This is a genomic window from Paenarthrobacter sp. TRD_SC_7 (assembly GCF_056156245.1).
This window is the reverse complement of sequence record NZ_CM149587.1, coordinates 4,379,798-4,435,375: the sequence shown is the minus strand read 5'-3', so window position 1 is coordinate 4,435,375 and position 55,578 is coordinate 4,379,798. Positions and strand designations below refer to the sequence as shown.

The window sequence follows — 55,578 nt, the reverse complement described above, 5'->3', positions numbered from 1 at the left end:
GTCGCTGCCACCCTGTTTTTCGCCGGTATCAAACGGATCGGGGCGCTTTCCTGTGACGGACCAGCGATCGAACTCGTTAGGCAGGCTGAGGTAGGGCTCCTCAGAGGGGTAAGGCCCGGTCTTCCAGGTGTCCTTGACCGTGAGGTGGTTGTCTGAGTTGGACGTAATCCAGAACGTCAGGCCTTCAGTGAGCATGGAATCCCAAACACCGCCCACGGTTGCGGTGGCCCAGTCGAAGCCGCCGTACGGGCGGAAGGCGTCCGCCGGGTAGCCTGGGAAGCTGTACTGGGTGGGGTTGTTGGTGTATTCGCCGCGCTGGTCGCCTGCCCTGGAGAATTGGCTGACTCCGGAGCCTTGCGCGCCGGGCGCGCCTTCCATGCCGATCATCACCTCGCGGGCGGCGTCGCGCCATGCCCGGAGTTCGTGGGGTGAGTCGATCCCGAGACGCATGGGATGGTTGGCCAAGGCGACGACGTCGTCAATGTAGCCGGAGCGGCGCTGGGTGGCCAACCAAGCGATGGCTTCGACAGCTTTCCGTTCGAAGGTTTCCACTTGCGCCGTTCCAGGCGTTGGCTTCTCCCATTGGTTCAGCTTTCCGTCCCACACCAGTTCGAAGGTGCGCAGGAGGTTTACTTCGTTGGGGCCCGGAGCGACGATCACGGAGGCATGCTCGGCGCCGGGGATGTACCATTCGAGCCCTTGGAAGATCATCAGATCAGGGCGTGCGGCACGCTGTGCCTGGATTTCCTTGTTTGCGTTGACGGCCCCGCCGTTGTTGGCGTGGCCGAAGTTGCTGTGCTCAGTCAGTGCCAGCCAGTCCACGCCGTAGGCCTGGGCAGTGTCGAGCTGTTGCTTGATCATGTACTTGGCGTCGTGGCTGTACTGGGTGTGGACGTGGTGGTCTCCCACAAGCCAGGTCAGCTGAGGGTCGTTTCCGCCCGGGTTCGCCATCGCCGGCTGGGCCATGGCGGCGGTGGCTGCACTGCCCGCGGCCAGGATGCCGGCCGACTGCAGGATATGCCGGCGGCTCAGTCCCATGGTTTTCAGCTCAGCGTCGGCAAGCTCCACACTTCGGCGGTGGGTGGTCGTGTTTTCGTCTGCGGTGCACATGGCGCTTCCTCTGTTTGATTCGGATCCCCCAGCGCGATCACAGTAGGGAAGCGGAATGGCGCGGAGGTTAACCGAGCGGGAACGGTGGGGGAGCGCCATGGAGAACATCATCTTCATCGGGCAGGAGCCGCCATCTGGCGGACTGAGTCCCTGCATTTGGGTCCGTCCGGCGGTTCGCGCGGCGAGCGAGCAAGCCTAGGCTTGCAACAGGTCACAACGAGGTGGCCGGACTTGATGGAGGTCCAGATGACACCCGTATATAAGACGCCCCCTTTTGATCCCGAGCTAGGTGCCACGCTCAACGCCTTGGGCGACCTGATTGCCCCTACCCTGACCCCGGACATGATCGATGCCATGCGTGAGTCCTTCGTGGTGGCCCCGATTGAAGACCAACTGGCTGGCCGCCCGGTGCTGCACTTTGAGCGGACCATCCCGGGGCCTCTTGGAGCCCCTGACCTCGTAGTGTCGATTTTCCAACGCAACGACCATGTTCCCGGCGGACCGGGAATCTATCACATCCACGGCGGCGGAATGGTGATGGGGGATCGTTTTCTTGGTGCGGACTCCTTGGTTGACTGGGTAGAGCTTTTGGACGCTGTGGGGGTCTCGGTCGAGTACAGGTTGGCACCCGAAAACCCCGACCCCGCACCCGTGGAGGACTGCTATGCGGGATTGGAATGGATGGCGGCGAACGCTGCTGAATTGGGCTTTGACCCTCAGCGACTGGTGGTGGCCGGCGCCAGCGCCGGTGGTGGACTTGCTGCAGGAGTAGCGCTCCTGTCGCGGGACCGGGGTGGTCCTTCCTTGGCAGGTCAACTCCTGATCTACCCCATGTTGGATGATCGCAATGAAACGATCTCCAGCCATCAGTTCGTGGGCATCGGAGTGTGGGACAGAACCAGCAACGACACCGGCTGGAACGCTCTCCTCGGCAATCGCCGCAAGACGGACGAGGTCTCCATCTACGCTGCACCTGCCCGGGCCTCGGATCTTTCACATCTCCCGCCCGCCTTCATTGATGTAGCCTCAGCCGAAGTCTTCCGTGACGAAGACATTGCCTACGCCTCCACAATTTGGAGCTCTGGTGGCGACGCCGAACTGCACGTGTGGCCTGGCGGTTTCCACGGGTTCGACATCTTCTTTCCCCAGGCGACCCTCTCGGTGCTGGCGCGGGAAGCCCGGACGCGGTGGCTCAGGCGCATACTGGATGCCTGAATGAATGATCTTTCGGCTGTTGAGCATTGCCGAAGCAGCCGAACTGGACCACCATTAAGCTCCGGAACCTGACAACGTGGTGGGCGGTAGTAATGCAAGGACTCGTATGGCGCCTCAAAGCGCTCGATCCGGAGGCCTCGGAAAGCCTCAAAGTGATTACCTATTTCGACGCTTTGGTCAACAGCCGGGCCAACGCAGAGATGCTCATTCGCGGGGCGGCAGCACTCTGTGGCTGCCCCGTGGGTTTCGCGGTGGAGGGCCGTGCAGTCTGCGTGGAACCCTCCGGCCAGAGAACGGATGCGCACAGCCGTGATTGGCCTTCCAGGCCGTTTGGCGTGGATGGCCTGGCGTGGATCGAGCGGGCCAGCCCCGGATACGTCAATGATGAGTTGATTCTTGAGCGGCTCGCTTTAGCGCTGGGAATCTTCTGGGACCGAACGAGTCCGATCGCGGCAACGAGACGGGCCATAGAGACGGTCATCAGCAGCGAGGCATCACTGGAAAGGCGCATGGACGCTGCTGCGCTGCTGCATCTGGAGCCGGAAAGCTCCTACCGGGTCCACGCAGTACCGGCGGCTTCGCCGTTGCCCGGTTCCACGGCAATAATCCAGACCCCCGTTGGTGCCATCAGGGTCGCAGTACGCCTTTCCAGCGCAGGCGTTCAGCGCCAAGAACCGGCCGGAATCGGGCTGTCCACATCCCCTCAAGAGCTGGACAGATCCTGGTTGACAGCTCTTCTGGCCCTCCGCCTCACCAGCCCGCGTCGTCCTCTTCAAACAGCCGACGAGCTTGGCAGCCTCATCGTCTTTGCGGAAATGGAGAGCCACCGGACGCAGGAACCAGCTGACGTCACCGCGTTGAAGATCCTGATCGAGGGTGAGCCGAAAGCATGGCCCATGCTGGAAGCAATCGCGGAGTCAGGAAGCCTTCGGGCCGTGGCGGGGCAATTGAACCTGCACCATTCCACCGTTCAGAACCGCGCAGCCGAGTTCACAACTGCGTTGGGCTTCGATATTCGGACACCGGCGGGACGGGTCCGCCTGACGCTGGCTCTGACGTTGTTCCTGCTCGCGACCAACCGGTTCGATTGAGGTGGGGAACCACAACGGCGCCGCTACCCCTCAGCCGCCCGCTTGGCTGAGCACGTTCGCATCCTTGGGCGCCCCAACGGATCCACGCAGGATCAGGTGCGCTGTTAGCTCGGGGCTGGAAGTGGACTTTATGCCCTCAATCTGCCGGATCAGCGCAGAAGCCGCGGCAATTCCCATTTCGTAAACCGGCTGTGCGATGACGGTGAGCGGGGGAGTGGTGAGGCGGGTCCAGGCGAAATCGTCGTACATGAGGAACGAGACGTCGCCCGGAATGGAGAGGCCGGATTCCTGGATGGCTTCCACCACACCCAAGGCGATGAGGCCGTCTGAGGCGATGATGGCCGTGGCTGCGGCTGGTCCGCTGAGCAGTTCGTGGGTGATCTTCTTAACGGATTCCGCATCGCCGGCGTTGAGCCGGACCAGATCTGCGGGATGGGCGAGGCCCTCGTCTTCGAAGGCGCGGCGGATACCCTCCAGACGGTCCGAGATCTGCGAGGAGTCCAAAACCATCCCCTCTTCGTAGGGGCGGCCTGATTTCAGCGTTGAGACGAAGGCTATCCGCCGGTGCCCGGCTTTGATCAGATGCTTGGTGGACTCGTAGGAGATACCACCCATGTCCACCGCGAAGGTCTCAACATCAAGCCCTTCGGCGGCGCGGTCGAGCAGGACCAGGGGGCGCCCGGACTCGCGGACCTGCTGTAGGTGCGAGGTTTCCACGGACGACGCGGGAGCCACGATGAGCCCGTCCACCCGCTTGTCCAAAAGCACCCGGACGGCGTCCACTTCAGCTGCCTTTTCCTCGTCGGTGTTAATGAGGATGACGTGGTATCCGCTCTTCTTGGCGGTATCCGTGATTCCCCGGGTGGCGAGGCCGAAGTGGGGGTTTTCGATGTCGCCCACCACCACCCCGATGGTGTTCGATTTGCCTGTGTTCATGCTGCGGGCGAGTTCGTTGGGCCGGTATTCAAGCTCTTCGGCCGCGGCGAGCACACGCTCACGGACGTCATCGCTCACGGCACCGTAGTTGCCCAACGCGCGGGCGGCTTGTGCTTTGGAGACTTTCGCGGCTTTGGCGACGTCGGCAACCGTTACGTCCCGTCGTCGGGATCCATCAGTGCTCATGTTCACCTTTCACGAGGGTGTTGACGCGGCTTTGTGAGTTCCGCTACATTTCTATCAATCGATGTGAGTCCGGTCTCAATCCTAGGGGCTGAGACCGGACTCAACAAGACCCCGCATCGAGTAATAACTTCAGCGGCTCCTGACAGCACCGCTTTCCCTCCCACGATTGGACAACGCTGTGATCAAACTGAACTTCCGCCCGGCAGCGCTCGCAGCAGCAGCCTTGGCGGCTATCCTCGCCCTCTCCGGCTGCGGCGGCTCACCGGCCAGCACCTCACCGTCAGCCGAAAACCCTTACGGCTTGATTGAGCCCGGCACCATCCGGGTGGCCAGCCTTGGCGACTCCAAGCCGTACACCTTCACGGACGGCTCAGGTAACTTCACCGGGTTTGACGTGGAACTGTTCAAGGACGTGGCCCACCGCGCCGGCGTAGACAACGTAGTCTTCACCGGGCAGGACTTCTCCGGACTTCTGGCAGCCGTGGCCAACGGCCAGTTCGACGTCGGCGTGGCAGCGATCGGCATCACGGACAAGCGCAAGGAAACCGTGGACTTCTCCGACGGTTACCTGGCCGGATACCTGACGGTCATCACCACCAAGACTTCAGGCATCAACGACGCCGATGGCCTCAACGGCAAGCGCCTGGGCGTAGTTCAAGGCACCTTGCAGGAAGCCTACGCAGTCAAGAACTTCACCTCAGCGCAGCTGGTTCGGTTCCCAGACAACAACACCGCAATCTCCGCAGTCAACAGCGGTTCCGTGGACGCCCACTTCCTGGACTACGAGGCAGCCAAGGAATACCAGGAGCAGTTTGGGCTGGTCAGCGCCGCGGATATTCCGTCCTTCGACGCCCCGGCCGGCTTCGCCATCGCCAAGGATAAGCCCGCCTTCAAGGAAGCCTTGAACAAGGGCCTGGCCGAAGCAATGGAAGACGGCACCTGGAAGAAACTCTACGAAAAGTGGTTCCCGGGTTCACCGATGCCGGAGCAGTACCTCCCGAAGGCCGAGCAGACCTCCAGCCCGGCCCCGACCGCCAGCAAGTAAGCAGCCCCAAACACCTAACGTCTGAGAGCATTCAATGGATTGGCTCAATACCATCAGCCGCACGTTCTTCGACTTTGACGCCATGGTCGAAGTACTGCCCCAGCTCCTCGGAGTTGGCCTCCTCAACACCCTCATCATCTCCATCGCAGCAACCATCCTCGGCGTAGTGATGGGCATGGTGGTGGCGGTCATGGGTATCTCGCGGTCCAAGTGGCTGCGCATCTCGGCCAGGATCTACACGGATCTCTTCCGAGGCCTGCCCGCTATCCTAACCATCCTGCTGATCGGCCAGGGTTTCGCCCGGTTGAGCCAGTCGGTCTTCGGACCCTCCCCTTACCCGCTGGGAATCATCGCCCTGAGCCTCATCGCCAGCGCGTACATCGGAGAGATCTTCCGGGCCGGCATCCAGAGCGTCGATAAGGGCCAAGGGGAAGCCTGCCGCGCTTTGGGCATGAGCTACTCCAAGTCCATGGCACTTGTGGTGGTCCCGCAAGGCATTCGCAGGGTCCTGCCGGCCTTGGTGAACCAGTTCATTGCAATAGTCAAGGACTCATCGCTGGTCTACTTCCTTGGACTCCTGGTCAGCGAGCGTGAACTGTTCCGGGTAGGCCAGGACGCGGCTGTACTGTCCGGCAACCTCTCACCGCTGGTCATGGCAGGCATCTTCTACCTGATCATTACGGTGCCCCTGACCCACCTGGTCAACTACTTCGACAACAAGTTCCGCACCGGCCGCCGTCGTCCCACGGCACCCACCAGTGGGCTGAAGGAAGTCAAGGAACTCGATGCGGCCTCGCCGCTCATCACCGGGAGCAACACGTGAACCTCACAAGCAGCAGCAGCGCTACCAGCACCAATCAGCCAACCCAGGACATCGAGAAATTCCACGGCTCCAGCCTGGAACTGCAAAACCTGACGATGGCCTACGGGGACGTGGAAGTGCTCCGCAACGTCAGCCTCAACGTGGCTCCAGGGACCACCACGTGCATCATTGGCCCGTCCGGTTCAGGGAAGTCCACGCTCCTGCGCGGAGTCAACCGCCTGCACGAACCCAAGAGCGGGGACGTGCTGCTTGCAGGCGAAAGCGCACTCAAGGTCAAGCCGGACATCCTCCGTGCACGTATCGGTATGGTGTTCCAGCACTTCAACCTCTTCCCGGACCACACTGCCCTCGAAAATGTCGCACTGGCATTGTGGAGCGTCAAGGGAATGTCCAAGGCCGAGGCCCGGGAACGCGCTCAGCGGCGCCTCGCCGAGGTCGGCCTCGCCGAACGCGCTGATCACCGGCCACGCGACCTCTCCGGGGGACAGCAGCAACGCGTCGCCATCGCCAGGGCACTGGCCATGGAACCCGAGGTGATGCTCTTTGACGAAGCCACCAGCGCCCTCGACCCCGAGCTCGTCAAAGGCGTACTTAACCTCATGGCCGGCCTGGGCCGCCGCGGCATGACCATGCTGGTGGTCACCCACGAGATGGGCTTCGCCCGCAAGGTGGCGGACCAGGTGGTGTTCATGGACGAGGGCGAAGTAGTGGAAATCGGAACCCCCACCGAGCTCTTCGACAACCCACGCAGCGAACGCCTGCAGCGCTTCCTCTCGGAGGTCCTGTGATGGGCCAGGCAGCTGCGGCACCCATCCGGACCGCCGTCGTCGGGTTTGGCGTCTCGGGCAAGGTGTTCCATGCGCCGCTGATCGCGGCCGATCCGAACTACTCCCTTGACGTCATCGTGACCGCGGATCCGCAACGCAAGGCCGATGCCCGGCGGCTCTACCCACAGGCAAGGATTGTCCCCACTCCGGAGGAGATGTTCGCCCTGGCCGGGAACTTGGACCTCGTGGTTCTGGGAACGCCGCCGCTCACGCACCTTGAGCTCGGTGCCACCGCCATTGCCCATGGACTCAACATTGTGGTGGACAAGCCTTTCGTCACCACCGTCGCCCACGGTGAGGAGCTTGCCGAGCGGGCGTCCGACGCCGGTGTGCAGCTCACGGTCTTCCAGAACCGCCGGTGGGACGCCGACTTCCTGACGCTCCGGAAATTGCTGAAGGACGGCGCCTTGGGGGAGGTGCGGACGTTTGAGTCGCGCTTTGAATGGTGGCGTCCGGAAGGCTTCGGCAACTGGCGCGATTCGGCCACGCTGGCTGAAGGTGGCGGCATCCTCCACGACCTCGGCGCGCACCTGATCGATCAAGCCATCCAACTTTTCGGGCCTGTGGAGGACAGCTACGGGGAGACCGCCAACCACGGCCACCACGCGGACGCGGCCGACACCGAAGCTTTTGTGTCCCTTCACCACGAGTCGGGCGTCCGGACCCGGCTGTGGATGAACGGAATGGCTGCCCAAGTCGGCCCGCGCTACCACGTCCTCGGATCCAAAGCCGGCTACACCAAGTGGGGACTCGACGGTCAGGAGCCCGCGCTCGCAGCCGGTGTCACGCCGTCGGACGCTTCTTACGGCAACGAACCCCAGGAGTCTTGGGGGCTTCTGGGCGTGGACGGATCAGCCACGCCGGTCCCCGCGGAAAAGGGCGACTACCCACAGTTCTACAGGGAGCTTTCGGCCTCACTCCGGGGCCACGGACGTTTGCCTGTCCAGCCGGCGGAAGCGCTGGAAACCCTCAGGATCATCGAAAGCATCCACGCGTTCGCCTAGGCGCGTTTCAGAATTCAGAACCCGAAAGAGAGATCACGCATGTCCTCCACCGCTACCAAGCATGTTGCCGTCATCGGAGGCGGCATCCTGGGCGTCTCCACCGCCGTCCACCTGCTCCGCCAAGGCGCCTCCGTCACGCTGCTGACCGAACAAGGCCTGGCCAGCGAAGCCACCGGCCGTTCATTGTCATGGCTCAACTCCGCGGGCGAACGTTCCACGCCGTATCACCAGCTGCGAATGGCCGGCGTTGACCGGTACCGCACGCTCTTCGCCGCAGACCCCAGCCGTGAATGGCTGCAATTCGGGGGTGGCCTCATGTGGAACGCGGCGGGGCAGAGCGAGGTTACCAAAGCCCGTCACGCCTACGAGAAGTCCATCGGCTACGACTCCAAACTGCTGGCTCCTGAAGAGATCGCCTCGGTCACGCCCGGCATAGACGCCAGAACCGTCCCCGAAAACGCCATTTTCAACCCCGGCGAAGGCTGGGTAAGTCTGCCGGACCTGGTGAACTTCCTGATGGAGGAGTTCCATGCCTTTGGAGGCCAGCTGGTCCTCAATGCCGGCAAGGCCTCGGTGATGGTCGACGGCGGCCGGGCAACCGGCGTCGAAACTGCCGGCGGTGATACTTACCCCGCGGACGCCGTGCTGGTTGCCTGCGGTGCCGCGACGCCCGCCGTCGTGAAACCGCTCGGCGTCCACATCCCCAACGGTTCGCCCGTCTCCATGCTGGTGATCACCAAGCCCGTGGAGCACCAGGTCACCGCAGTGATGAACACTCCGCGGGCCGCCGTGCGTCCAAACCCGGGCAACACGTTCGCCCTGGATCACGACTGGTACGAAGAACACATCACCGAGCACGCCGACGGTACCTTCACCATCCCGGATGACGTGGTCCAGGAGTTGGCTGACGAGTCCTCCAAGCTGATCGAAGGCAACCCCGAGCTCAAGCCGGCGTCCTGGAAGATCGGCTACAAGCCCATCCCCGGCGACGGCGAACCGGTCTTCGGTGAACTCGGTCAAGTGCCGGGCTGCTTCGTGGCGTTCACGCATTCCGGCGCCACGCTGGGCCTCATCGCCGGTGAGCTGCTGTCCGGTGAGATCCTGAGCGGCGATAAGCACCCGATGCTGGCCACGTTCCGCCCAGGACGCTTCTCCTAGGTCGGGTTTGCCCTAAGTCGTTTTTTTTAGGGGCCAATGGCCCCGATACGCCATCTGCTCAAGCGTGTCGGGGCCATTGGAGTTTGTGGTGACCCGTTCAGCAGGTCATGGTGCCCTTGAGGGGCTTGCCGGTCCAGAAGTTGGTGGAGCCAGGAATCTTGTAGTAACCGCGGATTTCGTAGCTCCACGTGCCAATGAGCTCGATTCCTGAGCTGTACGTTCTTCCCGCCGCTTGGCTCAAGTCACCTGTGAACTCGAGGTTGCCGGAGCGGTCGTAGATCTTGACCTCGTGGTAGTTGGCTTTCGCCACGCTTCCGTAGGAGTTCACTGTGACCACGGTGTGGAGACCCATGGTGCACCTCATAGTCACATTCGCGGTCGCCGGGGCAAGGATACTTGCGGCCGAGAACTGCGGAGTAGCGCGTTCGACGTCCGTGAAGGCGGCAACCGCGGCCGTTGGCCCGGCTATCAGGCCAAGAACGACGACGGCGACGATCACCAAGGCGCGCAGGAAGCTGTTCCGCGGTGTCATGGTGATCATGCTCTTTCTCTGCTCTTCGTGGTGTTCTCGCCGGGCCTGATCGGGCTGGGGGGAAAGGAAACCGATCAGGCCCGGCGGAGCTGTTGTTGTTTCTGAAGCGGTGCTTACTTGGTCTCTGACTGACAAGAACTACTGTGCCGGTTCCGGATCAAGAACAAATCCTGCAATTCCTCAGGAAAGCATCAAGAAATCTCAAGGCCTTGCGCCGCACTCCCACGGCTGGTCCCTTGCAATGCCGACGGGAATATGACTAAGATCTCATTCATCAGGGTTAGAAAAGAGACCTCCTGTCGGAGGTTTTTTTCTGCCCTTTTTTTCTACCCAAAAAGGTGACCTCTGGCAGGGGCAGTTTCCCGACAGAGAGGTCGGACGAAATGTCCAGTTTTGTTATCCGCGGTGTGCACGATGTTGTGTCCTACATCGACGCCCGCCCAAGGATCTCGGGGCGTGCAGGGCTCATTTGGTGGCTTGCTTTGGGCGGCTTGTTCCTGGACGCCTTCTCCAACTCGGCGCTCAGTGCTGGCCTTGGGCCCATGACCAAGGATCTTCAATTGAGTGCCACGCAGGTGGCAGTCCTCACATCGCTGGCGTCTTGGGTCGCCATCGTTTTCAACCCCATCGGCGGGTGGATGGCCGACAAGTGGGGCCGCATTCCTCCGCTGGTCTTTGCCAAGTTCCTGGCACTCGGTGGCGCTGCTTTCGCCGCGTTTGCGCCCTCTTTCGAGCTCGTCCTGGTGGGCCGCTTCTTTGTAGGTGCCGCATACGGCATCGATTTCGCCATCGCGATGGCGCTGCTCGCCGAATTCACTCCCGCACGCTTCAAAAGCAGGCTGAACACATGGCAAGGAATTTGGTACTGCGCGGTCAGCGCCAATCTCCTGTTGGCGATCATGTTCTACAACATGGGCGTGGGGGAGTCGATTTGGCGTTATGCCGTCGGTTCTGCCGGTGTGGTGGCGCTGACGCTGTTTTTCGCGCAAATGCTTTACATGGTGGAGAGCCCCACGTGGGCCGCCCGAAAGGGCCTGCTGGAAAGGGCCGCGGCCTCCATGAGCAAGATCTACGGGGAGAAATTCTCAGCTGCCCCGGTTGAGGACCGCTCTCCGGTCATGAACCAGGCAACCAAAGGCTTTGCCAACATTGCCTTGATTTTTCGTGGCATCTACCTGCCCCGCACGATTCTTGCAGCGACCATTCAGATAGGTCAGTCAATCCAGTACTTCGCCGTGGGTTGGTACCTGCCGATCATCAGCCTGACGCTCTTCGGACAGGACTTTGTGGTCGCCACGCTTGGGGCATTGGTGTTCAACCTGTTCGGCATACTCGGCGGATTCCTGTCGCCGGCCATCGGCAAGAAATTCGGGTTGCGAAAGGCGTCCGCCATCGGGTTCGGAGCCGTCTTCATCATGCTGCTGCTCCTGGGACTCTTTTACCAGAGCCTTCCGATCGTCCTCGCCTTCCTCATCCCGTCGCTCTTCATTCTTTTCCATTCGGGCGGTCCGGGGGCTAACGGAAAGAGCATCTCCACGCTGTCCTTCCGGAGCGAGCTCCGGGCTGGCGCCAATGGCGTCATTGGGGCGCTTGGCAGCACGGGCGCAGCGCTTGGGCTGCTGGTGTTCCCGCTTCTCAAGCAGAATCTGGGCCTCGGACCTACGTTCCTCATTCTGGCCGTCGTCCCGCTGGCCGCCTGCGTGGTCTGCAGCGTCATCAAATGGGACCCAACGCGGGCACCGGTCAGTCCGGATGAGGAGTTGAATGCCCCGCAATTCAAGAGCGATATACAGCACGCCGAGTTGAACCGCGTCTAGGAGGTGACAACCCATGAAGGAACAAGCAATTCTCTCGATTGATGAAGGAACCACGGGGACCCGTGCGGCCTGGGTCACCATCGATGGAGCGGTCCACGGCTTGGAATACCGGCACCTTGCAGTAGCCAGCCCTCGGCCGGGAGTCGTCGAGCAGGATGCCGACGAAATACTGGCGAAAACCATCGATGCTTGCCGGGTGGTCGTGCGTCGGGCCGCCGAGGCCGGCGTCGAACTCGTGGCGGTTTCCCTGGCAACGCAGAGGTCGACGGCGGTGCTCTGGGACACTGCCACCGGCAGGGCCTTGGTCCCGGCAATGGTCTGGCAGGACAGCCGCCACGCCGCTGAACTCGCGGAACTGGGTAAAGAGTGGAATGACCGATTGGTGCCCTCGGTTGGCCGCCCGGCCGGGGTCCGGTCGCCGTACTTGTGGGCTGCCCACCACCTGCGTGACACAGCCGCCGTCCGGGAATCCCATGCAGCCAAGAGATTGGGATTCGGCACGGTGGAAACCTGGCTATTGTGGAGCCTCACCCGGGAAAGGAGTTATGTTGCTACGTCGACGAATGCAACGTCAGCCGGCGCGTACGTCCTGGCGGGGCACAGTTATGAGACAGCCTGGATCGATGCCCTCGGGTTCCCCCAAGAGCTCCTGCCCGGGCTCCGGCAGGATGCAGACCAACTAGGGCACACCGACCCCAGGACGCTGGGCATCGAGTTGCCTGTCCTGGCAGCTATGGGCGATCAGCACGCCGGCACAGTGGGCCTTGGCTGCCTTCGCGCCGGTCAGGCGATGTGCGTCCATGGCACCGGAAGCTTCGTTGACCTCGTTACCGGCTCCAACCCGCCGGTCAAATCCGGGCTCTACGAGGGGACCTTGACGCTGACGGGATGGAGACGGCACCTCCAAACCGTCTACGCCGTGGAAACATTCACTGCCACCACAGGCTCGGCGCTGGACTGGATCTGCAACACCCTTGGCTGGTTCGACTCATCACGTCAGATCAGCGAACTCGCATTGCAAGCCTCCAGTGCCAATGGCGTCATGTTCGTTCCCGCCTTGACGGGTATCAGGATTCCGGTGGTTGAGCCCACAGCCCGTGCCTCCCTTACCGGCCTGTCCATGGCCAGCACACGCGCGGAGCTTGCCTACGCAGTTCTGGAAGGCATCGCCCACTCCGTGGCGAGCAGCGTTGAAGCCAACCAGGAAGTGGCGGGCTTGGCGGTGACAGAGATAGCCGTCGGCGGAGGCATGTCTGCCAGTGACTCCCTCATCCAAATGCAGGCCGATCTGACAGGTCTGCCCATGCAACGGCTGCCTCATTCGGAGACCGCAAGCCTTCGCGGCGCAGCCTTCATGGCCGGCTCGGACGGGCTCCTTTGGGAAACGCTCGATGCGGCTGCGGCGACCCTTAGCGGCGGCGAAGTCTTTGAACCCCGGCTGTCACCAGACCAGCGATTGGATCGCAGGAATCTGTGGAACAGGCGAATAGCCCTGGAGTTGGACTTTGCTCAGTCCTGACATTGGGGACCTCCCGGCATTCCCCGAGCCCTCATCAACAAGAAACTTTGCACCGGAAAGACAAGCACATGATCTCCATGCCCGCACGCAAGCCCAAGCTGGATCGAGCCGGAATGGTCTCGGACACGCCACTCAAACTTGACCGAAAGGAACACCTCGACGCCCTGGACGGCGGTGAGTTCGACATGATCGTCGTTGGCGGCGGGGTCACTGGAGCCTACACTGCGATGGACGCCGCCCTTCGCGGCTACCGGGTTGCACTGCTGGAGAAGGACGACTTCGCTTCTGGCACCTCGTCAAAATCCTCCAAGATGATCCATGGCGGCCTTCGCTACATCGAACAGGGAAACCTGCCCCTTGTCCGGCACTCGCTCCTGGAACGCCAGCGGCTGCGCAAGAATGCCGCCCACCTGGTGCAACGGCTGCCCTTCCTGTTTCCTGTTCTCTCACAGGACGGCGTCTTCGACCGCCGGCTGGCTGCGGGCTTCGAGAGCCTGCTGTGGACCTACGACCTCGCCGGGGGCTGGCGCGAAGGCGTCCTGCACCAGAAGCTCAGTAAGAACGAGGTGCTGGCCCACTGTCCTACGTTCAAGGCCGAAAACCTTGAGAGCGGCTTCATGTACTACGACGCACGCGCAGACGACGCCCGGCTGACGCTTGCGCTGGCCAGAACAGCGGCCTTCCACGGTGCCACGGTCTTGAACGGTGCCAGGGTCAGCGAAGTGACAAGGCGCAGCGGCAAGGTTGGCGGGGTCGTCATCGAGGCGGACGGCCGCGAACTTGCCGCACGCGCCAAAGCAGTCATCATCGCCACTGGTGTGTGGCTCCGCGACTGGACCGGCGCCGCCAAGGACGCCGATGCGCCGAGCATTCGCCCGGCAAAAGGTGTTCACATCGCAGTGCCGTGGAGCAAAATCCGCAATGACTGCACTGTGACCATCCCCGTCCCGGGCAGGAACCGCAGAGCCACCATCACCCGTTGGGGAAACACCTCCTACCTGGGGACTACCGATGAGGATTACGCGGGAGACCTGGATGATGTGAATTGCACCAGGGACGAGATGGACTTTCTGCTGGACGGTGCCCGAACGGCGCTGAACATGGACATCGAGGCAAGCGACGTACTCGGCAGCATTGGTGGCTGTCGTCCGTTGGTGGCACCGCCCGGCGGCAAGACCATTGAGGTCAAACGCAACCATGAAATCCGCACGGACCACGACGGACTGGTGACCGTTGTCGGCGGAAAGCTGACCACCTCCCGGCACATGGCGCAGCAAACCGTGGACGCAGCGCAGAAGGTGTTGGGACAGAGCCGTCGCTGCCGGACCTCCAACGCCTACCTTCTGGGTGCTGCCGGGTACGACGCCGAAGCCATCGTGGCGTCGGGCGGCCTCGCCTCACACCTTGGTGAAAGGTACGGCACGGAGGCCAGGTTCGTGACGGATATCCTCGCGGACGATCCGTCGTTGAACAACCCCATCGTTGAAGGGCTGCCCTATGTGGAGGCAGAAGTGATCTACGCGGCCCGCCACGAGATGGCTCGGAGCGTCGATGACATCCTCTCCCGCCGAACCCGGGCGCGGATGATGGCCCGGGACGCGTCCGCGGCGGCGGCGGCGAGGGTAGGCGAACTACTCATGAAGGAACTGGACTTGCCGGCCAGCCTCGTGGAAGCCCAAGTAACTGACTACAAGAACCAGACATCGCATGAACGCGCAATCCTGATGGGAGACAACCAGAAATGATCAGCAAGGAAGCCGTCAAACGTGGCTACAACAGGGGTAATTACACCGTAGGGGCGCCCACCCAGCCGCACTATGCCGCCACCCTCGGGGCACTTCCGGGCGAGCCGTACTACACCGCGGACAGCCCCAGTGTGGTTGACGGAGCAACGCTGGAACTACTTGCCGCCGCTGCAGACAAGGTGGTGACCGACGTCGAGCTGGTCCGGGACGGTACGCGCGACTGGTGGGCCGGAACCATGATCGCCGAAACGAGCGGACGCCAAGCCACCCCCGACGCCGTGATCGTGCACGTTTCCAGCACTGAGCAGGTGCAGGCCGTCATGCGTATAGCCCATGCAGAGAACGTTCCCGTAACTGTATCGGCCGGTCGGAGCAACGTCACCGGGGCGGCCCTGCCCGTCTCCGGAGGAATTGTCCTGGACGTCTGTGGGTTGGATAAATTTGTCTCCTTCGATGAGACGAGCCAGATCGTCGAGGTGGAAGCGGGGGTCTTCGGGGACATTTTCGAAGAGACCATCCAGACGCGCTACGGCATGACAATGGGGCACTGGCCTTCGTCGTATGCCATCAGCACGGTCGGCGGCTGGGTTGCCTGCCGCGGGGCGGGTCAGCTCTCCACCAGGTACGGCAAGGTCGAGGACATGGTCTATGGCATGGACGTTGTTCTGGCCAATGGTGATCTTGTGACCGTCGGCAACAGCGCCCGCTCCGCCGTCGGCCCTGACCTCCTACAGCTGTTTATCGGCTCCGAAGGCACTCTGGGAATCATCACCAGCGTACGTTTCAAACTGCACCGTCTGCCGAACTACGGCAAAGCCGTTGCCTACGGTTTTGACACATTCCCGGCCGGACTGGAAGCCTGCAGGCAGATCATGCAGGAAGGCGGAACGCCGGCTGCGCTCCGGTTGTACGACGCCTTGGAGAGCGGCGTGCAGTTTGGCTTGCCTGACACCAATGTGCTGCTCGTGGCAGACGAAGGGACCGGCGAACTGGTTGACGCTGGGCTGGCCGTTGCCGAGCGGATCTGCGCTCCCACTGGCACCCGTTTGGACGGCGATGCCATTTTTGAGCGCTGGTTGGACACCCGGTACTTGACCGGTAAGAGCGCCGAGGGCTTCAAACGGAGCCCCGGATTCGTGGCCGATACCCTGGAGATGATTGGTCCGTGGAGTGCCCTTCCGGCCATCTACGCTGAGGTGGTTGCGGCCATCAACAGCGTCCCTGGCACCCTGGCCGGATCGGCCCACCAATCCCATGCCTATGTTGACGGTGCCTGCCTGTACTTCTCCTTGCGGGGCGACGTCGAGGTTCAGGACCGTGCTGACTGGTATCGGGCGGCCTGGGACGCCGCCAATGAAGTGATCATTCGGCACCGGGCAACCCTCAGCCATCATCACGGCGTCGGATTGCTTCGTGCTCCCTACATGGAGGCATCGCTCGGCAGCGGCTTCGAGGTGCTGCGCGCCGTCAAGGCGGCCTTGGATCCAGGTAACCTGCTCAACCCAGGCAAGCTGGGCCTGTGCCGCAGGGCCAGGCAGGCGTCCATGGAGCAGAATTAGCTGATGATTGATTTCCCCTCGGAGCTGGAACTGCAGCTCACAAGGAACCCTGTGATTGCTTCGGTGTTCGGGGCGCACTCGATACCCGGGCTTGTTACCTCAGAATGCAGAATCTGCATTCTGGCGCATCTGGAACTGCATGAACTCGAAGGTGCCCTGAAGGTGCTGGATCGGGCGGAAAAATTCACTTTCGTCAACATGGACGCTTGCGCTGGCCTGGGGCAGGACAAGGGCGCGCTGGAATATTTGAAGAAGATCGGTACCCGTGGCGTGGTGAGTACCCGAACTGCCATGATCCAGCGGGCGAACGCCATGGGCATGGTGACCATGCAGAAGGTATTCGTGACGGACCGATCCAATCTGCCCCGGAGCACGGCGGCCATAGAACAGAGCAAACCCCATCTGGTGCAGCTCATGCCCTGGCCCGTTGTGTCCCATCTGTCCGCGGGCGAGCTGAAGGGTTTATCTCCGTTTGTGGCCGCCGGGTTTGTCGCAACGGCGGCGGATGTGGCCCAAGCGCTCAAGGAAGGTGCCAAGGGCATATCTACGAGCGCCGCTAAGCTGTGGGACCTGGCCGTGCGCTAAGCGGAACCCGAACTTACCAAGAACAAAGGAATGTGAGCATGTCCGAAACTTATTTTCAGGTGATCGCGCACTACCACGTACGGGAGGGCGAAGAGGCTGCCGTGGCTGGCTTCCTCAATGAGCTTGCCTTGGCCAGCAGGACTGAGCCAGCCAACTTGTCCTACGACTATTTCCAGGGCGTGGAGAACCAACGCCACTTCGTGATCCTTGAGCGGTACACGGATGAGGCCGGGTTTGCGGCGCACCGGGGATCAGCACACTTCCAGGGTATTGGCTTCCAGCAGATCATCCCTAGGTTGGAAAGCCGCAGCGTGGAAAGCTATGAAGGGGTGGACGTTGCTTAGCGCGGTCCTTCAGCGTGCTGGGGCCGCTCGCCCCTACGCGAACAGCAACCCGCTGGTTCTTGAGGACTTGCCGGTGCCGGATCCTCGTCCCGGCGAAGTTCTGATCAAGATCGAGCGCGCAAGTTTGTGCCACTCTGACCTGTCGGTAGTTGACGGATCCCGGGAAAGGCCGCTGCCCATGGCGCTCGGGCACGAGGCCGCCGGAACCGTGGTTGATACCGGCAACGGTGTGGACGACCTCGTGCCGGGGGACCATGTGGTGGTGGTGTTCGTGCCAAGCTGCGGGACCTGCCGTTCCTGCTCGGCCGGCCGGCCGGCGTTATGTCACCGGGCTGCGGACGCCAACGGACGCGGTGACTTGCTTCACGGTGAGGCTGCGCTGAAAACCGCTGACGGCAGGCGGATCAACCATCACCTGGGGGTTTCTGCTTTTTCCGAATACGCTGTCGTGGCCCGTGAATCCTTGGTGGTCATAGACCGCGATGTTCCGTGGGATGTCGCCGCGATGTTTGGCTGCGCAGCGCTCACAGGGATCGGCGCCGTCCTCAACACTGGAGCCCTCCAGCCGGGGCAGTCCGTCATCGTCTTCGGGCTGGGCGCCGTGGGCCTGATGGCCGTCATGGCCGCCGCGCAGGTGCCCGGCACCACCGTGATCGCCATCGACCCACTCGAGGAAAAGCAGCAGCTGGCACTGCAGTGCGGCGCCGGACATGCCGGTCCACCGGCATCAGCTTCCGCACTGGTCGCGGCGCATGCGGGGCAGGGCGTGGATATGGCCGTCGAGGCCGTTGGCAGCGGACGGGTCATGGAGGCCTGCTTGGGCCTCCTCGACCGTGGTGGCGCCCTCGTGTCCGTGGGGTTGCCGCACCCGGACCAGTTCTTGAACGTCCAAGCGCTGCAGTTCGCCGGCAAGGGTCTTCGACTTTTGGGTTCCTATATGGGGGACTCCGTGCCCTCGAGGGACATTCCTGCCTACCTGCAGTTATGGCGGGAAGGCAAGCTTCCGCTGGAACTGCTGCACTCCGACACCAAGCCGCTGGCGGAGATCAACGAAGGCCTCGATGCGCTTGCCGACGGGCGTGTGGTGCGAAGGCTTTTCGTAGCGTGATGACCTTTGAGGGCCTGAGCCCGGTGAAATGCCGTGCTCAGGCCCTCTCGGCTGAGGATCCTATGTCGCCAGGCTGGGCTACGCGATGGCCCTGACGGTCGCCGGGGAACTATTTCCCTGGGCGTCGACCGCAATGACTTCCGCGCGGAAACTCGAACCATCCCGCTTCACAGGCAGTGGTACGTCCAGCACGGATGGTGCCGGGACCACATCAAAGCGATTAGCGAGCTTGGTGTCCAGGATCGGGTCGTTGCTTCCTTCTCGCGTCACACGGATCTTGTAGTGGTGCACCATCTCGTCGTCAGCCGCCTGGTTGATGCGCAACGTTAGATTCCCATCCTCTCCCGCCACGGCCGCCAGGGGTTGACCCTTGGGCCACGTTGGGCCGGATGTGTTGCGGTTCGCGTCCGTGTACGTGAATGTCTCAACGATCTTCTTGCTGTCCCCGCGGGTGCTTACTTCCCACGCCTTACCAGCGAGCGTGCCATCGGAAAGGTACGGCGGCTGCCAGTTGGCGGACCACTTGCCATCGGTGTAAATGTCATGGAGGTCGGCGTTGAAATTGATGCGGTTGATGACTGTGCGGCCGGGGTAGACCTCGACGGCAACGGCCTGGGCTGTGGGGGTTTCGAAGCGGTTGGCCAGTTGACCCTCAGCAGTGAGCATTTGATAGCCGTGGTCGATCTCAATGTAGGACGAGCTGGAGTCATTCACTGCAGTGAATGACTTTTGGTGGATGGACCTGGGGTCGTTCAAGTTGAGGTGCGAGTGGCCGGAGAAGTAGATCGCTTGAGGGAAAGCTGAAAGGTCCTGGGTCAGTCGTGGATTGCTGGTCTGTTGACCATCCATAACGGTTCCCGGGGTGGGCCGGTGACCTTGGACGATGACCGGCAGGTCCCGGTATGCCGGGTCGGCAGTGATGCCAGTCAGTTGTTCCCGCAGCCATGCGCCCTGTTGGGTGGAGTAGTTCTCCGTGTTGACGGTGATCATGGGAACTCCGTTGACTTCGGTGCGGTAGTAACCGCCACCGGAGTCAGGGAACCATTCCTTCGGGTACCCGGCGCGGAGCTCGGCCAGCGTTGCGTCATGGTTTCCGTATGACATAAAGACCTGGGTGTCGCGCATGCCCTTCCGCTCGAGATTCTCGGCGAAGATCCGCTGCACGATTTTGTGGTCCTGGCCGCGGCCGTTCCAATTGTCGTTGATCATGTCGCCGTTGGAAAGGATGGCATCGGGGGTGCCAAGCACATTCTTGATGGTGTCGAAATAGGATGCCCAACGCTTTCGGTCGCCCTCGTAGTCGCCAACGTGTACATCGGACATGATCATGAATCGGGCTATGGGTTGTTCGCCGTCCCTGATGAGGTAGCCCTCGCTGGAGACAGCTCCGGGCTGGTTGCCCTTGAAGGCTCGGGCCGTGAGATTCATGTCTTCGGTGATCTGGATCGGCTTGCCGGCAAAAGTAGGGCTGGCCTTCGTAGGGATGGTTCCGTCCGTCGTGTAACGGATCGTCTCTCCGGGTGCTGCGTTCAATCGGACCGAGACCGATTCTTCGTAGCGTCCACCGTCGACGCTGAAGGACGGGGCCTCAGGCGGTTCGTGCGACGATGCCACTGCAGGTTGGGCCAGTGGCAGCAAAGCAACAGCCATGAGGGCAGACATTGCTGCGAGGCGAGTCACAGTAGAGGGGTTTTTAGGGTTGGCAGTGTCTAGGTCAGGCATTGATGCTCCGTCATCCCATGCCGTGCGAGTGCACGGCTATCTGGTGGTTGTGGTCCCCTCAAGGATTTAGTGAACGGGTAGATGTAGGCCCAACCGATGATGAACAGTAATCAAGTGTGTGGAGAAAGTTGTATGTACAGGTTTTTGTCTTGGGAGGCATGACCTAGTGCAACTTCTCTCTGTGACCAGCTTCGTGCCGCTGCGTGGTTGTCGATACGAGTCCTCATGCTCGTCAGCCAGATCGAGCAGTTTCGGAGAAGCTGCCCTGGCCGCCGAGTCCTATCGTTGGGTTATCCGCAAGAAATCCAGCAGAGAAGAGGGGCCCGCCATGGCTGAGACCGGAACCACTGACAAGGCCAAGTCTTACGACGGCTTCACGGAGGAAGAGCGCGCGGCAATGAAGGAGCGCGCGCAGGAACTCAAGAAGGCGCCACGCAAGAAATCGTCCAAGGCGGACGGCGAGGCCGATGTCATGGCTAAGATCGCTGAGATGCCCGAGGCGGACAAGCATATGGCTGAACGCCTCCACGCAATCGTCAAGGAGCACGCCCCGGAGCTCACCCCCAAAACCTGGTACGGAATGCCGGCTTATGCCAAGGACGGAAAGAACATCGTCTTCTTCCAGAGCTCACACAAGTTCAAGGCACGGTACGCCACACTCGGCTTTGAAGAGAACGCGAAGCTGGACGACGGAGCCATGTGGCCCACATCCTTCGCCCTCACCGAGATCACTCCGGCCGTTGAAGCCAAGATCGTCGAACTTATTAGGAAGGCTCTGGGTTAAGGAAGAAGGGGCCTTTAGACTGGCTGGCTGTTGGAAGGTGGAAGATCCGGATTCATGGGTTCCAGGTCCGGGTCTTCTGCCGTCCAGACCTGGATGATGGCCCACGTGACGGCCGCTATGGGCACCGCCAGGACGGCGCCAATGATTCCGGCGAGGATGGTGCCTGCCGTTAAGGCCATCAGGATGACCAGCGCGTGGAGTTCCAAGGACTTTCCCATGACGACCGGCTGGAGGAGGTCACCTTCGAGCTGGTTGACAGCGATCACTACGATGACCACGATCAATGCCACGATGGGGCCGTTGGCCACCAGTGCCACCAAGGCAGCCAGGATTCCGGCCACTGTCGCACCCACTAAGGGGATGAACGCGCCGATGAAGACGATGATGGCCAGAGGGATGGCCAGCGGAACCTGCATGATGAGCAGAGCGGCGCCGATTGCCACTGTGTCCACCAACGCGACGATCGCCGTTCCCCGAACGTAGCCACCCAGGACCTCCATGGTCCTCTTGCCGACGCGGCGAAGCTTGGCTTCGCGCGTGCCTTTGAAGGGCCGCAGGAAGAATTCCCAGATTTTGGCGCCGTCCTTGAGGAAGAAGAACAGGATGACAACCACCAGGCTGGCGCCTGCCAGGAACTCGGTGACCACCGACAGCCCTGTCACTGCGCCGGACCGTACCTGGCTGCTCTGGGCAAACTCCACCACGGCTTGGCGCGCCTGGTTCATCTGCTCCCGGTCAATGGGGATTGGTCCGGTCAGCAGGAAGTTCTCGAGTTCGTCCAGACCTCGCGCTGCCTGGCTGATCAGCTCGTCCCATTGGCTGCGCACTGACAGAACGATGACAGTGATAACTCCGCCGAGCACTATCAACAGGCCCAAAAATGCGACGCCGGTGGCCAATCCGCCGCGCCAACCGCGACGTCGCAGCATATTCACAAAGGGGCCGATGGCGGCGGCCAGGATCAAAGCGATGAGCACCGGGATTACGAGCAGGCGGATTTGAAGCAGCCCGAAGATCGCCACCACTGTCAGGGTAAGAATGAGCAGTATCTGGGTTGCCCGGACGGCCGTCCGGCCCAGTGAGTCTTTCCAAAGATCGGGCTTGGATGGCTTGCGCACGGAAACGGGGGCTGTTTCCTGGGGTGCCGTCATGGTGAGCTCCTGTTCGTTCGCATCGGTCAACCGACGTGATCAAACATAAGCCTACTGACTATTTCTCCGAAGTGGAGACGTCCCGCACTGGAGTGCCCCGGCTAGTGAGTCGGATCCGGATGCGGCGGAACGGGGCCTGGATCAGGAACCGGAGACGGGCCCGGGGTGGGATTCGGGTCCGGAATAGGGCTCGGCGGGAACGGCGTAGTGGGATCCGGCGGTGGCGGGACGGGTCCGGGATCCGGGGGAAATGGCTCGGGCTCGTGAGTTGGAGGCAGTGTCATGATCTCTCCTTTGCGACTCAGGGTATTGCTCCGGCAGATACCAGCAGCCTACTCCCGGTTTCTTGTCAGTCACAGGGGAGTTCTTTAGGTCAAATGACCTAGAATGATTTCATGAACGACTTCCTTGAACTCGATACCACCGGCCCCGTGCTGATCGTCGGCGGCTACGGCACCGTCGGGACAGCGCTAACCCGACTCGCAGCAGCCGAATGGCCCTTGCTGCTGACGGGGAGGAACCCTGATCGCGGCAGCCATTTGATCAGCAGCAACGTTCCCGGTCAGCAACAAAAAGTGACAGTGCAGAAGTGGGACCTCAAACAGGCGGAGCCGTTTGCCGCCAAGGTCCGGGCAGTCATCAGCGCCGTCAATGATCCCGATGACAGGGTGCTCCGCGCTGCCGTCGGCGCCGGGATTCCGTATGTTGACGTCACCCGTTGGACCAGCCGCGTTACCCGGGCACTCACCCAGGCCACCCTCCTGCGGCCAACCGCTCCTGTACTGCTGAGCTCGGGTTGGATGGGCGGGGTCACCAATATCGTCGCAGCAGCCTTGGCCCAGGACGCGGGCGGCGGGGACCAGATCGACGTCGCAATCCGTTACGACATCAACGATCAGGCAGGAGTCGATTCAGTGGACTTCATGGACCGGCTGGGACTGGACTATGAAGTACGCAAAGGCGGTCAGGTCGCCGTCGTACGCCCCCTGACTGACGCGCGCTGGGTGGACATTGCCGGGCACCGCACCAAGGTGGCGCGGCTCGACACGCCTGAACAGTTCACTTTGCCGCTGACTATCGGAGCGGGCTCGGTGGCAACGCGGATCGGGTTCAGTTCCAATGCGTCCACGACGGCGTTGCTCGCCGCGCGTGCGGTGGGACTGTTCCGCTGGGGTAGCGGGGAACGGTGGGCGCCGCTGCGTCGCTCCTTGCTGTATTCGCCCGGCTCAGGTGGAACGGCGCATATACGAATAGATGTGAAAGGTCCCGCCGGAACACGAACTGCGCTTATTTCCGACCCGCAAGGCCAGGCGCATTTGACCGCTCTGGGTGGGTTGCTGGGTCTGCGCACAGTCCTTGCAGAGGGCGCGAGGGCCGGCGTTTCGTTCCCGGAATCCGCACTGGATCCTGCATCCCGGCTCGCGGAACTTGAATCACACGGTGTGACAATATTGAGGTCATGACCGAAAGCAAGGGCGCCCTGCGAAAGGCGGCGCTCCTTGACGCTGCGGAAGAAGTTCTGGTCACCAAGGGCAACGCCAATGCGGCAATGCGGGACTTCGCCGCCGCCGCCGGAGTACGGATCGGGCACTTGCAGCACTACTTTCCTTCGCGGGCAGACCTGATCCGGGCCGTCCTTGAGCGAAGCCTGGAGCGCTCATTGCAGCGGCTCGCGGAGGAGGCCGGGCTCGACCTTGGTGCAAGCTCGGTGGAAGGCCTGACCCGGGATGATTCGCGTCGGCTTCTGACGGCGCTGCTGCACGAACACTCAGCCCTTGAGGACGTGAAGATGCACCTGGAGATCTGGGCCTTGGCCTCCGCGGATCAGCAAGCGGCGAGTGCGCTGCGGAGCTTCTATGCCCAGTACTCAGCTCATGTGGTCGGCGTTGCGCGGCGTGGGAGGCCGGAGTTACCGGAGCGGGAACTTCACGGTGTGGCATCCGCGATTGTGAGCCTCTTCGAAGGAGCAGCTGTGACACGCTCGGACATCGCGGGCTTGCGAACTGAGCCCGGCGACGAAGCCATCATCCGAACAGCACAATGGTTGATCCACGGACAGGAGCCCGCCCAGTGACTCACCAGGTGCCCACTCCTGCCCAACTCCGCTGGCAGCAGCTGGAGTTCGGCGTCTTCATCCACTTTGGCATCAACACCTTTGCCGGCAAGGAGTGGAGCGACGGCACCGTTCCGGCGTCGAGTTTTAACCCGACAGAACTCGACGCCGGCAGCTGGGTCCGCACGGCCAAGGAAGCGGGCGCGAGGTACTTGATCCTCACTGCCAAACACCACGACGGCTTCTGCCTCTGGCCGACGGACACCACTGACTATTCAGTTACGTCCTCGCCGTGGCGCACCGGGGAAGGGGACGTCGTCCGCGAAGTGGCGGACGCCTGTGCAGAACACGGGGTAGGGCTGGGGCTCTACCTGTCCCCGTGGGATCGGAACGCCGCCTGCTACAACGATCCCGCCGCCTACGACGACTTCTACGTCCAACAACTTACGGAACTCTGCACGGGCTACGGTCCGCTCATGGAATTGTGGTTCGACGGCGCAGGCTCGGTGGGTCGTGAGTATGACTGGGCCCGGATCATCGCTGTAGTTAAGGAACACCAGCCCCACGCCATGATCTTCAACATGGGCCAGCCCACCATTCGCTGGATAGGTAACGAGAACGGACTGGCGTCTGATCCCGTGGACTACGTTGTGGATCGCACATCCGACACCCAGTACACGGACTCCAGCTCCGGGCTGCATGCCGAACACTACTTGCCGCCGGAATGCGATGTCTCCATCCGTCGCGGCTGGTTCTGGCATCCGGACGACGAACCGAAATCCGTGGAGCACCTGCTCGCCATCTATTACCAATCGGTGGGAATGGGTGCGAACCTCCTCCTGAACCTGCCTCCTGATACCCGTGGACTCATTCCGGACGAGGACGTTGCGAGGCTACGGGAATGGAAGGCGGAATTGGACCGTCGTCTCTCCGGCGCTGTGGAAGCGTCGGTTGAAAATCACGACGGCGGAGCGACCCTGAGGTTTCCGGCTCCAGTCACGTTCAACCATCTGGAGCTGGTGGAGGACTTACATTCCGGACAGCGAATTAGCCGTCATGTGGTGTCCAATGATGGAGCCGATCTTGTTGACGGGAGGACTGTGGGCAACCGGCGGATCCACCAGCTACCGGCTATTACTGCATCGGAGTTGCAGGTGAAGGTATCGGGTGACGGCGGACGCCTGGTCTCGGCACGGGTTTATGGAGGCGCTTTGGAGGCTGGAGTCCCAGCCATCCCCGAAGGCTACGAAGCCCCAACGGACGCGCCGGAATAGTTCTACGGTCCCTCCTGTACCCGAATTGCCATGGCCGGTTGCCGGGCAGCTAATATTGTCGGTGCCTGCTGCCAGAGTTAGGGCATGGAGCGAATTGGGGAGAGGCAAGCGAAGACAGCGGTGTCCGCTGCGCCTCTTCTTGCCAGTTCCCGAGGCGTGTCTCAGCCTGGCGCGGTTGAGGCCAACACTGTCAGCGCTGACCTGGTCGAGCAGTTGCGGGTTTTGGAGGAGATGAAGTCGGCCATTACCGCTTTGCAGGCGCGGGTTGCTGTGGCGTTTGATCTTGCCCAGCGTGCCGAGCAGGCCGAGGCCGGTGTTCCTGCCTCGGAACGTGGAAGTGGCGTGGGTGCTCAGGTGGCGTTGGCGCGGCGGGAGTCACCGAACCGCGGGTCACGCCTCCTTGGTTTGGCGAAGGCCCTTGTGCTGGAGATGCCGCGGACGTTGGCGGCTCTGAAGTCGGGGCAGTTGAACGAGTGGCGGGCGACGCTGCTGGTGAAAGAGACCGCGTGCTTGTCTGTTGAGGACCGGTCCGCGGTGGATGAGGAGCTCGCCCCCGATACCGGGACTTTTGACGGGAAGGGCGATAAGGCGATCGTTGCGGCGGCGAAAGCGGCCGCCTACCGCCGGGATCCGCGGTCGGTGGCCGGGCGTGCCAGCCGTGCCGCCGCCGAGCGGACGGTGAGCCTGCGGCCTGCTCCTGACACGATGACCTACCTGACTGCCTTGCTGCCGGTCGCGCAAGGGGTGGCTGTTTACGCGGCCCTGACCCGGGCTGCTGATTCGGCCCGTTCCAGCGGGGACGCCGGCACCCGCGGTCAGGTCATGGCCGACACTTTGGTCGAGCGCGTCACCGGCACGCCCGGCGGGATTTCAGGGATCAACCTGGACCTCGTCATGACCGACCGCACCCTCTTCCAGGGTGACAGCGAACCGGCCCGGCTAAAGGGCTACGGAATCGTCCCCGCCGAATGGGGCAGAACCCTTGTTAGTGAGGAGCAAGCACCCCAGGACCAGGAGCTAACTGTCTGGCTTCGCCGGCTCTACACCGCGCCGGCCAGTGGCGAGCTCCTGGCCATGGACTCCAAAGCCCGGCTCTTCCCGACAAAGCTCCGGCGTTTCATCGAAACGCGCGACGACACCTGCCGCACGCCGTACTGCGATGCGCCCATCCGGCATATCGACCATGTGGTTCCTTGGCGCTCCGGAGGGAAAACGAACCTCGCCAACGGTGCAGGTCTGTGCGAGGCGTGCAACCACACCAAGGAAAACCCCGGCTGGACCACCAAAGCCGTACATGCCGACGTGCACACCCTGGAAATCAGCACCCCCACCGGGCACAGCTATCAATCGAAAGCCCCACCCCTGCCCGGACACCGCCCCTCCAGAACATAGACACCCGCCGCAGATGTCCCAGTGCTGTCTGCCCACCTCAATGCGCCTGCAAAAACTTCTGAAAAAAGTTTGTAGCCCGCGTAACCCTTTGGCGTGCCTTGACGATTACGTCTTTGAAAGGGCCGAGCTGGAATTTGTCCCCCATCATGTTCCAGCTCGGCTCTTCCTTGTCTCGGTGGAGCTTGCGGGGCAGGCGGGTCCTTCCCTGGAAGGCTGGGCAGAGCAGTTACTCTTGGTGGGGTCGTCCGTTGGTGACAAAGCGGACGTCCAGGCCCAAAGCAACAGACCTGCCGCCGATCGAAAGCCTCATTTCTGTGACCGACGCATTGACCGATGAAGCGCTACATGCACTCAAGGGAAATAACGCGGAACTGTTCGGCGCCGTCTACCAGACCTATGCCGGCCAGGTTCTCGGCTATCTGACGGCCAAAGGTGTGTCAGATCCGGAAGCAATCACCCAGGACGTGTTCCTGGCCGTTTTGCCCCGACTGGATGACATTAGCGGCGGGGTTCACGGCCTCCGGACCTTCATTTTCTCCGTGGCTCATGCCCGCATGGTGGATGAGCATCGGAAGCAAAGCAGAGCACCGGAACACCACGAGTTCGAGCCGGAGCGGGATATTCGGGAAGCGAGTTCCGCGGAGGCGGAAGCCATGGGTCTTTTGGCGCCCAAAGAGGTCATGAAACTTCTGGACTACCTTGGTGACGACCAGCGGGAGGTCTTGACGCTTCGAATCGTGGCAGGCCTGACCGTTGAGCAGGTTGCCGACATCATGGGGAAATCCGCCGGGGCAGTGAAACAACTGCAGCGGCGGGCACTTATTACGCTCCGTGAGCACTCGGCAGTAAAGGAATACGTGTCGCCATGACATACAGGGATAGTGAACGCGAAGCAATCGCGGACGAGCTGCTACTCGACGCCGATGCCGTCATTGCCACTGATGCCGATGCCACGTCCGGCGTCCGGCAGGCGCTCCTCTCATTGGGTTCCTTCGCCAACCTTGCAGCCCCAACTCCGGGTGCGGAGCTTTCCGCCATGCTGGCTGGTCCGCATGATGACGTCAGCAAACGCCGCTGGAGGCACAAGCACCGCACCGCCGTAGTGAGCGTAGCCGTGGTGGCAGCGATGGGCCTGGGCGTCAGTGGAGTCGCCGCAGCGAGTTCCGGCTTCACCCGGAACCCTTCCTTCATTGATGAACTTCTGGGCAACGTCCGGCCTCAGCCAGTGGCCGCCGCGCCGGTATTGCCGATTCCCGACGCCCCGCGAGTCAGCACTGAACCTGCTCCGGTGGTGGACCCCGCAGCGGTTCCTCCGGTCCCCGCTGCTGCATCCATACCCGTACCCAGCCCCGCTGCACCCGCCGAAACTCCCGCACAGGCACAGGCACAGGCACAGGCACAGGCACAGGCACAGGCACAGGCACAGGCACAGGCACAGGCGCCGGACGTGGTTCAAGCGCCCGTCACTGTCCCTGGCCCGGAAATGCCGGCTTCCGTTCCTGCACCGAGCAATGCCGCACCGAGCAATGCCGCGCCGAGCGGTGCCACTCCGAACCCGAAGACAAAACCCGGCCCGGTCAAGGAGGAGAGGCGGGACTCCGCTAAGCCTGACGCTTCAGTGCAAGATGCAGGGAAGCCGGCAAAGCTCATGCCCGGAGCTGACGGCAATAAACCCGGACGTGTGCCTCCGGTGCTGAGCAATCAGCGGACCGACAAGCAGTTCCAGATGGCCGTGGAAAAGTGGAAGCAGTGGCATAAGCGCGGCGACCGGTAATCGCCAGGCAGGCCACCTCACCGCAGAATATTCGGCAAAGCCGCTCGTGGAAGGCCGGGAGTAGGCTTAGGCCATGATGCATGTCAACGATCCGGCCGTCGTCGAGCGGTTGATGCGAACAAAAGGCACCTGGGCCATCGTTGGCCTCAGCACCAACCAGTGGCGCTCAGCATTCGACGTTTCGCTCTATGTCCGGGACAAAATGGGCATGGAGATCATCCCTGTCAACCTCAAGGGGGAGGACGTGCACGGCGAAAAGGGCTACAAGACCTTGGTGGACATCCCCGAAGCCAAACGCCCGATTGACGTCGTCGACTGCTTCGTCAACTCCCAACGTGTGGGGGCCGTCATTGACCAGGCGATTGCCATCGGGGCGAAGGCCGTGTGGATGCAGCTCGGCGTTTTCGATGACGAGGCCACGCAGCGTGCCAGGGACGCAGGGCTCGACGTGGTGGTCAATTCCTGCCCGGCACGCGAAGGCTGGCATTACGGCCTGTAATTCAAGGACGTGATCATCTGCTAGATTGCAGCTGAATCATTTTTTGAGTCTTGGGGGACAGCCATGTTCGGCGGCCATTCTGCGGTGCCTGTTTCCACTCCCAGCAGACGGGCCGTCTTTAGCGTTTTAGGCGCTTCCGTGGTGGCCGGCTTGACGGCTTGCACTGCTGCTGAAAGTTCGACGCCGGCGCTCACGCCCAGTGGCGCTGCCGTATCGCCCGAGGTGCCGGGGGCGAACGGTGCGCTGGCAGTCGGAGGCGAGGTTCCGACGTCGTCCGCTTCTCCAACTCCCACGCCGACGGCCCCCAAACGGATCCGACGCACGTTCATCCCGGATTACCAGCTGCCGCCGATCGTTGGTGGGCTGGCTCCGGTGATTACCAAGATCGAGACCAAGCACCCAGTGGTCTTCCTGACCATCGATGACGGCAACATCAAAACGCCGGAGTCGATCAAGCTCATGGCGGAGTACGACTATCCGTCGTCACTGTTCCTCACCAGGGACACCGTCGCGGACAACCCGGCTTTCTTCAACGCGTTCAAAGCCCAAGGCAGTCTGATCGAGAACCACACAGTTACGCACAACATCAATATGGTGCGGCATTGGGGTTACCAGCAGCAGCTGAACGACATGGTGGGAATGCAGGAGTACGCGTTCCAGCACTACGGCCGCCGTCCCACTCTGTTCCGGCCGCCGGGCGGTGCCTACTCCAACGTGATGCGCCAGGCCGTTGCTGACGCTGGGATGAAGGCAATCGTTACGTGGGAGGCCAAAGCCAACGCCGGCAAGATGGACTACCAAGTGGGCAACTCACTGCGTCCCGGCGATATTGTGCTGATGCACTTCCGGGCCGAGTTTGCAGCCGACCTCGCTGCTTTCCGGGCTGCGCAGTTGGCGGCGGGATTGGAAGTGGTGCTGCTGGAGGACTTTCTGGGCGTGGTGTAGGCATAGCCTAATCGTGGCCCCGCTTGTGGGGCGCCAGTAGGCTCTATCCATGGATGTTTCCACCCTCCGCGTGATCTGCCTGGGCTTTCCCGGCGCGTTTGAAGACTTCCCGTTCGGTCCCGAGACCTCTGTGTTCAAGGTGCGTTCCGCCGTCGCCGGTGGTTCGCGCCAAGAGGCCAAGATGTTCGCCCTTTCCTCCATGGACCCGGACGACTGGTCCGTGAGCCTCAAATGTGAGCCCGCGTTGGCCGAACAACTCAGGGCGGCGAACCCGGAAATCACCGGCGCTTGGCACATGAACAAGACCCATTGGAACGGCGTTCGCCTGGATGGAACCCTTCCTGATGACATGATCCGGGACATGGTGGAGGACTCTTACGACCTCGTGGTGGCAACGCTGAGCCGCAAGCAACAGGAGCAACTCGGCTGGGCCAGGCTCGCAAAACCGCAGGGCAATTGACACGCCCGCCCACCCCCTCCCCACGGCGCTGACATGGGACTAGATTGATACTGCATACCTAAAGACCTCAGCCACGCGCTGGTCAGGAGCGGTTTGATGCTGGATCAGAAGACACTGGACCACCTATGGAACTTTCGCGATCCGGCAGCCTCCGAGGCAACGTTCCGCGCCGCGATGACCGAGGAAATGTACGACGCCGACGAACGCGCTGAGTTGGCAACCCAGCTTGGGCGGGCCATCAGTTTGCAGGGCCGCTTCGAAGAAGCCGATGCCCTCCTGGACGAAATTGACGACGACGAGCCAACCGTAGGCGTGCGCATCCTCCTGGAGCGCGGGCGGGTTTTGAACTCCGGCGGTCGAGGTGCCATGGCCGTGCCCCTCTTGGAGCAGGCGGCCGAGTTGGCGGACCATCTTGGTGAGGAGTTCCTGGCTGTCGATGCCCTGCACATGCTCTCGATCGCTGACTCCGCGAATGCCGAAATGTGGATGCGGAGTGCCCTTGAATATGCGTCCACGGCACATGATGAGCGAACCAAGCGCTGGATGATTGCTTTGCACGCAAACCTCGGCTCGTTTCTGCAGGGTAAAAGGCGGCTCACCGAAGCCCTGGTGGAGTTCCAATTGGCCGAACAATGGGCGGAACGACTGGGAACTGAGCGGCAGAGGGTGATGACCCGGCATGCAATCACGGAGTGCGGAAAGGCCCTCGCGGAAGGTCCGTAGAAAGATCACGCTTTGACAAATGTTGATCGAAACTACCAAGAAAGATTGATTTTCGATCATTCCTGGTGAATTATGTCACAGAAGGTTGGTGCTGCCAGAGTGCCAACCCAGACTGTCTGACTGAACGGCTTTTCCGCCGCAACAGTCGACACTACGAGTCACTGGAGGGTTTAGAAATGAACGTTCAGCACCAGTCCGTCGGTCGCCGTGGATTCCTGCGCGGAGCACTCGCAGCAGCCGTGCTCGTGCCCATGGGTGGCACCATCGCTTCCTGTGCCGCGGGTGGCGGGGGCACTACCACCGGCCCCACCGGCACTGTTTCCGACACCAACCCGTTTGGCATGGCGGAGAAGGCAACCCTCGACGCCGTGATCTTCAAGGGCGGCTACGGCATCGACTATGTCGAGTTCGCCGGCAAGATCTTCGAAAAGACGCACGAGGGCTCCACTGCCAAGATCGCCCCGTCCACGGATATCGCCCAGGAGCTCCAGCCGCGCTTCGTCGGTGGCAACCCGCCGGACCTGATCGACAACTCCGGTGCAAAAGCCATCGGCTTCAGCACCATCCTGGCCCAGCTCGAAGACCTTACCCCCCTTGTGGAGGCAAAGAACCTTGAAGGCAAGGTCATCAAGGACACCCTGTACACCGGCGTACTGGCTCCAGGCACCTTCGACGGCAAGCTTGCTGCCCTGAACTACGTGCTGACCGTATTCGCCATGTGGTACTCGGATTCCCTCCTCAAGGAAAACGGATGGACACTGCCGAAGACCTGGGATGAGATGTACACCTTGGGCGAGCAGGCCAAGGCCAAGGGCAAGTACCTGTTCGTATGGGGCAAGGAAGCTGCCACGTACTACCAGGAGATGGCGATCGCGTCCGCAGTCAAGGAAGGCGGCGACGAAGTCCGCATCGGCTTGGAGAACCTCACGGCCGACTCGTGGTCCCACCCGGCTATCCAGTCGGTCTTCACTGCGCTGGACAAGATCGTGAAGGCCGGATTCTTCAAGCCTGGTGGCTCCGGCACCCAGTTCACTGCAGCACAGGCCCAGTGGACCAACGCGCAGGAGGCCGTGTTCTACCCGTCGGGTTCCTGGATTGAAAACGAAATGAAGGACCAGACCAAGGCGGGCTTCAACATGATGGGCGCTCCTGTGCCCACGGTCAGCGCCAGCCCCAAGTTGCCGTACACCTCCCTTCACAGCGCTGCGGGCGAGCCCTTCATTGTTCCCTCGCAGGGCAAGAATGCCGCTGGCGGCAAGGAATTGCTCCGCATCATGCTGTCCAAGGAAGCTGCGACCAACTTCGCGAAGACCAAGCTGGCCCCCACCATCGTCAAGGACACCGTCCCGGCCGATGGCTTCGGTTCCACGGCACTGGTCTCTCAAACCAAGTTGCTCGCTGACGCCGGCGAGGACATTTTCACCTGGAACTTCATCGACCTCTACGGAACCAACAAGGACCAACTGGTGGTCTGGAACAGCTTCCTGGACGGCAAGTCGGACGTCGCAACCCTGACCTCCGCACTACAGAACATCTCCGACAAGGTCCGCAACGACAGCTCGGTCAAGAAGATCGAAGTGAAGTGACTTCAGTGAAAACTCAGCAGAGCCGGAGCGACGACGGCCTGGCCGCCGTCGTTCCGGCAGCGGCTCCACAGCAATTGGTTAAGCGGCGGCGAAAGCCGTTGACCTGGGACAAGGTCAGTTTCTTCGCGGTCTTCCTGGGACTGCCGCTGGCGATCTACCTCATCTTCGTCATTTCACCTTTCGCGCAGGCGTTCTACTACTCCATGACTGACTGGACGGGCTTTTCGCCCGACATGAAGTTCACGGGTTTTGAGAACTACCAGAAGATCTTCACGGACGATATCTTCATGAAGGCCATGGGGAACAACATCCTCCTGGTCATCTTCCTCCCGATCATCACCATCATTCTGAGCCTCGTGCTTGCCACTTTGGTGACAGTTGGCGGCAGTAGCAAGGGCCAGATCAAGGGCCTGCGGAATTCCAGTTTCTACCGGGTGGTTTCGTTCTTCCCGTACACGATTCCCGCTATCGCCATCGGCATTATGTGGGGACAGATCTACGATCCCTCCGGCGGGCTGCTGAACGGCATCCTCACCGGGCTGGGCTTTGACCAGTTCAAGGATTTCGCGTGGCTGGGTAACAAGGATACGGCCATGATCGCAACGATGTTTGTGATCGTCTGGGGCTTCGTGGGCTTCTACATGGTCCTGTTCGTGGCCGGTATCAAGGGCATACCGGCGGAGTTGTTCGAAGCCGCACGGATCGACGGCGCTGGCCGGTTCCGGACCGCAGTGTCCATCACTATCCCGCTGATTCGTGACAACATCCAGACTGCCTATATCTACATGGGTATCCTCGCGCTCGACGCCTTCGTCTATATGGCGGCGCTGAACTCGGGCGGCGGCCCCGACAACTCCACGCTCGTGATGGCACAGCAACTGTTCTTCACGGCCTTCAGCAAGGGCCAATTTGGCTTGGCCAGTGCCATGGGCGTCGTCCTGGCCATTACCACCCTGATCTTCTCCGGCCTGGTGTTCGTAGTTAATCGGCTCACTGGCGGCGACAAGGATGTGAGCATCTGATGACTACCAAGGTCGTAAACCCGGAAAGAAAATCCCTGCACTTCCAGCCGCGAACTCCGGCTACCACGCCTGGCGACAAAGTGGTGGGCGCTATCTCGCACACCGCGCTGACCATCTGGTCGCTCATCGTCATCCTGCCTTTGTTGTGGACGTTCATGTCCTCGTTTAAAACGTCCAGTGAGATCTTCGCTTCGCCGTTCGCCTTACCCTCACAGTGGCGCTTCGATAACTACGTCAAAGCGTGGTCTGAGGCCGGCATTGGAACGTACTTCATCAACTCCGTGATCGTTGTTGGTGCGGCCTTGGTGATCGTGATGGTGCTCGGTGCAATGTGTGCCTACGTTCTGGCGCGCTACACCTTCCCGGGCAGCAAGGCGATCTACTACCTGATGCTCGCAGGACTCACCTTCCCGATCTTCCTGGCGATGGTGCCGCTGTTCTTCATCATGAAGAACATTGGCCTGCTGAACACCTTGCCGGGATTGATCATGGTGTACGTGGGGTTCGCCCTTCCGTTCACGGTGTTCTTCCTGTTCTCCTTCTTCAAGTCGTTGCCGCATGAGATCACTGAAGCAGCAGCGCTGGACGGCGCAGGGGAGTGGCGGACGTTCTTCCAAGTCATGCTGCCGATGGCCAAGCCGGGCCTCGCTTCGGTCGCCATCTTCAACTTCCTGGGCCTGTGGAACCAGTTCCTGATTCCGGTATCCATCAACGCTGCCGGCCCGCGGGTCCTTTCCCAAGGCCTCGCGGCCTTCGCGGGCCAGATGGGCTACGCCGTGGACTTCGGCGCACTCTTCGCTGCGGTCACCGTCACGGTGGTCCCTGTGCTGATTGTCTACATCATTTTCCAGCGCCAGTTGCAGGGCTCCGTCTCGCAGGGCACCTCAAAGTGATAGGCATGCCAAAGTAGCACAGGCAAGCTAAAACAGCGTTCGACGGCGGTTCTCACCTTAGGGTGAGGGCCGCCGTCGGGGTCTTCATCAACGAGGGCTGGTGACGCCTGCTGGCGTGCAAGACTGGGCGGCATGGAGCGACTTTTACCCGCGACGATAAGAGCTGGGAAGCCTGACGACTCCGCGGCCTGCGCCAAGCTGTGGGGTGCGGCTATCACCCATCGTGATGTGGGCCGTTCCGCCCCGGAAATCGAGAGGCGAGCTATCGGGAAGTTGGGCGGGGAGTGGGCGGCATTGCTGGTGGCTTCAGCCGACGACGGACTCATTCGCGGGTTTTCATTGCTGGTGCCTGCAGACCAAGACCAAGGCGTCAGGTCTGCTCATCTGTCCATGCTGGCGGTTGCACCGGATATGCAGGGTTCCGGGCTGGGAGCCCGACTGCTTGCCGCCACCCATGACGCAGCCCATGCGAAGGGCTTTGGCCGCCTCACGTTGCGGGTGCTGGCTACCAACACGGGAGCCCGTCGCCTCTACGAAGCGGCCGGTTGGGTTCTTTCTGGGGAGGGACATTTCGAGGACACCGGGCGTGCCTTCACCGGCTATGCGTTGATTCTGACCGGCCGGTGACTGTGAAAAGCTGGACGGATTCTGTAGTGCAACGAAAGGCAGCAGTCCGTGATCTTTATTGTGGTCAAGTTCAACGTCAAGCCCGATTGGTCCGAGCGCTGGCTGGACCTGGTGGCCGACTTCACCGACGCGACCCGCGCCGAGCCGGGCAACCTGTGGTTCGACTGGTCCCGCAGTGTGGACAACCCGAATGAGTTCGTCCTGGTGGAAGCATTCCAAGATGACGCTGCTGAGGCCCACGTCAACAGCGAACACTTCAAGAAAGCCATGGCAGACATGCCACAGGCCTTGGTGGAGACTCCGCACATCATCAGCCGGCAGTTCGAAGGCAGCGGCTGGGACCGCATGGGCGAGCTGACCATCGACTAGCGGCTGTACCGCATCCACCCACTTTGGAAGCAAACCGCCCCCGACACACCTTCAAAGAGGCGTGTCGGGGGCGGTTGTGATTCAAAGAAGGTCGTGGCGGCACAGGCCCCCGACACTTCTACTCAGAACATCCAGGGAATCTCGGCGTGACCGAAGTCGCTGAACGAGCCGAACCGCCCTGCCTTGAAAGCGAGCACTTCGCCGTCCCGGTCCCGGCACCTGGTGACCTGGCCGAAGAAGACCTGGTGATCTCCGACGTCGTACTGCTGCACCACGCTGCAGTCCGCCTGGGCGAGGGCGCCCTTGATAACCGGGAGGCCGCTGTCCGTGACGTCGAAGTCTGCTTCACCGAAACGGTCCCCGCCGCGGACCGCGAAGCGCCGGGCCACCGACTCCTGCTTGGCGCCGAGGATGGACACCGCGAACTTGCCACTCTCCATCAGGGCCTCGCCGGTGCGGGTGCCGAAGTTCAGAGAGATCATCAGGATGGGCGGTTCCAGGCTGATGGACGTCAGCGAGCTGATGGTCATCCCGTACTGCTCGTCCTCGTGCTGGGTGGTGACCACAGCGACGCCCGTGAGGAATCGGCCCATGGCGCGGCGCATCCCCATGGCATCGGGAATGGTGAAGGCTGGTGCCAGGCTCATGTCAGTTGCTCCGCTCCGCTTGTACCGGATCCGTGTAGTACCGGACTTCAAACATCTTGGCGCCGTTCTCCGAAACCCAAGGTCCGTGTTCCATCCCCGGCGGGCGGGTGGCCCAGTCGCCGGCCTTGAAGGTCTTACCGAGGCGCTGGTCCACGAAGGAGCCCTCGAAGATGAACACTTCTTCCCAGAAATCGTGGGTCAGGACGCCGTTGGGGGAGGTGTCCGTGCCGGGCTCGAACTTGAGGATGCGGGTGACGCTGTCGTTGTCCGAATCCCGCGCGAGGATCGCTTCGGACAGGCCCTCGATGTGCGGGTTGCACGGTGCGAAGTCCACTGACGCCGTGGGGGTGAACTCGAATTCGGGCTTTGCCATGGTCAGATCCCCTCCGATTCAGTGGTGCTCTGGATGCTGTAGGAACCCAGGAACGTGTCCAGCTCGGCCACCAGGGCGTCGTAGCCATAGTTCCGGTAGGTGTAGGCGCCACGGACCACGAAGGGAGCGCCGGCGTAGAACATTTCGTATTGCTGGTGGCGGCCGGCGAACTCTGAGCCGATGATGTCCCAGGCAAGCTTGAAGAGCTTCACGCGCTCCTCGCTGGCAACGCCGGGGGACTGGACGTAGCGTTCCATGTCCGGACGGGTGAGGCTGCTGGTCATGTCGGCGATGCTGGAGGGCAACTGCAGCACACCGCCACCTACCAAGTCGCGGAGGATCGAGATCACCCGGGGGTAGGTCTCCGACTGCAAGCCCATGGCCCCGTACAGTGCGCTCTTCCCCGGAACGCGCATGCCGGCGTCGTCCGTTGTTGCGGTGTACTCCGCGGCGAGGACCGCCGACTCAACCGACTGCACAATGGCGGCGAGTTCGCCCAGCTTCTCTTGGACGCCGGGGATCTTGTCCGTGCCGTTCACCTGGGTGACCTTACGGGCCACGGACGCGATGAACTTCAGCTTGGTGGAGAACCGGATCTGGGCCTGCCAGTTGCCCAGCGCGTGGGCACCGGTGTCGAAGAATTGGCGGCGCAGCGTGTCGATGTTCCGGTTGATGAACACGCGGTCCCACGGGATGAGCACATCATCGAAAACAACCAACGCGTCAGGCTCGTCGTAGTGGCTGGTGAGCGGGTAGTCGAAATCGCTGGTCGCGGCAGGCGCGAACGGGCGGCGGCAGTACAGCTTCAAACCGTCGGTGGCTACCGGGACGGCGAAGCTGACAGCGAAGTCCACATCATCCGGGCCCAGCGGTTTGATGCAGGTGACAAAGACTTCGTCGGCGATCGCGGCACCGGTAGCAAGCATCTGCGAGCCGCGGACAATGATGCCCTCGTCGGTTTCACGCACGACGCCGACCTGCAGGTATTCGCCTTCCCAACCGGACGCTGTGGTTGCACGGGAAACCTGCGGGGGAATAATTGCGTAGGAAAGGTACAGGTTCTCGGACAGGATCTTCTTGTAGTACCGCTCCACGTTGCCGGCGAAATCCCGCTCGTCATTCTTGAAGACGTCCGGGTGGGCACCGAAAGCGGCGAAGAACGTACCGACGTGGTCAGGGCTCCGGCCGACCCAGCCGTGCGTGTGCTTGGCCCACTTCTCGATTGCCTGCCGACGCAACACCAGCTCTTGCTGGGTACGGGGAGCCGCGAACGTGCGGTTGGCGGGGCCATCGATCTCTTCCGAGTGGAACTGCATGCCGTTGGCAGGATCAGCTGCGATATCGAACAACTCGGCCATGGTCCGGGCAACGTTCGCGAAGGCGGGGTGCTCCAGGACGTTGCCGACTACCTCGCCGTCGAGGATCACTGCCCGGCCGTCGTTCAGGGACTTCAAATACTGCTTTCCGGTTCTCATCGGAGTGAGCCTTTCATGATTTTGTAGTTATGTTCAATGGTGGTCCCATTCGGGAAAGAGAGCTCCAACTTCCAGGAAGTTCCATCCACGAACTTCCCGTTCAGCAGCGGCAGGGTGCCGCCGAGGCACATGAAGTCAGCGTCACCGATGTCGGTTCGAGCCAAAAGACGCTCGACGACGTCGGCCGGCTTGCGCAGGCCGCTCAGCGAACCTTCCTGGTACAGGGCTCCGTCAACCCACGAGCGCGCGGTGCATGTGTCGAGGTCGAGGTCCTCCAAGGACTCGACGGCGATGACTTCGCCTGCGACGGGCTTGGGGCAGGCACGCTTCGAATCGCCAATGTCCCGCGCTTCGATGTCGCGGTCCGTGTGGTCCGAGCCGATGCCGAGGTAGTACTGGCCGTTGTGGCGGATGTAGAGGGGCTCGATTTCGCCGGAGGTCAGGTTCTCGGTGGTGTCGTGCTCGCCGGAGGTCTCGAACAGGTCCGAGTCCATCCGGTAGAACATGGGAACCTCCGGTGGTGGGGCTACCCCGATGGCGGCCAGTTCATCAATGTGGTGCTGGACTGCCTTGGGATCCCGGCCGGTATAGCCGGCCACTACTCCGTGGAAATCCGAGACAACTATGGTCTTGTCGGTGCCCACCACCCGGAAGGTGAGTGGGACTTGCCTTGTGGTTTCCATTCCGTCTCCTTGGATGGCTTCTAAACGGTCTTGGGTCTAAACGGTCAATGTGTCGTAGGCGGCGAGGCGGTCGCCGATGACGGGGAACTCGTCGCGGACTGTCTGCACCTGTAGGGGATCGATCTCCACGATCAGCACGGTCTCGTCGGAGTCCGCTTCGGCGAGGACCTTGCCCGTTGGGTCCACCACCCTGCTGTAGCCGCCAAGTTCCACGCCTTCCTGGGTTCCTGCGGCGTTGCAGGCAACCACGAAGATCTGGTGCTCCAAGGCCCGGGCAGTGGTAAGCAAGCGCCAGTGTTCCCGGCGGGCTGCGGGCCAGGCCGCGGGGACGATCACGATCTCCGCGCCCCGCGTGCTCAGTTCCATCCACAACCCGGGGAAACGGAGGTCGTAGCAGGTGATCCCGGCAACTGCTCCGAACGGCAGGGAAACCACGGGAAGTGACGATCCTGCGGTGAGGAGACTCGCTTCCTTGGACTTGTAACCAAACACGTGGATCTTCCGGTACGTGTGGACCACGGTGCCGTCCGGCCCCAGCAGGATGGAGGTGTTGCTGAGCTGTCCGTCCTGGCTGGCCTCGATGATGCTGCCGAGGTGAAGGTATACGCCCAGATCCGCTGCTACCCGTGAGCACATTGAGACTGTCGGACCGGTGAGCGTTTCGGCCAATGCCTCGTACTCGTCGAAGTGGAAGTAGCCGGCGCTCCATAGTTCAGGGAGCACGATGAGTTCGGCGCCGTTGATCCCGCGGAGTATCGCTTCGACACGATCGATCCGGTCCTCGCGGGTTTCGGAGTCCGGGCTGGTCACCTGGACGAGTGCGATTTTCATGCTTTTTCCTTATCGAGGTCGTTGTCCAGGTCGCTGAGCCGCAGGCCCTTGGTTTCCTTGGCGAACATCACCGAGACCATGGAGATCAAGCCCATGGCGGCCAGGTAAATGCCGATCGCGTAGCCGGTTCCGAAAGCGCTGTAGAGCGCCAGGGCGATGATCGGGGACAAGGAACCGGCGATCAGCGAGGCCAGGTTGTAGGACACCGAGGTGCCGCTGTACCGGACGTCCGTGGGGAAGAGTTCCGAGAAGAACGCGCCGATCACTGAGCTGTACGCCGCGAAGATCAGCAGCCCTCCGACGGCTGCGGCGATGATGCCCCACAATTGGCCCGTGTTCAGGAGGAAGAAGAACGCGAAGGCCCACACCACGGTGGCAATCGAGGCGCCAATGAGGATGGGTTTCCTGCCTACCTTGTCCGCGTAGATCGCCAGGATGGGAATAGCGACGACGGCGACGCCTTGGCCGATCATGACTGCGGTGAGGCCCGTCTGCCGCTGCAATCCCATGATTTGGGTGACGTACGTGATGATGAACAACGAGTAGATGTAGAAGCCTGCGTTCTCTCCCATCCGGCTGCCGGTAGCGATGAGGATTTGGCGCCAGTTGCGGCGGAACAGGATGGTCAGCGGCATCTTCCGTTTCTTATTGCCCTCGGCTTCGCGCTTCCGCTGTGCTTCCTTGAACAGCGGGGTTTCCTGCACGTAGAGACGCAGTACCAGGCCAATGACCACCAACAGGGCGGACAATCCAAAGGCGATGCGCCAGCCCCAAGCCAGGAACTCGCTCTCCGGCATGGTGGCGGCGAGGATGGCCAGGACGCCGGCGGCCATCAGGTTACCCAGGGGTGGTCCCATGTTGGGCCAGGAAGCCCAGAAGGCGCGCCGGGCGCTTTCGTTGCTGTGTTCGGAGACGAGGAGGACTGCGCCTCCCCATTCGCCGCCGAGGGCAAATCCCTGAATCAGGCGGAGCAGGAGAAGGAGCAAGGGTGCTGCCAAGCCGATGGCAGCGTAGGAGGGAATGAAGGCAATGAGGGTGGTGGCGACGCCCATGAGCATGAGGCTGGCCACCAAGGTGGCGCGGCGGCCGTGCTTGTCGCCGAGGTGTCCCAGGACTATGGCACCGATGGGGCGGGCAAGGAAGCCGGCCGCGAACGTTCCCAGCGCCAGCATGGTCCCCACCAGGGGATCGTCGGTGGGGAAGTAGAGCTTGTTGAATACCAGTGCGGCGGCCGTGCCGTACAGAAAGAAGTCATACCATTCGACGGCTGTGCCGGCCAGGCTCGAAGCAGCTACCACAGGCAGGCTGGAATGCTTTTGTTGCCTGAGTTCTGCTTTCTTCAAATCGGTCATTGTGGGGATCCTTTGCGAGTGGGAGACGCGGGTGTCCGGTGATTCAGGCGGCCGGGGCTCCCAGGAAATTGGGGTTTTTCCAATGCGTGAGCGGAGTCACTGAAATCACTGTAGACGGGTTGTATACAACCTGTCTATATTTGAACAAGAAGTTTTTTGAATGTCCCGACGCTGTTGAATGCAACTCGTATACTGGCTACGCGAGAAAGGCTCTGCATGATCCAGATGACCCCCGCTGCGCAGTCGCAGCCAGAAGTGGCCTACCAGTGGATGAAAAGCTACATCGCAGCGCTGCCCCGTGAGGAAGAAACCTTCCTCAACGAGGGAGTCCTGGCCAAGACCACTGGCACCTCACGGACTCCCGTTCGCGAGGCATTGCTGCGTCTTGAAGCTGAAGGATTCGTGAAGCGGGTCCCGCACAAAGGCGCCTACGTGCCGCCGATCTCCGATCCTGACGTCCGCGCCATCCTGCAGGCCAGGTCCGTGGTGGAGAAATGGGCGGTCTCTGCGGTAGAGACCATGCTGGAGGCCCAGATCGATGCCTTCCAAAACGTCATTGACCAGCAGCAGGCAGCCAAGGAAGACCCGGCCCGGTTCATCGAGTTGGATACCGAGTTCCACACCTTAATGGTCCGTGCAGGGGGCAATCCCGTCCTTGCCGATTTCTACGCTTCGCTCCGGCAAAAGCAACTCAGGATCGGCGTCAAGGCAGTAACCCAAGGCACAGACCGCGCCGGGGACGTCCTCCGGGAACACCAGTTGATCGTTGACGCCCTCCGCAGCCGAAGCCTCGAAGCAGCACACCAAGCCATCGATGCCCACTTGGATTCCACCCGCTTGGCGGTCATCGGCTATTAGTCCTCGCTGTGCAACTCCCGCTGCCGAGCGCTAAGCAGCTCAAACTCAGGCCGGGCAGCCACGAACCGTTCTACGGCGTCGAGCACTTGCTGAAGGTACGCGTGATCCGGGGCCACCAGTGCCACGCCAACAAGCGCGCGCCGATGCTGGTCCTGCAGCCCCGTCTCGGCAGCCGAAACATCGAAGCGCCGCTTGAGTTCGGCCACGAGCGGCCGCACCATCGAGCGTTTCTCCTTGAGGCTATGGACATCGCCCAAAAGGACATCGAATTCAATCCAGCCGATCCACATGGTTCATTATCGCCGCAGGTCACAGGTGAAGCGGATCACATGGTCTTGATCCAATCTTGACCCAACGCAGCAACGGGCCTTGAGTTCCACCGGGCAGTGTCTATGAGGTTGGCCTACCACGGCCGACGGACACATCCGCTGCTAGTTACTCAGGACTGCCAACGTGACCCAAACCCTTGCCAGAACCCGCACCCGACCCCATGCTGCGGGTATCATCCTCGCGTGCGCCGCAACCTTGGCGCTCACTGCACTCGCTTCTCCGGGAGCCATCGCGGCACCTCCTCAGGGGCCAGCCCTCCAAACGTCGTCCAGCGTATCGGCCCTCGCCGGTCAAGCCGAGCAACTGCTGGTGGTGCCGGTGACCGCTGGCTTGGAACCCACCCGGATCAAGGGGACCATCGTGGTGTCAGGAAAGCCGGAAGGAACGGTCCGGGCGACGGTGAACGGCCGGGTAGTCCTTGAAGCCAACGCCGCGGCCAGCATTCCCCTCGAAGCCGAAGTAACAAGCGTGGATCTGACGGCCCAGCAGCTCACCGTGGGACTGCAGTTCGTCCCGGCCACGCAAACAAAGTGCGTCGTTTCCAACGCCACAGCCACCCTCAACAACCTGGTGGTGGACTTCAGCGGCGCGGCTAAGGCTCCCACCACGGTGGGAGAGTTCTTCCCGGCGTCCGTGCCCGCCGTCGTGCTTCCCGTCCCTGCGGATCCCAGCCCGGATGTTTCCGCGGCGATCATGACCGCCTCCGCCGCCATGGCCCACCGTTACCCGGCCGCCGCCGTCAGCGTGGTTCCCGATGCCGAACTTGAGGCCCGCGCGGCAAACCTCCCCGCGGGCAGCCGGATCCTCAGCGTCCTCGCGGACCAAGGTGAAACCGGCACCAGGCTCGCCACCGCAGCCGGCCATCCACAACTCGTTCTCAGCGGCCACGACGAACAACTCCGGACCGCCGCACGGGCACTTGCCAGCGACAAGACAGCACTCGCCGTCACGTCTTCCGTGACCGGCCTGACCTCGGCGCTGCCCGCCGCGCCGGGCCTGACGCAGAGCCTCAAAGACCTCGGCAACACCACCCTTAAGCTCTCCGGTTACGGCACCCCGGAGTCCTATGTCGGCGTCAGCCAGTCGCAGTTCGGCGGTCCGGTTTCCTCCGTAAGAGTCCAGCTCAAGGGCACTCACACGGCCGTCCCGGACAACGCCCAAGCGCAGCTTTCCGTGTTCTGGAACGACTACCTTTTGAGTTCGAAGAACCTCGACGGCGGCGACACCTTTACGGTGGACGCTGACGTTCCAGCCGGGCAGCTGCAGGCGAAGAACGGCTTGAGGATTCGGCTTGCGGCCCTCCCTGCCGGCGGTGACTGCACCGGACCTGCCGGCATCATGCCCATGGAAGTAACTCTGGACACCGCGGGCAGCACCCTCTCCGCAGTCCGTGGCGGTTCAACGAAAGCCGGCTTCGCACGCTTCCCACAGGCCTTCGGACAGAGCGTTCCCGTGGCCTTCGGTGACGGCAACGCTCAGGCGAACACCGTCAACGCCGCCACGCTGGTGGCGTCCCTGCAACGCGACAGTGCCTCCTTGCTGGACACCCGCGTGGTGGGATTGGACAGTTTGGCTGGCTCCAGCGAATCAGGGCTGGTGGTTGGTGCGACCCCTGACGTCGCCGACAAGCTTTCGGCACCCCTGCGTTTGGCGGAGTTCCGCACCATCTCACCGGACGACGTCGAATATGGCCTGGGTGCGTCCGCGCCATTCGGCGTGCTGGAGGCCTTTGAACAGGGCGGCCGCGATTTGTTGCTTCTTGGTGCCTGGGCGCCGGAAAGTGACATGACTGCGGGGCCTGCACTGCAGGCATCGCTGGCCTCCCATGTCGGTAGCGTTGAAGGAGGCTGGGCTGCGCTGTCCCGGAATCTCCTGGTAACCCAGCCCTCGGGGACGCCCGTGCTGTTGGAAAGCAACGCCCTGGTTCCCCAGAAAGCTGTCACTGACGACTACCGCCCGTATGCCTGGTGGATCGGCGTGGCCGCGCTTGTGCTGGGTTTGGCCTTCGCGCTGCGCACCTTGATCCTGCGGCGTCGTGCCAAGGATGCGCAGGCTTACGTGGATGCTGAGCAGCAGTCCACGCAACCCGCCGAACAGGGCCATGGCAACTAGCGTCGCAACACGGCACCGGGCAGCCCACCGGCGGCCGGCGCTGCCCGCAGCGTTCGCGCTGGTGAAACGTGGCTGGGAACGGCTGGGTGCGCCGGTATCCGGCCGCAAGGTTCCCGGCACCCGGATCGTCGCTGTAGTGGCAATGCTGGTGGGGTACATTGCCTGCCTCTACACGATCGGACACGGCAGCAACCTGGACTACTCCGACGCCCAAAGCCACCTGACCATTGCGCGCCGTATCTTCGACAGCAAGGCACCCGGCTTTGAACAGCTGGGTACCGTGTGGCTGCCAATGCCGCACCTGCTGCTCGCGCCGTTCGTGCTGAACATGTGGTTGTTCAGCACGGGCTGGGCCGCCGGACTGCTGGGCATCCTGGCGCTGTCCGCCACGGCCACCGGGCTGTATCTCATCGCGGGCCGCCTTGGTTTGGGCCGGGCCGGGCGCCTGGCCTCCACGCTGGTGGTCCTGGCCAATCCGGCGGTGCTGTATGTCTACACGACCGCGCTGACCGAGCCGGTGCTCATCATGTGCATCGTGGGCGGTGTGGCGGGCCTGGCGCACTGGGCCACCAGCCGCCGTCGAATGAGTGCCGGCGAACTGGCCGTCTTCGCCGGTATTCCCTCCGCTGCCGCGGTGCTCTCACGCTACGAGGGCTGGGCGCTGGTGATGACAGGAACGCTGTTCGTGGTGATGGTTTCCAAGCGCCGAACCGGGAAATGGCGCGAAGCCCTCATCATGGCCGGCGGCTACGTCATGATCCCTGCCGCGGCGGTGCTCTGGTGGCTCTCCTACAACTGGGCCATCTACGGTAACCCGCTGGAGTTCATGTTCGGGCAATACTCCGCATATGCGCAGCAGAAAAACATTACCGACGGCGGCCTGTTGCCTACCAAGGACAACCTGGGGCTCACGCTGACTACTTTCCATTGGTCGCTGCTGGAGACAGTCGGCGTCGTCGTCCTCGCTTTGGCGGCGTGCGGCGCCGTCGTGCTGGTCTTTAGGCGAGGCTTTGCCAACAGCACCTTGCTGGTGGCGGTGACCGGCAGCGCTTATGCCTTCGCGCTGCTGAGCCTGTTCCTGGGCCAGACCGCCATCAACAACGATCATTCGCTTCCGGCCACGTGGTGGAACAACCGTTTCGCGCTGACGGCACTACCGTTGGTGGCCGTCCTGGTGGCCGTGCTCGTCCATGAGTTGGCGCGGCGCAAGCGGCCCGGGCCTTGGTTGCTTGGCGCCCTGCTGGCCGGAATGGTGGTGCAAAACGCTTGGTGGATTGAGGACCCCACGGGGCGACTTGCCGTGCTGGCGGAAGGAAGAATGTCCGCCGTATCCACCGCCAACTCCACCGCGGCAGCACGCTGGCTCCACGATCACTATGAGTCCGGCGGAATCCTGATGGATGAGAGTGCCCGCGGCAATGCGGTCCTTCCAGTGATGGGCATACCGCTGAAGGAGATCTACAACCGCGCCGCCGGAGACTACTTCGGTCCGGCACTGGAGGATCCCGCGAAGTACGCCAAGTGGGTGTTCGTCAACGTTGAAGCCGGAACGGGAGCCAGGGACTCGGGCCCCACGGACTTGGTGTACCAGGCAATGGTCAAGGACCCTTCCTTCAGTGTCCGCTATTCCGTCGCTTTCTCCACACCAACGCACCGGATCTATGAAAGGTCCTCAGACTGATGACATCCTCTTCACACGTTGCGGAGCCACAGCTCAACCGGCAATCCATCGGACAGACCCTGCTCGCAGCAGGGTTGGTGACCCCTGAACAGCTCCAGCGCGCGCTGGACCGCGCGGCGAGCGAAGGCGGTTTGCTGGGCCGGCACCTCATCCTGGAAGCCGGCCTGGACCGTCGTCGGATTTATGAAGTGCTGGCGGAACAGTGGGACGCACCGCTGGTTGACCTGGTGGCTGAACCTGTTGACGACCAGCTGATGGAGATGCTGGGTTACAGCGAACTGGGTGAACCGCGCTGGCTGCCCTGGAGGATGGACGGAGAGACACTGACTGTGGCTACGGCGGTGGCCCCCTCGGCGGCCATCGCGCATGAGGCGGCGCTGACCTTTGGGGTACCCGACGTCGTCTTCCGCACCACCACCGATTGGGACATCAACCAGTCCATCCAGCGCTCCTTCCGCCGGCACCTTCTGTATGAGTCTGCTGAGCGCCTTGCCGAAGAACGGCCGGGAGAATCCGCGCGCATTGCCCTGACGCAGTGGCAGCGCTACCTTCCCGTGGTCCTCGTGGCGGGAATCATGATGGCGTTCCTGATCTCGCCGCTGACGGCCATCATTGTGCTGCTGGCCGCAGCCAACATCGTTTTCCTGGTCAGTATCGGATTCAAGTCCTTGGCGAGCCTGCGCCGTCCCTTCGACAGGCTGCACGATGCCGGAGTCACCAAGGCCAGGGACAGGGAGCGGGCCCGCCGTGGCCTTCCGCCCCTTGCGGAGGAGCGGGTTCCCGACGCGGACCTGCCCATTTACACGATCTTGGTGCCCGTCTTCCGGGAAGCGAACATCATCGACAAACTGCTGACCAACCTGGGCCAGCTGGACTACCCGCGCTCCAAGCTGGACGTCCTTGTCTTGCTTGAGGAAGACGATGCCGAGACCATTGCCGCGGCGAAGGCCTCACGGCCCCCGGAATATGTCCGGATCCTCATCGTGCCCAAGGGCGACCCCCAGACCAAACCAAGGGCCTGCAACTACGGGCTGACGTTCGCCCGGGGCGAGTACGTGGTGATTTACGACGCCGAGGACCGCCCGGAGCCGGGGCAGCTCAGGGCGTCCATCGCAGCTTTCAAACAGGACCAATTCGAGCGGCTCCACCTGAATCCCGACCGCAAGCCACTCATCTGCGTCCAGGCCGCGCTCAACTACTTCAATGCGGACCAAAACGTCCTCACCCGCATGTTCACCATCGAGTACACACACTGGTTCGACTCGATGCTGCCGGGCTTGGACAACTCAGGCATCCCGCTGCCGTTGGGTGGCACGTCCAACCACTTCGTCACCTCAATGCTGAAGGAAGTCGGTGCATGGGATCCCTGGAACGTCACTGAGGACGCGGACCTGGGACTTCGGGCGGCGGTAGACGGGTACCGGGTGGGAGTTATCGACTCCACGACGTGGGAGGAGGCGTGCTCGCAGGTGCCGGCATGGATCAAGCAACGCACCCGATGGATCAAGGGCTATATGATCACCTCGGCGGTGAATACCAGGAACTCCCTTCGATACATGAAGAGCACTGGAGTTGCCGGCACCATCGGTTTCCTCGGCCTGATCCTGGGAACGCCGTTGGCCTTCCTGGCCTACCCCCTGGTGGTGGGATTCACCGTGGTGACGTACATCGGGTACGACATCGTGGGCATGGTCCTGCCGTCATGGCTGCTGGTGGGCGGTGTGGTGTCCATGCTATTCGGCAACGCCATGATGATCATCGTCTCCGGTGTTGCCACCCTGCGCCGCCACGGATGGCGGATCGCCATCTTCGCCTTGCTCAATCCCTTCTATTGGGTGCTGCACTCAGTGGCCGCCTGGCGGGCCGCATGGCAGATGCTCACCAGCCCGCACAAGTGGGAGAAGACGCCTCACGGCTTGGAAGCGGAATATCACGACGACGGCCACTGGGTCGGGTGATGGCCCTCACATCTTGAGCCAATCTTGAGCAAATGTCGCATTGAGGTTGAGTAAGCGCCGGGACACTGAACGCAATAGCCGAATGATGACCAGCTGAGGGGGTTGGACATGGTGCTCGATGCGTTTTCAGTGAGAGTCGCCCTGGGCGTGGTCACAGTTACGCTTTTGGTGCTGTTCTCCACCTCCTTCCACCGAACGCGCTCGCCATATGCAGGCTGGTGGAGTGTTGCCCTGCTTGAATTCATGCTGGGCAACGCCGCGTTCCTTCTCAACGGAACCTCCCACCAACAATGGGCCAACCCTGTGGGCAACGTCCTGGTGGTGGCCGGCGCATTCAGCGTGTGGGCCGGAGCCCGAACGCTGCGGGACATGAAAGCCGCTCCCTGGCAGTTGGCCGTGGCACCCGTCGTCACCGCCGTCGCTTCTGTCGCCGAAAGCCCCGGGACCAACGTATGGTCCGGGGGCTTCGTCTATCTGGCCATGATGACAGCGGGCATTGCCTTGGCTGCCAAGGACCTGTGGTTCATCAAGGCTGCGCACTCCCAGGTTCACAAGGCTTTGTCGTTGGCCGCCGGCCTGCTGGCTACGTACTATCTGGCTCGATGGGTGGTCTATGCGTTGGAAGGACCTGCCAGCAACGCCTTCCGAACGTACTTTGGGCCCGGACCGTCCGGACTGGTATCGCTGGTGTTGCTGGTCACTGTGTCCTTCAGCATGACGGCCCTTACCAGCGACCAACTCATCAAGGGGCTCAAGGAGCGGGCCACCCGGGACCATCTGACGGGCCTCCTCAATCGCGGTGCCTTTCTTGACCTGGCCACCACAGAACTTAACCGCCTGCACTCCACGGGCTCCGGCGCTGCCGTTGTCTTGGCGGACCTGGACCATTTCAAAGCAATCAACGATGAATACGGTCACGGCGCCGGCGACGCTGCCCTGAAGGCCTTCGCCGAAGCTTGCACCGCGTCGGTCAGATCCACGGACCTCATAGGAAGATATGGCGGCGAGGAGTTCATCCTCTTCCTGCCTGGCGCCACGCAGGAACGGGCTGAGAGCATCGCTGCCGAAATCAGCCGCGGGCTGGCTTCGACGACCGTTCCGGAAGGTGTCACCTTTCCTACCGTCAGCTACGGCGTAACGTCCAGCATCCCCGCCGCTGCCGACCTCCCCTTCTTGATCGAGGTAGCGGACGCAGCCCTTTACAGCGCCAAAGCGCGAGGAAGAAACCGGATTGTAGGAGCAGACCGCCTTAAGGCGGCAACTATCGCGGACGAGGCACGATCATGAATGAGCTCACCACCAAAATCCAGATCCAGCACAACCAGGAATTGTCCGCTTTCAGGCAGGACATCACCAGCGCTCCCTACAAGGCGGCGACCAATACACTGCTGAACGCCGACCGCCGTTCGGTGAGGATGATGCCCGTTCAGTCCGTGGAGGACGGGAACGCTAACCTGACCATCGTGGCCGACGTCGAAGGACTCGCCTGGTTCACGGCGGACAAGGGCCTCTTGGGCAGCTGCATCACGGTATCCATCGCTGGGCACCGCCGAAATACCGGCACCCGCATTCACCTTCCTCTTGCCGAATGCGACGCATGGATTGAGGCCATCCTTGGCGGGTCCTGGATCACGCACGTGTACCGCGCGGGGAACAAGGTAGAGCCGGACGGCATGCTGGACGTCGCTTCCTACAGGCTGTTCCTGGACGAACGCCGCAACCCCGTCGCAAAACCGCAGGCCGTTGCCGACGCCAGCCTGCGCCCCTTGGAAGAGTCGTGACCAGTACCACGCCCGACAGTCCCGCAGACTTTGATCCCCGGCTTGGGGAACTGAAGCGGCATATCCAAGCACTGAAGAACTCAGCCGGGCACGCTGCGGCGGACCAGGTTCTGGTCACCGTTGCCCTGCGTATCCGGTCGGCTGTGCGGACCAACGACGTCGTCACTCGTCTGGGCGGCGACGAGTTCGCGGTCTGTTGCCCGCCACGCCGCAAGCCCGGGCCACCGCCGTCGGGAACCGCATCCTGGCCGCGCTGGAACCGAACATTGACCTCGGGAACAACAGTGTCCGGTGCGGAGCCAGCATGGGACTGCGGATCGCAGAGCAGCATCACAGCGCCGAGGACCTCCTCCAGGAAACCGATCTGGCCATGGAGGAGTCCAAAAGCGAGGGGCGTAACAAGCTCAAGGTATCGATCCCGCCACGTTGCACGCAGGGCTGCTTCAGAGACGGATCGTGGGGGACCTCCGCGAAGCCCTGGCAGAAGAGAACCTTCCTCCCGCGTCGCTCGTGCTGGAGCTGACCGGCAGTTCGTGAATGACTTGGGCTCAGACCCATCCCAGCTCGTCTTCTTGGCCGCTATCCAGGAAGTCATCCGCTCCTGTGGCCTGGAGGGTGTTTGGGAGGGCATCGAAACCGCCGACCAAGCAGAAGCCCTTCGGAGCATCGGGTGGGCGAGCGGCCAGGGGTACTACTTCGGCAGGCCGTTGCCTGGGGCGGAGTTCACTGAGCAGCTGGCGCGGCAAGTGGTGTGGTCGCCTTAAAGCCCGGCTTAAACACGAACGCGGGGCCACATATGTGGCCCCGCGTCCATTAGCTATTCCTAGCCGAAGTACTTCGGCAGGGTGGCTTCGTGTGCTTCGCGGAGAGCGTCCAGGGACAGCTCGTCCACGCCGTTGATCTCCAGCTTTCCACCGGCGGCGTCAACAACGCCGATCCGGAGGTGGGCGAAGCCGCGGGCGGTGCACATGTCCTTGAAGCGGACTTCCTCGGAGCGCGGGACGGACACAATTGCGCGTGCCTGGGACTCGGAGAAGAGGGCGGTGAACAGGTCCACGCCGTCGCGCTCCATGAGTTCCTCAAGGGCGATGCGGGCGCCAACGCCGTAGCGCAGTGACGACTCAACCAGGGCAGCCGCGAGGCCACCTTCGGAGAGGTCGTGTGCTGCGTCGACCATGCCGTCACGGGAAGCGTTGATCAGGATTTCGCCCAAAGCACGCTCGGCAGCGAGGTCAACCTTCGGCGGCAGGCCACCGAGGTGTCCACGCAGGTTGGACCATTCCGAACCATCGAGCTCTGCGGAGGTGGTGCCCAGCAGGTAGATGGCTTGGCCATCCTCGCGCCAACCCGACGGCGTGCGGCGGGCGACGTCGTCGAGCTTGCCCAGGACTGCCACCACAGGCGAGGGGTGGATCGGCGTGGTGCCGGTCTGGTTGTACAGGGAGACGTTGCCGCCGGTGACGGGAATGCCAAGCTCCATGCACGCATCCGAAAGGCCGCGGATGGCTTCTGCCAGCTGCCACATGACGTCCGGGTCCTCGGGGGAACCGAAGTTCAGGCAGTCGCTGACGGCCATCGGAACAGCGCCGGAGGTGGCCACGTTGCGGTAGGCCTCGGCCAGCGCGAGCTGTGCACCCTGGTACGGCTCGAGGTAGGTGTAACGGCCGTTGGCGTCGGTGGCCAGGGCGACGCCCAGACCGGTTTCCTCGTCAACGCGGACTACGCCGGCATCGTCCGGGTACGCCATGGCAGTGTTGCCGCCAACGTAGCGGTCGTACTGCTTGGTGATCCACGACTTGCTGCACATGTTGGGCGATGCCACGAGCTCGGTGACGGCTGCAGCCAGCTCGGTGGGAGCCGACGGACGGCCGGCGTCCTCTACGGAACCCGTGAAGGAATTCGCTTGGACCGAGTCCTGCCACTCCGGGCGGGCGAACGGACGGTCATAGACCGGGCCGTCGTGCGCAACGGTGCGGGGATCGACGTCGACAATTACTTCGCCTTCCCACGTGATGATGAGGCGGCCGGTGTCGGTAACCTCACCCAACCAGGAGTACTCCACGGCCCACTTGTCCATCACGGCTTCAAACGCTGCGATGTTCTCCGGGGTAACCACGGCCATCATGCGTTCCTGCGACTCGGACATGAGGATTTCGCCCGGGGTCAGCGTGGGGTCGCGCAGCAGGACGGAGGTCAGCTCCACCTCCATGCCGCCATCGCCGTTGGACGCGAGCTCGGACGTGGCGCAGGAAATACCTGCAGCGCCGAGGTCCTGGATGCCTTCAACCAAGGAGCCCTTGAAGAGCTCCAGGCAGCACTCGATGAGGACCTTCTCAGCGAAGGGGTCACCCACCTGCACGGCCGGACGCTTGGACGGCTTGGTGTCATCGAAGGACTCCGAGGCCAGCACCGAAGCGCCGCCAATGCCGTCGCCACCGGTGCGGGCACCGAACAGGACAACCTTGTTGCCCTTGCCGGACGCGTTGGCCAGTCGGATGTCCTCGTGGCGCATGACGCCCACGGCCAGTGCGTTCACCAGCGGGTTGCCCTGGTAGACGGAGTCGAAGACCATTTCGCCGCCGATGTTCGGCAGGCCGAGGCAGTTGCCGTAGCCACCGATGCCGGCAACGGCACCGTGCATGACGCGGGCTGTGTCCGGGTGGTCGATTGCACCGAAGCGCAACGGGTCCATCACAGCGACCGGGCGGGCGCCCATGGAGATGATGTCGCGGACAATGCCGCCGATGCCGGTAGCGGCACCCTGGTACGGCTCAACGAACGACGGCGAGTTGTGGGACTCGATCTTGAAGGTCACGGCCCAGCCGTCGCCCAGGTTGGTGACGCCGGCGTTCTCGCCGATGCCAACCAGCATGTCTTTCTTCATTTCCTCGGTGACCTTCTCGCCGAACTGGCGGAGGTGGTTCTTGGAGGACTTGTAGGAGCAGTGCTCGCTCCACATAACGGAGTACATGGCCAGTTCGGCGCCGGTGGGGCGGCGGCCAAGGACCTTGACGATCTCGTCGAATTCATTCTGCTTCAAGCCCAACTCGGCCCACGGGAGTTCCGTGTCCGGGGTCTTGGCAGCGTGCTCAACGGTGTCGATGTTGAACTTCTTGGTGGTTTCCGTGGTCACTTGTCGCCTCCCACAATCTTGGTCAATACGGAGGTGAAGAAACCGAGGCCGTCGGTGTCGCGGGGGGCGCCATCAAGGGACTCGGGACCGAACCCGGTCTCCACCGCGTGCTCGGGGTGCGGCATGAGGCCCACTACGTTGCCGGCTGCGTTGGAGATACCGGCGATGTCGCGGCGTGAGCCGTTCGGGTTGAAGCCCACGTAGCGGAACACCACGCGGCCCTCAGCCTCAAGGGCATCCAAGGTCTTCTCGTCAGCGATGTACTGACCGTCCTGGTTCTTCAGCGGCACAATGATTTCCTGGCCGTCCGTGTAGTCCAGGGTCCAGGCGGTGTTGGCGTTCTCCACGCGCAGCGTCTGGTCCCGGCAGATGAACTTCAGGTGGTCGTTCTTGATCATGGAACCGGGGAGCAGGTGCGACTCGGTGAGGATCTGGAAGCCGTTGCAAATACCCAAAACGGGGAGCTTTGCGTCGGAGTTGGCGGCGTCGATGATCTTGGACATCAGCGGTGCAAAGCGTGAGATGGCGCCCGCACGGAGGTAGTCGCCGTAGGAGAAACCGCCGGGGATGATGACTGCGTCAACATCGCCGAGTTCAGTGTCTGCATGCCAGAGCGGCACCGCCGTGGCGCCTGCAAGCCGGACCGCACGGGCGGCGTCGCGGTCGTCAAGGGTGCCAGGGAAGGTGACTACGCCGATCTTGGCGCCAGCCAAGCGGGGCTCCGCGGCGACGGCTACAGCCTCGCCAATCAGGGGGATCGACGTCATATCAGGCCTCGACGACCTCGACGTTGACAACATCCTCGATCACCGGGTTGGACAGGAGAGTCTCGGCAGCTTCGCGGGCCTGGGCCAGGATAGCGTCGGTCACCTCGCCGTCGACGGTCAGTTCAAAGCGCTTGCCCTGACGGACTGCGCTGAAGCTGTTGAAGCCGAGGCGGGGCAGAGCACCCACGATGGCCTTCCCCTGGGGGTCCAGAATCTCGGGCTTGGGCATGACGTCAACGACGATCCGGGGCATCCGGTAACTCCTGTGCGTGAGTTGGGTGAACCTTAAATAAGGCTGCCGCGGAGGATGCCGTCTCACGCCGTTCAGCCGCATTCAAACAGCGTTTTAGCACAGGGCTAAACCCGTTGTGAACTGCAATGTTTGAACGGCATGGGGGGCGCTCCGCGAGCTTGCACACCTATTCTACCGGGAGCGGCGCGCATACCCTATTCAGTGCGATAGCGCGAGGCCACCCCGCCGTGACGGCGGAAAAGCCTCAATTGACGGCTCGACGGCGGCACTTTCGCTGCGTGGCGGGCGTCACTAGGATTGCGGCATGGCTGAGAAACCGAAATCGATGGTGCTGGGGGTCGTGGCCGCAGCCGTATTTGCGGGTCTGGGCCGAATGGTCATCCAGAAGATCATGTCGGACCGGGCGGCGCGGGCCAACCGAGTGACCGCTCCACTGGACGCGGAAACACGCGCCAAAATCAGCGACGCCCTGCGCACTCCAAGTAAGTAGGACCTAACCTCCAGATGGCTGTTTTTCTGCGGAATGGCGCGGATTAGGACACATACAAATGCGCTATTCGAAGCGGTTAATCGGCGCGATTCCGGCGTAGTTTGGAAGTACACCAGGGGTTCAGCCCCAGTACCTTTCAGAATCCAATCCAGGAGGAACAATGACCGAACACATTGCCGAAGTATCCGCCTGTAGCGTTGGCACTTGCGGATTCAACCACAACGGTTGCACCGCATTCGGAATCACCATCGGTGGCAGCCAGGACCACGCTTCCTGCGCAACGTTCATTGACACCAATGCCATGGGCGGCCTTCCCAAGGTCCTCGCCCACGTGGGCGCTTGCCAGCGGTCCGAGTGCGTCCACAACAACAACCTCATGTGCGAAGCACACGACGTCAAGGTTGGCCCAGGCCGCGAAGCCGCCGACTGCCTGACGTACGAGCACTCCTGATATTCCCAGACGACCAAAAGGGTCCCCGCCTCGGTTGAGGCGGGGACCCTTTTTTGTAGGCGCTACTTTCTCTTCTTGGTCGCCTGGGGCTTTGCTTCCTTGGGGCTGTCGGCTTCCTTCATTTCCTGTTCCGCCGTGGCTTGAATCAGAGCCAGCAGCTCAGGATCCAGTCCTGGTGCGAACTCTTCCTTGCGCTCCGGGGAAATGGTGATGGGGAAACCTTCAGGCATGACGTCCGTCGTCAGCTCGGTGCCGTCATTGGAGGGCGACGCTCCACGGAAGAGCTTGCCGGCTTCGCTCAGGTTGTCGGCGCTGAAGGTGTACTGGATGCTTTGCAGGCCCTTGTCCAAAAGCTTCTTCACTTCCGGGAACTGCTCGGCATTGGTCTTCGGGATGGGAAGCACTTTGCCCCAGTTCACACCCAGGCTTTCCAGGGCCTTGGCGTAGGCGTTCTCGTGGGCTTGGTCGCGGACGATCAGATACGCGATGGTGGAACGGGCTGTCTTGTTCTCCGTCATTTCGTAG

The 55,578-nt window shown here is 62.2% G+C and carries 55 protein-coding genes and 1 pseudogene (2 of these 56 only partly in view); 40 read left to right on the top strand and 16 right to left on the bottom strand.

The window, feature by feature from the left end:
• Positions 1 to 1,110 carry the 5' portion of a PHP domain-containing protein gene (locus AC0J5Z_RS21045; RefSeq protein WP_475036310.1) on the bottom strand. 615 nt of this gene lie to the left of the window's left edge, so 1,110 of the gene's 1,725 nt are visible here — the first part of the coding sequence; its start codon is at positions 1,108 to 1,110; its stop codon lies off the left edge, out of view.
• Positions 1,111 to 1,356: 246 nt separating this feature from the next.
• On the opposite strand from AC0J5Z_RS21045, the gene AC0J5Z_RS21040 reads away from it, so the two are divergent.
• Both AC0J5Z_RS21040 and AC0J5Z_RS21035 read left to right on the top strand, forming a co-directional pair.
• Entirely contained in the window at positions 1,357 to 2,325 is a 969-nt protein-coding gene (locus AC0J5Z_RS21040; protein WP_475036308.1) for an alpha/beta hydrolase, read from the top strand.
• A gap of 92 nt (positions 2,326 to 2,417) precedes the next feature.
• Positions 2,418 to 3,416 (top strand): helix-turn-helix domain-containing protein, encoded by a 999-nt coding sequence (locus tag AC0J5Z_RS21035; protein WP_475036306.1) that lies wholly within the window; start codon positions 2,418 to 2,420, stop codon positions 3,414 to 3,416.
• A 30-nt stretch (positions 3,417 to 3,446) separates the two neighbouring features.
• Here AC0J5Z_RS21035 and AC0J5Z_RS21030 read toward each other — a convergent pair whose 3' ends face one another.
• Positions 3,447 to 4,538, bottom strand: a complete 1,092-nt coding sequence (locus AC0J5Z_RS21030; RefSeq protein ID WP_475036302.1) for a LacI family DNA-binding transcriptional regulator — start codon at positions 4,536 to 4,538, stop codon at positions 3,447 to 3,449.
• Between the two features lie 178 nt (positions 4,539 to 4,716).
• Here AC0J5Z_RS21030 and AC0J5Z_RS21025 point away from each other — a divergent pair, with 178 nt between their 5' ends.
• The 5 genes from AC0J5Z_RS21025 to AC0J5Z_RS21005 are packed head-to-tail and all read left to right on the top strand — an operon-like array spanning position 4,717 to position 9,395.
• The gene (locus AC0J5Z_RS21025) at positions 4,717 to 5,583 is read left to right on the top strand and encodes an ABC transporter substrate-binding protein (RefSeq protein ID WP_475036299.1); all 867 of its coding nucleotides are present in this window, start codon (positions 4,717 to 4,719) and stop codon (positions 5,581 to 5,583) included.
• A gap of 34 nt (positions 5,584 to 5,617) precedes the next feature.
• Positions 5,618 to 6,406 (top strand): amino acid ABC transporter permease, encoded by a 789-nt coding sequence (locus tag AC0J5Z_RS21020; RefSeq protein ID WP_475036294.1) that lies wholly within the window; start codon positions 5,618 to 5,620, stop codon positions 6,404 to 6,406.
• Positions 6,403 to 7,194 carry an amino acid ABC transporter ATP-binding protein gene (locus tag AC0J5Z_RS21015; protein WP_475036289.1) on the top strand — a complete coding sequence of 264 codons (792 nt, stop codon included), beginning with the start codon at positions 6,403 to 6,405 and terminating at the stop codon, positions 7,192 to 7,194. The genes AC0J5Z_RS21020 and AC0J5Z_RS21015 overlap by 4 nt, the downstream gene beginning before the upstream one ends.
• On the top strand, positions 7,194 to 8,237 hold the full coding sequence (locus tag AC0J5Z_RS21010; protein WP_475036287.1) for a Gfo/Idh/MocA family protein: 1,044 nt from the start codon (positions 7,194 to 7,196) through the stop codon (positions 8,235 to 8,237). The genes AC0J5Z_RS21015 and AC0J5Z_RS21010 overlap by 1 nt, the downstream gene beginning before the upstream one ends.
• 39 nt (positions 8,238 to 8,276) lie before the next feature.
• Entirely contained in the window at positions 8,277 to 9,395 is a 1,119-nt protein-coding gene (locus AC0J5Z_RS21005; protein WP_475036285.1) for an NAD(P)/FAD-dependent oxidoreductase, read from the top strand.
• A gap of 97 nt (positions 9,396 to 9,492) precedes the next feature.
• Here the strand turns inward: AC0J5Z_RS21005 and AC0J5Z_RS21000 are convergent, their stop codons facing one another.
• Positions 9,493 to 9,936, bottom strand: coding sequence for a SipW-dependent-type signal peptide-containing protein (locus tag AC0J5Z_RS21000; RefSeq protein WP_475036283.1), 444 nt, complete (start codon positions 9,934 to 9,936; stop codon positions 9,493 to 9,495).
• 374 nt (positions 9,937 to 10,310) lie between these two features.
• Between AC0J5Z_RS21000 and AC0J5Z_RS20995 the strand changes: the two genes are divergently transcribed.
• From AC0J5Z_RS20995 to AC0J5Z_RS20965, 7 genes are all read left to right on the top strand, one after another.
• On the top strand, positions 10,311 to 11,744 hold the full coding sequence (locus AC0J5Z_RS20995) for an MFS transporter (protein ID WP_475036281.1): 1,434 nt from the start codon (positions 10,311 to 10,313) through the stop codon (positions 11,742 to 11,744).
• Positions 11,745 to 11,757: 13 nt separating this feature from the next.
• Complete coding sequence (locus AC0J5Z_RS20990) at positions 11,758 to 13,263, top strand: FGGY family carbohydrate kinase (protein WP_475036279.1); 1,506 nt, start codon at positions 11,758 to 11,760, stop codon at positions 13,261 to 13,263.
• 68 nt (positions 13,264 to 13,331) lie between these two features.
• Positions 13,332 to 15,008 carry a glycerol-3-phosphate dehydrogenase/oxidase gene (locus AC0J5Z_RS20985; RefSeq protein ID WP_475036277.1) on the top strand — a complete coding sequence of 559 codons (1,677 nt, stop codon included), beginning with the start codon at positions 13,332 to 13,334 and terminating at the stop codon, positions 15,006 to 15,008.
• The gene (locus AC0J5Z_RS20980; RefSeq protein ID WP_475036275.1) at positions 15,005 to 16,567 is read left to right on the top strand and encodes an FAD-binding oxidoreductase; all 1,563 of its coding nucleotides are present in this window, start codon (positions 15,005 to 15,007) and stop codon (positions 16,565 to 16,567) included. Before AC0J5Z_RS20985 ends, AC0J5Z_RS20980 begins: the two co-directional genes overlap by 4 nt.
• A gap of 3 nt (positions 16,568 to 16,570) precedes the next feature.
• Positions 16,571 to 17,152: a glycerol-3-phosphate responsive antiterminator gene (locus tag AC0J5Z_RS20975; protein ID WP_475036273.1), complete on the top strand. Its 582-nt coding sequence runs from the start codon at positions 16,571 to 16,573 to the stop codon at positions 17,150 to 17,152.
• A gap of 38 nt (positions 17,153 to 17,190) precedes the next feature.
• Positions 17,191 to 17,496, top strand: coding sequence for a putative quinol monooxygenase (locus AC0J5Z_RS20970; protein ID WP_475036271.1), 306 nt, complete (start codon positions 17,191 to 17,193; stop codon positions 17,494 to 17,496).
• Positions 17,474 to 18,604: an alcohol dehydrogenase catalytic domain-containing protein gene (locus AC0J5Z_RS20965; RefSeq protein WP_475036269.1), complete on the top strand. Its 1,131-nt coding sequence runs from the start codon at positions 17,474 to 17,476 to the stop codon at positions 18,602 to 18,604. The genes AC0J5Z_RS20970 and AC0J5Z_RS20965 overlap by 23 nt, the downstream gene beginning before the upstream one ends.
• A gap of 78 nt (positions 18,605 to 18,682) precedes the next feature.
• On the opposite strand, the gene AC0J5Z_RS20960 is transcribed toward AC0J5Z_RS20965, so the two are convergent.
• Positions 18,683 to 20,326 carry a chitobiase/beta-hexosaminidase C-terminal domain-containing protein gene (locus AC0J5Z_RS20960; protein WP_475036266.1) on the bottom strand — a complete coding sequence of 548 codons (1,644 nt, stop codon included), beginning with the start codon at positions 20,324 to 20,326 and terminating at the stop codon, positions 18,683 to 18,685.
• 328 nt (positions 20,327 to 20,654) lie between these two features.
• On the opposite strand from AC0J5Z_RS20960, the gene AC0J5Z_RS20955 reads away from it, so the two are divergent.
• Positions 20,655 to 21,110, top strand: a complete 456-nt coding sequence (locus AC0J5Z_RS20955) for an iron chaperone (RefSeq protein ID WP_475036263.1) — start codon at positions 20,655 to 20,657, stop codon at positions 21,108 to 21,110.
• Positions 21,111 to 21,124: 14 nt separating this feature from the next.
• Here AC0J5Z_RS20955 and AC0J5Z_RS20950 read toward each other — a convergent pair whose 3' ends face one another.
• Complete coding sequence (locus AC0J5Z_RS20950; protein ID WP_475036259.1) at positions 21,125 to 22,261, bottom strand: AI-2E family transporter; 1,137 nt, start codon at positions 22,259 to 22,261, stop codon at positions 21,125 to 21,127.
• A gap of 395 nt (positions 22,262 to 22,656) precedes the next feature.
• Here AC0J5Z_RS20950 and AC0J5Z_RS20945 point away from each other — a divergent pair, with 395 nt between their 5' ends.
• The 15 genes from AC0J5Z_RS20945 (at position 22,657) to AC0J5Z_RS20875 (ending at position 35,878) form a co-directional block, all read left to right on the top strand.
• A complete protein-coding gene (locus tag AC0J5Z_RS20945; protein WP_475036255.1) occupies positions 22,657 to 23,724 on the top strand; it encodes a saccharopine dehydrogenase family protein in 1,068 nt (355 codons plus the stop codon).
• A complete protein-coding gene (locus AC0J5Z_RS20940; RefSeq protein WP_475036252.1) occupies positions 23,721 to 24,335 on the top strand; it encodes a TetR/AcrR family transcriptional regulator in 615 nt (204 codons plus the stop codon). The genes AC0J5Z_RS20945 and AC0J5Z_RS20940 overlap by 4 nt, the downstream gene beginning before the upstream one ends.
• Positions 24,332 to 25,588, top strand: a complete 1,257-nt coding sequence (locus AC0J5Z_RS20935) for an alpha-L-fucosidase (protein WP_475036250.1) — start codon at positions 24,332 to 24,334, stop codon at positions 25,586 to 25,588. Before AC0J5Z_RS20940 ends, AC0J5Z_RS20935 begins: the two co-directional genes overlap by 4 nt.
• 84 nt (positions 25,589 to 25,672) lie before the next feature.
• On the top strand, positions 25,673 to 26,980 hold the full coding sequence (locus AC0J5Z_RS20930) for an HNH endonuclease (protein WP_475036246.1): 1,308 nt from the start codon (positions 25,673 to 25,675) through the stop codon (positions 26,978 to 26,980).
• Positions 26,981 to 27,294: 314 nt separating this feature from the next.
• On the top strand, positions 27,295 to 27,849 hold the full coding sequence (locus AC0J5Z_RS20925) for an RNA polymerase sigma factor (RefSeq protein WP_475036242.1): 555 nt from the start codon (positions 27,295 to 27,297) through the stop codon (positions 27,847 to 27,849).
• Complete coding sequence (locus AC0J5Z_RS20920) at positions 27,846 to 28,754, top strand: hypothetical protein (protein WP_475036237.1); 909 nt, start codon at positions 27,846 to 27,848, stop codon at positions 28,752 to 28,754. Before AC0J5Z_RS20925 ends, AC0J5Z_RS20920 begins: the two co-directional genes overlap by 4 nt.
• Positions 28,755 to 28,827: 73 nt before the next feature.
• Positions 28,828 to 29,253 (top strand): CoA-binding protein, encoded by a 426-nt coding sequence (locus AC0J5Z_RS20915; protein ID WP_475036233.1) that lies wholly within the window; start codon positions 28,828 to 28,830, stop codon positions 29,251 to 29,253.
• A gap of 141 nt (positions 29,254 to 29,394) precedes the next feature.
• Positions 29,395 to 30,198, top strand: a complete 804-nt coding sequence (locus AC0J5Z_RS20910) for a polysaccharide deacetylase family protein (RefSeq protein ID WP_475039821.1) — start codon at positions 29,395 to 29,397, stop codon at positions 30,196 to 30,198.
• Positions 30,199 to 30,247: 49 nt separating this feature from the next.
• A complete protein-coding gene (locus AC0J5Z_RS20905) occupies positions 30,248 to 30,658 on the top strand; it encodes an MmcQ/YjbR family DNA-binding protein (RefSeq protein WP_475036230.1) in 411 nt (136 codons plus the stop codon).
• Positions 30,659 to 30,754: 96 nt separating this feature from the next.
• Positions 30,755 to 31,381, top strand: coding sequence for a hypothetical protein (locus AC0J5Z_RS20900; protein ID WP_475036225.1), 627 nt, complete (start codon positions 30,755 to 30,757; stop codon positions 31,379 to 31,381).
• A gap of 176 nt (positions 31,382 to 31,557) precedes the next feature.
• The gene (gene ngcE / locus AC0J5Z_RS20895; RefSeq protein WP_402936692.1) at positions 31,558 to 32,967 is read left to right on the top strand and encodes an N-acetylglucosamine/diacetylchitobiose ABC transporter substrate-binding protein; all 1,410 of its coding nucleotides are present in this window, start codon (positions 31,558 to 31,560) and stop codon (positions 32,965 to 32,967) included.
• Positions 32,964 to 33,989, top strand: a complete 1,026-nt coding sequence (locus AC0J5Z_RS20890; protein ID WP_475036221.1) for a carbohydrate ABC transporter permease — start codon at positions 32,964 to 32,966, stop codon at positions 33,987 to 33,989. Before ngcE ends, AC0J5Z_RS20890 begins: the two co-directional genes overlap by 4 nt.
• Entirely contained in the window at positions 33,989 to 34,882 is an 894-nt protein-coding gene (locus AC0J5Z_RS20885; RefSeq protein ID WP_475036219.1) for a carbohydrate ABC transporter permease, read from the top strand. Before AC0J5Z_RS20890 ends, AC0J5Z_RS20885 begins: the two co-directional genes overlap by 1 nt.
• Before the next feature lie 132 nt (positions 34,883 to 35,014).
• Positions 35,015 to 35,509, top strand: a complete 495-nt coding sequence (locus tag AC0J5Z_RS20880) for an N-acetyltransferase family protein (protein WP_475036217.1) — start codon at positions 35,015 to 35,017, stop codon at positions 35,507 to 35,509.
• Between the two features lie 48 nt (positions 35,510 to 35,557).
• Positions 35,558 to 35,878 carry a putative quinol monooxygenase gene (locus AC0J5Z_RS20875; RefSeq protein WP_475036212.1) on the top strand — a complete coding sequence of 107 codons (321 nt, stop codon included), beginning with the start codon at positions 35,558 to 35,560 and terminating at the stop codon, positions 35,876 to 35,878.
• Between the two features lie 122 nt (positions 35,879 to 36,000).
• Here the strand turns inward: AC0J5Z_RS20875 and AC0J5Z_RS20870 are convergent, their stop codons facing one another.
• The 6 genes from AC0J5Z_RS20870 to AC0J5Z_RS20845 are packed head-to-tail and all read right to left on the bottom strand — an operon-like array spanning position 36,001 to position 41,239.
• Entirely contained in the window at positions 36,001 to 36,525 is a 525-nt protein-coding gene (locus AC0J5Z_RS20870; protein ID WP_475036207.1) for a flavin reductase family protein, read from the bottom strand.
• Position 36,526: 1 nt separating this feature from the next.
• Entirely contained in the window at positions 36,527 to 36,898 is a 372-nt protein-coding gene (locus AC0J5Z_RS20865) for a cupin domain-containing protein (RefSeq protein ID WP_475036202.1), read from the bottom strand.
• 2 nt (positions 36,899 to 36,900) lie between these two features.
• Positions 36,901 to 38,373, bottom strand: coding sequence for a 4-hydroxyphenylacetate 3-hydroxylase family protein (locus AC0J5Z_RS20860; protein ID WP_475036198.1), 1,473 nt, complete (start codon positions 38,371 to 38,373; stop codon positions 36,901 to 36,903).
• Positions 38,370 to 39,056, bottom strand: a complete 687-nt coding sequence (locus tag AC0J5Z_RS20855) for a DUF2848 family protein (protein WP_475036196.1) — start codon at positions 39,054 to 39,056, stop codon at positions 38,370 to 38,372. Before AC0J5Z_RS20855 ends, AC0J5Z_RS20860 begins: the two co-directional genes overlap by 4 nt.
• Before the next feature lie 36 nt (positions 39,057 to 39,092).
• A complete protein-coding gene (locus tag AC0J5Z_RS20850) occupies positions 39,093 to 39,887 on the bottom strand; it encodes a carbon-nitrogen family hydrolase (protein ID WP_475036192.1) in 795 nt (264 codons plus the stop codon).
• A complete protein-coding gene (locus AC0J5Z_RS20845; protein WP_475036190.1) occupies positions 39,884 to 41,239 on the bottom strand; it encodes an MFS transporter in 1,356 nt (451 codons plus the stop codon). Before AC0J5Z_RS20845 ends, AC0J5Z_RS20850 begins: the two co-directional genes overlap by 4 nt.
• 216 nt (positions 41,240 to 41,455) lie before the next feature.
• On the opposite strand from AC0J5Z_RS20845, the gene AC0J5Z_RS20840 reads away from it, so the two are divergent.
• A complete protein-coding gene (locus tag AC0J5Z_RS20840) occupies positions 41,456 to 42,097 on the top strand; it encodes a GntR family transcriptional regulator (RefSeq protein WP_475036188.1) in 642 nt (213 codons plus the stop codon).
• Here the strand turns inward: AC0J5Z_RS20840 and AC0J5Z_RS20835 are convergent.
• Positions 42,094 to 42,387 carry a DUF503 domain-containing protein gene (locus AC0J5Z_RS20835; RefSeq protein WP_475036185.1) on the bottom strand — a complete coding sequence of 98 codons (294 nt, stop codon included), beginning with the start codon at positions 42,385 to 42,387 and terminating at the stop codon, positions 42,094 to 42,096. The genes AC0J5Z_RS20840 and AC0J5Z_RS20835 overlap by 4 nt on opposite strands.
• 163 nt (positions 42,388 to 42,550) lie before the next feature.
• Here AC0J5Z_RS20835 and AC0J5Z_RS20830 point away from each other — a divergent pair, with 163 nt between their 5' ends.
• The 7 genes and pseudogenes from AC0J5Z_RS20830 (at position 42,551) to AC0J5Z_RS20800 (ending at position 50,723) form a co-directional block, all read left to right on the top strand.
• A complete protein-coding gene (locus AC0J5Z_RS20830) occupies positions 42,551 to 44,539 on the top strand; it encodes a cellulose biosynthesis cyclic di-GMP-binding regulatory protein BcsB (RefSeq protein ID WP_475036182.1) in 1,989 nt (662 codons plus the stop codon).
• Positions 44,529 to 46,220 (top strand): ArnT family glycosyltransferase, encoded by a 1,692-nt coding sequence (locus tag AC0J5Z_RS20825; protein ID WP_475036179.1) that lies wholly within the window; start codon positions 44,529 to 44,531, stop codon positions 46,218 to 46,220. Before AC0J5Z_RS20830 ends, AC0J5Z_RS20825 begins: the two co-directional genes overlap by 11 nt.
• Positions 46,220 to 48,178, top strand: a complete 1,959-nt coding sequence (locus AC0J5Z_RS20820) for a glycosyltransferase (protein ID WP_475036177.1) — start codon at positions 46,220 to 46,222, stop codon at positions 48,176 to 48,178. Before AC0J5Z_RS20825 ends, AC0J5Z_RS20820 begins: the two co-directional genes overlap by 1 nt.
• Before the next feature lie 108 nt (positions 48,179 to 48,286).
• Positions 48,287 to 49,465 (top strand): GGDEF domain-containing protein, encoded by a 1,179-nt coding sequence (locus AC0J5Z_RS20815; RefSeq protein WP_475036175.1) that lies wholly within the window; start codon positions 48,287 to 48,289, stop codon positions 49,463 to 49,465.
• Positions 49,462 to 49,959 (top strand): hypothetical protein, encoded by a 498-nt coding sequence (locus AC0J5Z_RS20810; RefSeq protein ID WP_475036172.1) that lies wholly within the window; start codon positions 49,462 to 49,464, stop codon positions 49,957 to 49,959. The genes AC0J5Z_RS20815 and AC0J5Z_RS20810 overlap by 4 nt, the downstream gene beginning before the upstream one ends.
• A pseudogene (locus AC0J5Z_RS20805) lies at positions 49,956 to 50,482 on the top strand (GGDEF domain-containing protein). The gene AC0J5Z_RS20810 and the pseudogene AC0J5Z_RS20805 overlap by 4 nt, the downstream one beginning before the upstream one ends.
• Before the next feature lie 10 nt (positions 50,483 to 50,492).
• Positions 50,493 to 50,723, top strand: coding sequence for an EAL domain-containing protein (locus AC0J5Z_RS20800; protein ID WP_475036170.1), 231 nt, complete (start codon positions 50,493 to 50,495; stop codon positions 50,721 to 50,723).
• A gap of 59 nt (positions 50,724 to 50,782) precedes the next feature.
• Here AC0J5Z_RS20800 and purL read toward each other — a convergent pair whose 3' ends face one another.
• The 3 genes from purL to purS are packed head-to-tail and all read right to left on the bottom strand — an operon-like array spanning position 50,783 to position 54,112.
• The gene (gene purL / locus AC0J5Z_RS20795) at positions 50,783 to 53,092 is read right to left on the bottom strand and encodes a phosphoribosylformylglycinamidine synthase subunit PurL (RefSeq protein ID WP_475036168.1); all 2,310 of its coding nucleotides are present in this window, start codon (positions 53,090 to 53,092) and stop codon (positions 50,783 to 50,785) included.
• On the bottom strand, positions 53,089 to 53,859 hold the full coding sequence (gene purQ, locus AC0J5Z_RS20790) for a phosphoribosylformylglycinamidine synthase subunit PurQ (protein WP_475036166.1): 771 nt from the start codon (positions 53,857 to 53,859) through the stop codon (positions 53,089 to 53,091). Before purQ ends, purL begins: the two co-directional genes overlap by 4 nt.
• A gap of 1 nt (position 53,860) precedes the next feature.
• Entirely contained in the window at positions 53,861 to 54,112 is a 252-nt protein-coding gene (purS, locus tag AC0J5Z_RS20785) for a phosphoribosylformylglycinamidine synthase subunit PurS (RefSeq protein ID WP_011773385.1), read from the bottom strand.
• Between the two features lie 304 nt (positions 54,113 to 54,416).
• On the opposite strand from purS, the gene AC0J5Z_RS20780 reads away from it, so the two are divergent.
• Entirely contained in the window at positions 54,417 to 54,602 is a 186-nt protein-coding gene (locus AC0J5Z_RS20780) for a hypothetical protein (protein WP_475036163.1), read from the top strand.
• 160 nt (positions 54,603 to 54,762) lie between these two features.
• Positions 54,763 to 55,053, top strand: a complete 291-nt coding sequence (locus AC0J5Z_RS20775) for a DUF1540 domain-containing protein (RefSeq protein WP_054808888.1) — start codon at positions 54,763 to 54,765, stop codon at positions 55,051 to 55,053.
• Between the two features lie 62 nt (positions 55,054 to 55,115).
• On the opposite strand, the gene AC0J5Z_RS20770 is transcribed toward AC0J5Z_RS20775, so the two are convergent.
• A protein-coding gene (locus tag AC0J5Z_RS20770; protein ID WP_475036159.1) for a manganese catalase family protein crosses the window boundary here: on the bottom strand, positions 55,116 to 55,578 show its 3' end. Its footprint extends 509 nt past the window's final position; only the last 463 of its 972 coding nucleotides appear in the window; its start codon lies beyond the right edge, outside the window; its stop codon occupies positions 55,116 to 55,118.

What these genes read in the sequence shown, in the direction of transcription:
- AC0J5Z_RS21040 (WP_475036308.1), top strand. Translation starts at nt 1,357, where the DNA reads ATGACACCCGTATATAAGACGCCCCCTTTTGATCCCGAGCTAGGTGCC.
- AC0J5Z_RS21035 (WP_475036306.1), top strand. Translation starts at nt 2,418, where the DNA reads ATGCAAGGACTCGTATGGCGCCTCAAAGCGCTCGATCCGGAGGCCTCG.
- AC0J5Z_RS21030 (WP_475036302.1), bottom strand. Translation starts at nt 4,538, where the DNA reads ATGAGCACTGATGGATCCCGACGACGGGACGTAACGGTTGCCGACGTC.
- AC0J5Z_RS21020 (WP_475036294.1), top strand. Translation starts at nt 5,618, where the DNA reads ATGGATTGGCTCAATACCATCAGCCGCACGTTCTTCGACTTTGACGCC.
- AC0J5Z_RS21010 (WP_475036287.1), top strand. Translation starts at nt 7,194, where the DNA reads ATGGGCCAGGCAGCTGCGGCACCCATCCGGACCGCCGTCGTCGGGTTT.
- AC0J5Z_RS21005 (WP_475036285.1), top strand. Translation starts at nt 8,277, where the DNA reads ATGTCCTCCACCGCTACCAAGCATGTTGCCGTCATCGGAGGCGGCATC.
- AC0J5Z_RS21000 (WP_475036283.1), bottom strand. Translation starts at nt 9,936, where the DNA reads ATGATCACCATGACACCGCGGAACAGCTTCCTGCGCGCCTTGGTGATC.
- AC0J5Z_RS20995 (WP_475036281.1), top strand. Translation starts at nt 10,311, where the DNA reads ATGTCCAGTTTTGTTATCCGCGGTGTGCACGATGTTGTGTCCTACATC.
- AC0J5Z_RS20990 (WP_475036279.1), top strand. Translation starts at nt 11,758, where the DNA reads ATGAAGGAACAAGCAATTCTCTCGATTGATGAAGGAACCACGGGGACC.
- AC0J5Z_RS20985 (WP_475036277.1), top strand. Translation starts at nt 13,332, where the DNA reads ATGATCTCCATGCCCGCACGCAAGCCCAAGCTGGATCGAGCCGGAATG.
- AC0J5Z_RS20980 (WP_475036275.1), top strand. Translation starts at nt 15,005, where the DNA reads ATGATCAGCAAGGAAGCCGTCAAACGTGGCTACAACAGGGGTAATTAC.
- AC0J5Z_RS20975 (WP_475036273.1), top strand. Translation starts at nt 16,571, where the DNA reads ATGATTGATTTCCCCTCGGAGCTGGAACTGCAGCTCACAAGGAACCCT.
- AC0J5Z_RS20970 (WP_475036271.1), top strand. Translation starts at nt 17,191, where the DNA reads ATGTCCGAAACTTATTTTCAGGTGATCGCGCACTACCACGTACGGGAG.
- AC0J5Z_RS20965 (WP_475036269.1), top strand. Translation starts at nt 17,474, where the DNA reads ATGAAGGGGTGGACGTTGCTTAGCGCGGTCCTTCAGCGTGCTGGGGCC.
- AC0J5Z_RS20960 (WP_475036266.1), bottom strand. Translation starts at nt 20,326, where the DNA reads ATGCCTGACCTAGACACTGCCAACCCTAAAAACCCCTCTACTGTGACT.
- AC0J5Z_RS20955 (WP_475036263.1), top strand. Translation starts at nt 20,655, where the DNA reads ATGGCTGAGACCGGAACCACTGACAAGGCCAAGTCTTACGACGGCTTC.
- AC0J5Z_RS20950 (WP_475036259.1), bottom strand. Translation starts at nt 22,261, where the DNA reads ATGACGGCACCCCAGGAAACAGCCCCCGTTTCCGTGCGCAAGCCATCC.
- AC0J5Z_RS20945 (WP_475036255.1), top strand. Translation starts at nt 22,657, where the DNA reads ATGAACGACTTCCTTGAACTCGATACCACCGGCCCCGTGCTGATCGTC.
- AC0J5Z_RS20940 (WP_475036252.1), top strand. Translation starts at nt 23,721, where the DNA reads ATGACCGAAAGCAAGGGCGCCCTGCGAAAGGCGGCGCTCCTTGACGCT.
- AC0J5Z_RS20930 (WP_475036246.1), top strand. Translation starts at nt 25,673, where the DNA reads ATGGAGCGAATTGGGGAGAGGCAAGCGAAGACAGCGGTGTCCGCTGCG.
- AC0J5Z_RS20920 (WP_475036237.1), top strand. Translation starts at nt 27,846, where the DNA reads ATGACATACAGGGATAGTGAACGCGAAGCAATCGCGGACGAGCTGCTA.
- AC0J5Z_RS20915 (WP_475036233.1), top strand. Translation starts at nt 28,828, where the DNA reads ATGATGCATGTCAACGATCCGGCCGTCGTCGAGCGGTTGATGCGAACA.
- AC0J5Z_RS20905 (WP_475036230.1), top strand. Translation starts at nt 30,248, where the DNA reads ATGGATGTTTCCACCCTCCGCGTGATCTGCCTGGGCTTTCCCGGCGCG.
- AC0J5Z_RS20900 (WP_475036225.1), top strand. Translation starts at nt 30,755, where the DNA reads ATGCTGGATCAGAAGACACTGGACCACCTATGGAACTTTCGCGATCCG.
- ngcE (WP_402936692.1), top strand. Translation starts at nt 31,558, where the DNA reads ATGAACGTTCAGCACCAGTCCGTCGGTCGCCGTGGATTCCTGCGCGGA.
- AC0J5Z_RS20885 (WP_475036219.1), top strand. Translation starts at nt 33,989, where the DNA reads ATGACTACCAAGGTCGTAAACCCGGAAAGAAAATCCCTGCACTTCCAG.
- AC0J5Z_RS20880 (WP_475036217.1), top strand. Translation starts at nt 35,015, where the DNA reads ATGGAGCGACTTTTACCCGCGACGATAAGAGCTGGGAAGCCTGACGAC.
- AC0J5Z_RS20870 (WP_475036207.1), bottom strand. Translation starts at nt 36,525, where the DNA reads ATGAGCCTGGCACCAGCCTTCACCATTCCCGATGCCATGGGGATGCGC.
- AC0J5Z_RS20865 (WP_475036202.1), bottom strand. Translation starts at nt 36,898, where the DNA reads ATGGCAAAGCCCGAATTCGAGTTCACCCCCACGGCGTCAGTGGACTTC.
- AC0J5Z_RS20860 (WP_475036198.1), bottom strand. Translation starts at nt 38,373, where the DNA reads ATGAGAACCGGAAAGCAGTATTTGAAGTCCCTGAACGACGGCCGGGCA.
- AC0J5Z_RS20855 (WP_475036196.1), bottom strand. Translation starts at nt 39,056, where the DNA reads ATGGAAACCACAAGGCAAGTCCCACTCACCTTCCGGGTGGTGGGCACC.
- AC0J5Z_RS20850 (WP_475036192.1), bottom strand. Translation starts at nt 39,887, where the DNA reads ATGAAAATCGCACTCGTCCAGGTGACCAGCCCGGACTCCGAAACCCGC.
- AC0J5Z_RS20845 (WP_475036190.1), bottom strand. Translation starts at nt 41,239, where the DNA reads ATGACCGATTTGAAGAAAGCAGAACTCAGGCAACAAAAGCATTCCAGC.
- AC0J5Z_RS20840 (WP_475036188.1), top strand. Translation starts at nt 41,456, where the DNA reads ATGATCCAGATGACCCCCGCTGCGCAGTCGCAGCCAGAAGTGGCCTAC.
- AC0J5Z_RS20835 (WP_475036185.1), bottom strand. Translation starts at nt 42,387, where the DNA reads ATGTGGATCGGCTGGATTGAATTCGATGTCCTTTTGGGCGATGTCCAT.
- AC0J5Z_RS20825 (WP_475036179.1), top strand. Translation starts at nt 44,529, where the DNA reads ATGGCAACTAGCGTCGCAACACGGCACCGGGCAGCCCACCGGCGGCCG.
- AC0J5Z_RS20820 (WP_475036177.1), top strand. Translation starts at nt 46,220, where the DNA reads ATGACATCCTCTTCACACGTTGCGGAGCCACAGCTCAACCGGCAATCC.
- AC0J5Z_RS20815 (WP_475036175.1), top strand. Translation starts at nt 48,287, where the DNA reads ATGGTGCTCGATGCGTTTTCAGTGAGAGTCGCCCTGGGCGTGGTCACA.
- AC0J5Z_RS20810 (WP_475036172.1), top strand. Translation starts at nt 49,462, where the DNA reads ATGAATGAGCTCACCACCAAAATCCAGATCCAGCACAACCAGGAATTG.
- purQ (WP_475036166.1), bottom strand. Translation starts at nt 53,859, where the DNA reads ATGACGTCGATCCCCCTGATTGGCGAGGCTGTAGCCGTCGCCGCGGAG.
- purS (WP_011773385.1), bottom strand. Translation starts at nt 54,112, where the DNA reads ATGCCCCGGATCGTCGTTGACGTCATGCCCAAGCCCGAGATTCTGGAC.
- AC0J5Z_RS20780 (WP_475036163.1), top strand. Translation starts at nt 54,417, where the DNA reads ATGGCTGAGAAACCGAAATCGATGGTGCTGGGGGTCGTGGCCGCAGCC.
- AC0J5Z_RS20775 (WP_054808888.1), top strand. Translation starts at nt 54,763, where the DNA reads ATGACCGAACACATTGCCGAAGTATCCGCCTGTAGCGTTGGCACTTGC.